We start from the raw sequence: 56,506 nt of genomic DNA, 5'->3' as shown, positions 1-56,506 counted from the left end.
CGCGGATCGACTCGCCGCTTTTCATCAGCTCGAAGCCCTTGTTGATGTCTTCGAGCGGCATGGTGTGTGTGATCAGGTCGTCGATGTTGATCTTGCCGTCCATGTACCAGTCGACGATCTTCGGCACGTCGGTGCGGCCGCGCGCGCCGCCGAAGGCAGAGCCTTCCCACTTGCGGCCGGTGACCAGCTGGAAGGGCCGGGTGCTGATCTCGGCGCCAGCCTCGGCCACGCCGATGATGATGCTGCGGCCCCAGCCCTTGTGGGTGCACTCGAGCGCCTGGCGCATCACGGTGGTGTTGCCAATGCATTCGAAGCTGTAGTCGGCACCGCCGTCGGTGAGCTGCACGATGGCATCGACCACGTTGTCCACTTCCTTCGGGTTGATGAAGTGGGTCATGCCGAATTTGCGCGCCATGGCCTGGCGCGCCGGGTTGATGTCCACACCGATGATCTTGTCGGCGCCCACCATCTTGGCGCCCTGGATCACATTCAGGCCGATGCCGCCCAGGCCGAAGACCACCACGTTGGCGCCGGCTTCCACTTTGGCGGTGAACAGCACCGCGCCAATGCCGGTGGTCACGCCGCAGCCGATGTAGCAGACCTTGTCGAAGGGCGCGTCTTCACGGATCTTGGCCAGCGAAATTTCGGGCGCCACCGTGTAGTTGCTGAAGGTTGACGTACCCATGTAATGGAAGATGGGTTGGCCGTCCAGGCTGAAGCGGGACGTCGCATCAGGCATCAGGCCCTTGCCCTGGGTGCCGCGTATCAGCTGGCACAAATTGGTCTTGCGCGAGAGGCAGAACTTGCACTGGCGGCACTCGGGCGTGTACAGCGGAATGACGTGGTCGCCTTTTTTCAGCGTGGTCACGCCGGGCCCGACATCGACCACGATGCCCGCGCCTTCATGGCCCAGGATGGCCGGGAAAATGCCTTCCGGGTCGGCGCCCGACAGCGTGTAGTAGTCGGTGTGGCAGATGCCGGTGGCCTTGATCTCGACCAGCACCTCGCCGAACTTCGGGCCCTCGAGGTCCACGGTTTCAATGGTCAGGGGTTGGCCTGCTTTCCAGGCGACGGCGGCTTTGGTTTTCATGGGTGCTTGTGTGTGAGGGAGGAGGGGAAGAAGGCACTATATGCCAGCGCCCGCGCGATCGCAGGCGAGGTCAGGCATGACCCGCCAGCGTCGGTGTTTTATTTTGAGAAAGAGGCGATGCCGCGCAGGCCCAGCCGTCCACCAGACCCTGCCATTCGCCGAAATGTTTGAATGAAAAGCGCCCGCAGCCCTTGCCTGCCGGGCGCAGGCAGCTATATTTTCAATAGCGGCCTGCGGCCTGGCTTCAGGCGCTGAAAAAGCCCTTGAGCTTGTCGGTCCAGCTTTCTTCGGTCGGCGAGTGTTTGGCGCCGCCTTTTTTCAGGGACTCGTCGAGTTCCTTGAACAGCTTGCGCTGGTGCTCGGTCAGCTTGACCGGCGTTTCCACCGTGATGTGGCAGTAGAGGTCGCCAGGGTAGCTGGAGCGTACGCCCTTGATGCCCTTGCCGCGCAGGCGGAACTGCTTGCCGGTCTGCGTGCCTTCGGGGATGTCGATGGCGGCCTTGCCGGCCAGCGTCGGCACCTCGATCTCGCCGCCCAGGGCCGCCGTTGCCATGCCGATCGGCACCACGCAGTGCAGATCGTCACCGTCGCGCTCGAAGATGTCGTGTTTCTTCAGGCGGATCTCGATATAGAGGTCACCCGGCGGGCCGCCGTTGGTGCCCGGCTCGCCATTGCCGGTGGAGCGGATGCGCATGCCGTCGTCGATGCCGGCCGGAATCTTGACTTCCAGGGTTTTGGTGGTTTTGGTCTTGCCGACGCCGTGGCAGCTGACGCAGGGCTCGGGAATCAGTTTGCCGGTGCCCTTGCACTGCGGGCAGGTCTGCTGCACGCTGAAAAAGCCCTGGCGCATCTGGACCACGCCGTGGCCGTGGCAGGTGGTGCAGGTGACCACCTTGGTGCCGGGTTTGGCGCCGGTGCCATGGCAGGTGTTGCAGTCGTCCCAGCTCGGGATGCGGATCTGCGCATCCTTGCCGGTGGCTGCTTCTTCCAGCGTGACTTCCATTGCGTAGCTGAGGTCGCCGCCGCGGTAAACCTGGCGGCCGCCGCGCTGGCCGCCACGGGCCTGCTGGCCACCAAAGACATCGCCAAAAATGTCGCCAAAGGCTTCGGCGAAACCGCCAAACCCTTCCGCGCCGGGACCGCCGCCGCGGTTCGGATCGACACCGGCGTGGCCGTACTGGTCGTAGGCGGCGCGTTTTTGCGCATCGGAAAGCATCTCGTAAGCTTCCTTGGCTTCCTTGAATTTCTCCTCGGAGGCCTTGCTGGCGCTGCCCTGGTTGCGGTCAGGGTGGTGCTTCATCGCCAGCTTGCGATAGGCTTTCTTGATGTCTTCATCGCTGGCGTTTTTCGGAACACCCAGCGTGTCGTAGTAGTCTTTTTTGATGGCCATGGGAATTGCGTGTTCAGTGGAAAGGATTCCTGTGCCCCGGATGCGGCAAAGCGGAATGCGGGGAAAGCCCCCGATTCCGCTTCGCTGCCCGGAGGCGATGCATCAAAAAGGGGATCAGCCCTTCTTGACTTCCTTGACTTCGGCGTCCACCACATTGTCGTCGGCGGCCGGTTTGGCGGCTGCTTCTTCGCCGCCTGCTGCGCCGCCGGCCTGGGCGGCCTGCGATGCCTGCATGTCGGCGTACATTTTTTCACCGAGCTTCTGGCTGGCTTCCATCAGGGCGGCGTTCTTCGCGTCGATGGCGTCCTTGCTCTCGCCCTTGAGTGCTTCTTCCATGTCCTTGATGGCCGCCTCGATTTTTTCCTTCTCGCCGGCGTCGAGCTTGTCGCCGTACTCCGTCAGCGATTTCTTCACGCTGTGCACCATGGCTTCGGCATTGTTCTTGGCCTGCACGAACTCGACCCGCTCCTTGTCCTCGGCCGCGTGGAGTTCCGCGTCCTTGACCATCTGCTGGATCTCGGCTTCGGACAGACCCGAGTTCGCCTTGATGGTGATCTTGTTTTCCTTGCCGGTGCCCTTGTCCTTGGCGCCCACATGCAGGATGCCGTTGGCGTCGATGTCGAAGGACACTTCGATCTGCGGCGTGCCGCGTGCGGCCGGCGGAATACCCTCGAGGTTGAACTCGCCCAGTGCCTTGTTGCCCGAGGCGATTTCGCGCTCGCCCTGGAAGACCTTGATCGTCACGGCCGGCTGGTTGTCTTCAGCGGTCGAGAAGGTCTGTGCAAACTTGGTCGGGATGGTCGTGTTCTTCTTGATCATCTTGGTCATCACGCCGCCCATGGTTTCAATGCCCAGGGACAGCGGGGTGACGTCGAGCAGCAGCACGTCCGAGCGGTCGCCCGACAACACCTGGCCCTGGATCGCGGCGCCGACGGCCACAGCCTCGTCGGGGTTCACGTCCTTGCGCGGCTCCTTGCCGAAAAATTCCTTGACCTTCTCCTGCACCTTGGGCATGCGGGTCTGGCCGCCGACCAGGATCACGTCATGGATGTCGCCGGCGCTGACGCCAGCGTCCTTGACCGCCACGCGGCAGGGCGCAATCGTGCGCTCGACCAGTTCCTCGACGAGCTGCTCCAGCTTGGAGCGCGTCATCTTGATGTTCAGGTGTTTCGGACCCGAGGCATCGGCCGTGATGTAGGGCAGGTTGATGTCGGTCTGCGCGCTGGAGGACAGCTCGATCTTGGCCTTCTCGGCGGCTTCCTTCAGGCGCTGCAGGGCCAGCACGTCGTTCTTGAGATTGACGCCGGATTCCTTCTTGAACTCGTCGATGATGAAGTCGATGATGCGCTGGTCGAAGTCCTCGCCGCCCAGGAAGGTGTCGCCGTTGGTCGACAGCACTTCGAACTGTTTTTCGCCGTCCACATCGGCAATCTCGATGATGGAGATGTCAAAGGTGCCGCCGCCCAGGTCATAGACCGAGATCTTGCGGTCGCCTTTTTCCTGCTTGTCCATGCCGAAGGCCAGCGCCGCAGCGGTGGGCTCGTTGATGATGCGCTTGACGTCCAGGCCCGCAATGCGGCCGGCGTCTTTGGTGGCCTGACGCTGTGCGTCGTTGAAGTAGGCAGGCACCGTGATCACGGCTTCGGTGACCGGCTCGCCGAGGTAGTCTTCGGCGGTTTTTTTCATCTTGCGCAGGATGTCGGCGCTGACCTGCTGCGGCGACATCTTCTTGCCGTGCACTTCGACCCAGGCGTCACCGTTGTCGGCGGCCACGATCTTGTAGGGCATCAGGTCGATGTCCTTCTGCACTTCCTTTTCGGTGAACTTGCGGCCGATCAGGCGCTTGACCGCGTAGAGCGTGTTCTTGGGGTTGGTCACGGCCTGGCGTTTGGCCGAGGCACCGACCAGCACTTCACCGTTTTCGAGGTAAGCCACGACAGACGGCGTGGTGCGCGCACCTTCCGAGTTTTCGATGACGCGGGGGACATTGCCCTCCATCACAGCCACGCAGCTGTTGGTGGTGCCCAGATCGATACCGATGATTCTGCCCATGATTTACTCCTAGATTTTCTTGGTTAAGTTGTTTGAAGACGGGTGGCTGGGGATTCAGCCGGTGGTCATGCGACCGTGTTGATGACTTGTGGATAACTCTGCTGGTTTCAAGTGCACCTCCCTCGATTCGCGGCGTTTATTTGGCCGCGGCCACGGTGACCAGCGCGGGCCGCATCACACGGTCGGCGATCAGGTAGCCTTTTTGCAGCACGCTGACCACGGTGTTGGCTTCCTGCTCGGCCGGCACCATGCTGATGGCCTGGTGCTGGTGCGGATCGAACTTCGATCCAGTGGCGGGGTTGATCTCGAGCACCTTGTTGCGCTCCAGTGCACTTTTGAGCTGCTTGAGCGTGGCTTCGGTGCCTTCGCGGATCTGCGCGGCCGTGGCATCGGGCTGCTGCAGGCCGGCTTCCAGGCTGTCGATGACCGGCAGCAGGCTGTCGGCAAACCCCTCGACGGCGAACTTGCGCGCCTTGGCGATTTCGTCGTCGGCGCGGCGGCGGGCGTTTTCGGCCTCGGCCTTGGCGCGCAGGAAGTTGTCGGCCAGTTCGGTGTTTTTGGCCTGCAGCACGGCCAGTTCAGCCTGCGCTGCATTCAGTGCGTCGGCCTCGTTGGCGGCTTGGGCGGCTTCCAGCTCTTCCGGGCTGGGGGCGCCGCTAAGGTCTTGATTTTGTTCGGGTTGTTTGTTGTCGGACATGGTCGAAGGCTTTGTTCAGAAGGACAAGAGGGCAGCTTGGGGCAGCAAAGCCCTTTTCAAGACAAGGAATTGCAGTCGGGTGCTGCATGGTTTGCCACCGCCTGCCGCTGGCCGATGCTATGAAATCAATAGCTGGGTGCGAAGGCTCTAAAAGGGCTGGGAGCAGATTTTATGCCTAAAAACAGGCACTGAAAGCACCCCGCCCAAATAAAAAGACAGGCGCAGGGCCTGTCTTTTGTGGGAGCGGCAGCGACTTATTTTTTCTTGACGGCTGCGACCTTGGTCTGGCTGGCGGTCCATTTGGCGGCGAAGGCCTGCACGTCGTTCAGCCGTTTGAGCAGGTCGGCGCCGAGGGCGGTGACGATGTAGCCGTCGTTGCCGTGACCCATCAGGCCGGCAGCGCGCAGTTCCTTGATGCGGGTGTTCAGGGTGTTCGGGGTGATGCTGCCCACGCTGTCCTGCAACAGCCGGAAAGTCTGCGGATGACCGTCTTTGAGCGCCCACAACACCCGCAGGGCGTAACGCGATTCAAGCAGTTCAAACAGCTGTCCGACGGCGGCATTTTCTTTGGCACTCATGGGGGGCATCTCCTGGTCACGTTTTTTTGTCAGAGTTGATGGGCAAGCACAGGCTTGGAAGGCGAATATAGCGCAAATTCCGGACTGCTACTAGTTTTATAGCTGCCTGCGCCCGCAGGATGTAGCTTCACAGCCAAAAGGGCTTGAAAAGTTGGAACGAATGCGTTAAGGGCTCGGGTTGCCAGGCCTCACAGGTAGATTTTTTGCAGCAGCCTGAGCAGGGTCTTGGTCTCACTGGCCGAGAGCCGGGAGGCGACTTCGGCCTCCAGTGCCGCCGCGGTGTGTTCGGCGTCCCGCATCAGCTTGCTGCCGCTGGCGGTGAGGTGCAGGCCCATGGCCCGGCCGTCGCGCGGGTGCGGCTTGCGCGCGATCAGCTCGCGTTTTTCCAGGCTGTTGACCATGGCCACCAGGTTGGGCGGCAGGATGCCCAGCGCGGTGCAGAGCTGGCGCGAGGTGATGCCCGGGTTGTGCGTGACCAGCGACAGCACCGAAAAATCCACCACCCGCAGGTCATAAGGCGCCATGCGCTGCATGAACACCTCGATGACCGCCAGCGCCGCGCGCCTGGCGTTGTAGCCGATCAGGCTTTCCAGGTAACTGGTGTCGACCTGGTCCACCGTGGCCGTGGCGGCCGGGGCGGGAGGTTTGGGAAGATCGCGGGCGCTCATGGTGTGAGGTCTTGCTCTGTGCCTGCTGCCGGGTGGGGCGAAAGGTGGGTCATGGCCTGTCTCCTCGGGGTGAATGGGTTGTGCCTGTTGGTGCTATGAATTCAGTAGCTTGTTGCGCAGATGGGACGGGGGCTGCAGCCTTCTTTTATGTCAATGCCGCGGGCGCCGGTGTGCACTGGCCCCGCATGATGTCGAGACGCATGTCGAATTCGGGCAACACGCGCAGGTGCAGCGCGGCGCTGGCCTGGCGCCAGCGCGGGGCTCCGGCGGCGACCCGGTCGATGCGGCTCCAGGCCCAGGCCAGCAGGGCGAGGGCAACCGCGCGCAGGTAGTCGTCGGCGGCTTCGTAAGCCAGCACCGGGTCGGCCTGGCTGGCCTTGGCCAGCAGGGCTGTGAGGTCGCACAGGTCGGCAAAGCGGCGCAGCACCTCGGCGTCGCGTGGGCGGCCGGCATCCAGGCCGGTTTGCAGGTCCTGCAGCAGCGCGGCCATGGCGGCGCCGCCGTCGGCCAGCACCTTGCGCACCAGCAGGTCGATGGCCTGGATCTCGTTGGTGCCTTCGTAAATCATGGGCACACGCGCGTCGCGCACGATTTGCTCGATGCCCCATTCGCGCACGTAGCCGTGGCCGCCGAACACCTGCAGGCATTCGCTGGCGCCGTAAAAGGCCTGGTGGGTGAAGGCCGCCTTGAGCACCGGGGTGACCATGCTGCACCAGCGCTGCGCGCTGGCCTGCCGGGCAGCGTCGGGATGGTGTTTGGCGATGTCCAGCTCCATCGCGGTGCGGTAGGCCAGCACGCGGCCACCGTCTATCCAGGCGCGCTGCGTGTCCAGCAGGCGGCGCATGGCGGGGTGGCCGCTGATGGCGTCCGCCGCCTGCGCAGGGTCGCGCGGGCCGGGCACGCGCATCTGCCGGCGTTCGCCGGCATAGGCGTCGGCCTTCTGCCACGCGGCCTCGAGCAGGCCGATCCCCTGCAGGGCCACATGCAGGCGCGCAGCATTCATCATCACGAACATCGCGGCCAGGCCGCGGCCCGGTTCTCCGACGATCCAGCCGGTGGCCTCGTCAAAACGCATCACGCAGGTCGGGCTGCCATGCAGGCCCATTTTTTCCTCGATGCGATCGCAATGAACGGTGTTGCGCTTGCTGTCCGGCAGGACCTTGGGTGCGAGGAACAGCGACAGGCCTCTGGGCCCGGGCGGCGCATCGGGCAGCCGCGCGAGCACCAGGTGAACAATGTTGTCCGTCAGGTCGTGTTCGCCGCCGGAGATGAAAATCTTGGTGCCGCTGAGGCGGTAGCTGCCGTCCGCCTGGCCCACGGCCCGGGTGCGCGCCAGGCCCAGGTCGCTGCCGGCGTGTGGCTCGGTCAGGCACATGGTGGCCAGCCACTCGCCGGTCGCCACTTTTTCAAGGTAGCTCGCCTTCAGGGCGTCGCTGGCATGGTGGCGTATGCATTCGTAGGCGCCATGCAGCAGGCCGGGCGCCATGGTCCAGCCATGGTTGGCGGCGCTGAGCATCTCGTACAGAATCGCCTCCAGCACCGCGGGCAGGCCCTGGCCGCCGTCCTCCGTCGCGCAGGCCAGCGCCGGCCAGCCGCCTTGCCAGAAGGCGGCATACGCGGCCTTGAAGCCGGGCGGGGTGGTGACCTCTCCCTGGTTCCATGTGCAGCCGATCTCGTCGCCGCCGCGCTGCAGCGGTGCGATCTGTCCGGCCACGAATTTTCCGGCTTCACGGAGGACTTGCTCCATGAGCTCGGCATCGGTGCCGGCAAAAGTCGCGAGCGCCTGCAACTGCGCCGGGGCGTCCAGCACCTCGTGCAGGATGAAGCGGATGTCTTCGAGGCGGGGCTGGTAGTCCATGGCCTCAGGCGGTGGCTGCAGGCTTGCGCGACGCGCCCAGGTAAGTGTCCACCACGCGCGGGTCCTTGGCGAGGTCGGCGGCCGGGCCGCTCAGGCCGATCTCGCCCATCTCCAGCACGTAGCCATGGTCGGCCGCTTCGAGCGCGGCGCGCGCGTTCTGCTCCACCAGCAGGGTGGTCACGCCGGTCTGGCGCAATGCCTCGATGGTGCGGAAAATTTCCCGCACGATCAGCGGCGCCAGGCCGAGGCTGGGTTCGTCGAGCATCAGCAAGGTGGGACGCGACATCAGCGCGCGGCCCAGGGCCAGCATCTGCCGCTCGCCGCCGGAGAGTGTGCCGGCCTCCTGCGCGCGGCGTTCCTTCAGGCGCGGAAACAGTTCGAACACCACCTCCATCTGGTCGCGCCAGGCCTTGTTGCTCAGGCGCACCTGGCGGAAGGCGCCGAGCACGAGGTTGTCTTCCACCGACATGCTGCCGAACAGCTCGCGTTTTTCCGGCACCAGGGCGATGCCGAGCATGACGCGTTCTTCCAGCGGCAGGCCGATGATGGAGCGGCCGGCGTATTCGATGCTGCCGGTGGCCGGCAACACGCCCATGAGCGCATTGAGCAGCGTGGACTTGCCGGCACCGTTGGGCCCGATGACGGTGATGATGCTGCCGGCTTCGGCCTGCAGCGAGATGCCGCGCAGGACTTCGGCCTTGCCGTAGCCGGCGTGGAGGTTTTTAACCTGGAGAAGAGGGGTGCTCATGTTGATCAATGTTCTGTGCCGAGGTAGGCGGCGCGTACCGCCGGGCTGGCCTGGATCTCTTCGGGCGTGCCTTCGATCAGGCGGGTGCCGAACTCCATGACCACGATGCGGTCGGTGACCTGCATCACCAGGTCCATGTCGTGCTCGACCAGCAGGATGCTCATGCCCTCGGCCTTGAGCTGGCGCAGTACCTCGATCAGCGCCTGCTTTTCCAGGTAGCGCAAACCGGCGGCGGGCTCGTCGAGCAGCAGCAGGGCCGGGTCGTTGCACAGCGCGCGCGCAATCTCCAGCAGCCGCTGCTGGCCCATGGCCAGGTTGCCGGCCAGCTCATGCAGGTGGTTGCCCATGCCGACGCGGCGCAGCTGCTGCTCGGCTTCGCGCAGCAGGCGTTGTTCTTCGGTGCGGTCCAGCCGCAGCATGGCCGACGGCGCGCCCTTGCTGCCGCGCAGGTGCGCGCCCAGCGCCACGTTTTCGAGCACCGTCATGTCGGCAATCATCTTGACGTGCTGGAAGGTGCGTGAAATGCCGCGTTTGGCGATCTCGCGCGAGGGCAGGCTGCTGATGGTTTCGCCGCGGAAGGTCACGCTGCCGCGTGTCAGGCTCAGTACGCCGGTGATCAGGTTGAAGGTGGTGGACTTGCCGGCGCCGTTGGGGCCGATCAGTCCGACGATCTGGCCCGAGGCCACCGAGAAGTTGATGTCGTTGACCGCGACCAGGCCGCCGAACTCCTTGCGGATGTTGCTGGCCTGCAGCACGATCTCGCCGGCGGCCGGCTTGGCGCGGTGCGGCAGCGGGGCGGCATCCTGCCAGTCCACCTTGCGCGGGGCCTTGGGCAGCTTGCGATCCACAAAGGCCCAGATGCCGTCAGGCGCGTACTTGAGCGTGAGGACCAGCAGCACGCCGAACACGATGGTTTCGTAGCTGCCGCTGGTGCCTATCAGCATGGGCAGCAGCACCTGCAGCTGGTCGGCCATGAGTTTGGTGATCGCCACGCCGGTGATGGCGCCCCAGACGTGGCCGGCGCCGCCGAGCACGGCCATGAACAGGTACTCGATGCCCACATGCACGCCGAAGGGCGAGGGGTTGACCGAACGCTGGAAGTGCGCAAACAGCCAGCCGGACACCGAGGCAAACAGCGCGGCAATCAGGAAGATGCCGATCTTGAAGCGCAGCGTGTCTATGCCCATGGACTCGGCCATTTGCGAGCCGGTCTTGAGCGAACGGATGGCGCGGCCCACGCGTGAATCGAGCAGGTGAATCAGCGCCAGCGTGCCCAGCAGCACCAGCGACCAGGTCAGCAGCAGGTAGACCCGCCCCTGGCCCAGCTCCCAGCCGAACAGCGACAGGCCGGTGACACCGAGAATGCCGTCGTATTTGCCCAGCGCGTCCAGGTTGCCCATGGTGTAGTACAGCGACAGGCCCCAGGCTAGCGTGGCCAGCGGCAGGTAGTGACCGGACATGCGCAGCGTGATCCAGCCCAGCACCACGGCGCAGGCCGCGGTCAGGCCCAGGCCGACGAGCAGCGTGACCCAGGGCGAGAGCCCGGCGTTCACTGTCAGGTAAGCGCTGGTGTAGGCGCCTATGCCCACGAACGCCGCCTGCCCGAAGGAGGTCAGGCCGCCGACGCCGGTCAGCAGGATCAGGCCCAGCACGGTCAGGCTGGAGATGCCGATGTAGTTGAGCTGGGTGATCCAGAACTCCGGCACGGGCAGGATGCAGACCAGCAGCAGCGCGGCGATCAGGAGCCACGGCCCCCATTTACGGAGGGTCATGTCAGTGCTCCTCGTCCGAATGCCCGCCCTTGAGCGAGCGCCAGAGCAGCACCGGCAGGATCAGCGTGAAGACGATGACTTCCTTGAAGGCGCTGGCCCAGAAGGAGCCGAAGGCTTCGATGATGCCGACGGCCAGCGCGCCTATGGCGGCGCCCGGGTAACTGGCCAGGCCGCCAATGACGGCCGCCACAAAACCCTTGAGGCCGATGAGAAAACCCGAGTCGTAAAACACGGTGGTGGTGGGGCCGATCAGCAGGCCCGACAGTGCGCCTATCAGTGCTGCCATGGCCAGGGTCAGCTGGCCGGCAGTTTGCGAGGAAATGCCCATCAGCCGCGCGCCGAGGCGGTTCACCGCCGTCGCACGCAGGGCCTTGCCATACAGCGTGCGCTCAAAAAACAGCCACAACATCACGATCAGCGCGATGGACGCCAGCGCAATGATCACCGCCTGGCCGGACAGGTTGACCGCCCCCAGGCTGAAACGTGCGTCCCAGAAGGGCGGGTTGCGAAACCCCTCAGCACCAAAAAACAGCAGGCCCAGGCCGGTCAGCGCAAAATGCACGCCCACCGACACGATCAGCAGCACCAGCGAGCTGGCATCGGCCAGCGACTGGTAGGCCAGGCGGTAGACCAGCGGCCCGAAACAGGTGACGATGCAAACCGACAGCAGGGCCTGCACCAGTAACGAAAACTGCTGTGGCGCGGCCCACAGCGTGACCAGCGACACCACGACCGGGGCGACCAGCACCTTGAGGCCGGCCAGCAGCGCGGTGCCGGCAAGCCGGTAACGCTTCCAGGTTTGCCAGACCTCGGCCAGTGCGGCCAGACCGGCCAGCAGCATCAGCAGCCAGATCGTGCCCGGCACCTTGCCGGTCTGCAAAATGGCCAGCGTGAGCGCGCCATAGGTGACGAACTCGCCCTGCGGAATGAAGATGACGCGGGTCACGGCAAACACCAGAACGGTGGCCAGTCCCAGCAGCGCATAAATCGCGCCATTGGTCAGGCCATCGACCAGCAGGATGCTGGCAATTGAAAAATCCATAACTACCTTCAGGAAACCCGTGAAAACGGTGGGCGCAGGGCGGGGCGGCTGGAGCCGACCCGCCCGCTGGCATGCGCAATGTCGCTTGCTTATTTAGGCTGCAATTTCCAGTCGCCATTGACGATCTGCATGATCACGCCGGTGTCGTCGGTGTAACCCGCGTGGTTGGTCGCGGTGTAGTTGACGGTGCCATGGAACAGCGGGATCGGGCCGGCGTTTTCAAGGGCGGCCTTGAGCGCACCGCGGAACTCCTTGGTGCCGGGCTTGGCGGATTTGAGGGCGATGGGGATGATTTTCTGCAGGATCACGGACGCGTCATAGGCGTGGCCGGCAAACGGGTTGCGGCTGTTCGGGCCGTAAAGCTTTTCCCAGGCCGTCACGTGGGTCATGGCCACCTGCTTGCTCGGGTGGTTCGCCGGCAACTGCTCGGCCACCACGCCCGGACCGGCCACGACAAACGCGCCTTCCACGTCCTTGCCGCCGACACGCATCAGGTCGCGCGAGGCCGCGCCGTGGGTCTGGTAGATCTTGCCCTTGTAGCCGCGCTCGATCAGCGCCTTGTGCGGCATGGCGGCACCGCTGCCCGAGGCAACGATCAGGATGGCGTCGGGATTGCCGGCGGTGACCTTCAGGGCCTGGCCGGTGACACTGGTGTCGGTGCGGGCAAAACGCTCTTCGGACACGAACTTCATGTCGGTGCCGGCCATCTTGACCTTCATGTCGCGCAGGAAGAGTTCGCCGTAGGCGTCGGCATAGCCGAGGAAACCGACCGTCTTGACGCCGGTTTTTTTCATGTGGGCTGCGATGGCGTGCGACATCACCAGCGTGGACTGCGGGGTGTTGTAGGACCAGGGGGCCTTGCCGGTGGACACGTCAATCGGCGCGAAGGTCAGGTGCATGGTGCCGGTTTCGGCGGCGACGGCGGCGACCGCGTTGGCCGGCGGCGTGGCGGCCGAGCCCATCAGGATGTCGACCTTGTCGTCCGTCACGAAGCGGCGGGCGTTTTTCGTGGCGTTGGTGGGGTCGGTGGCGTCATCAAGAATGATGACGTTGATTTTTTCCCCGCCAATGCTGGTGGGCCACAGGGCGATGGCGTTCTTGATCGGGATGCCCAGTGCCGAGGTCGGCCCGGTCAGCGGCAGGCTCACGCCAATGTTGATGTCGGCCAGGGCGACGCCTGTCGCCGAACCGGCCAGGGCGAGGACGAGTAGGGATTTGGTAAAGGTCATGCTAGGTCTCCTGTTGTAAAAATGGACACGAAAATCAAGGTGAGAACAAGGTTTGCAGGGTCCGGCAGGCGGGGGTGCACCTGCGCCTGTTTCAGCGTGGCGCCATGCGCAGGGCGCCGTCGAGCCGGATCACTTCGCCGTTGAGGTGGGTGTTGGTGACGATATGGCATGCCAGCTGCGCGAACTCTTCGGGTTTTCCCAGGCGCGGCGGAAACGGGATCGATGCGGCGAGCGACTGTTGCACCGGTTCGGGCAGCTGCTTCATCAGCGGCGTGCTGAACAGGCCGGGCGCGATGGTGCAGACCCGGATGCCGTGTTGCGCCAGGTCGCGCGCCATCGGCAGGGTCATGCCGACCAGGCCGCCCTTGGACGCGCTGTAGGCCTGCTGGCCCACCTGGCCGTCGAAAGCGGCGACCGAGGCGGTGAACATCATGACGCCGCGTTCGCCGTCTTCCAGCGGGTCCAGCTTCACGCAGTCGGCCGCAAACAGCCGGCTCATGTTGTAGCTGCCAATCAGGTTGACGTTGATGACTTTCGCGAAATCTTCCAGCGGCGCGGCCTGGCCGTCCTTGCCGACCACGCGTTTGGCCGAGCCGATGCCGGCGATGTTCATCAGGATGCGGGCCGGGCCATGCGCCGCCGTGGCTTTGGCCAGCGCCGCGACCACGCTGTCGCTGCTGGTGATGTCGCACTGACAGGCGACGCCGCCGATATCGGCCGCCACTTTTTCGGCCAGCGCAAGGTTGACGTCGAGCACCGCGACTTTGGCGCCCAGCCGCGCGAGCTCGCGCGCCGTGGCTTCGCCCAGGCCCGAGGCCCCGCCGGTGACGAGAGCGGCTTGTCCTTCGATCTTCATGGCTTGTCCTGTTGTGGCTGGATCGTGAAAGGCAGCGTACCGCCGTGCATTGCATCGGCAAGCGCTGCGCGGTGTTTGAGCACGGCGCGCTGGTTGATGGAACCCTTGTCGGTGACTTCGCCCTTGTCGATGGACGGCGGCTCGGCCATCAGGTACAGGCGGGCCACGCGGCTGGCGCTGCCGGTGGCGCTGGCGGCCAGCGTGTTGGCCACTTGCTGGAAGTGCGCCTGTACTGGCGCGCTTTCCAGCACCTGCTGCAGGGGTGCATGGTCCGGCAGGCCGGCCAGCTTGCGCACGGCCGGGGTCGGGAAAATGAGCGCCCCGACTTCATTGAGGTTGATGCCGGTGATCACCGCGTCCTGCACATAAGGTGCGCCGGCGGCAATGATCTTGGCCCGCAGCGGCCCCACGCTGACAAAGGTACCTGTCGCGAGCTTGAAGTCTTCGGCGATGCGGCCGTCAAAACGCAGGCCCAGGTGCAGGTCGTTTTCGTCGATCCACAACACGGCATCTCCGGTCGAGAAAAAGCCTTCCTCGTCGAAACTCTCCCGCGTGGCTTCGTCGTTGCGCCAGTAGCCCGGCGTGATGTTCGGGCCTTTGTAGCGCACCTCGGTCTTGCCGTCGACCGGCACCAGCTTGAGCTCGAGTCCGGGTGTGGGAACGCCGAGGTGGCCGGCCTTGACGTTGGGGTTGGTGACGAACACCGCAAAAGGCGAGGACTCGGTCATGCCCAGACCGGTGCCCATGACGATGCGTTCACCGATCTCGCGTTCCTGGGTCTCGTGCAGCGCATCCCACACGGGCTGGGCCAGTGCCGCGCCGGAGTAGAAAAACATCTTCACGCGCGACAGCAGGTTCTTGCGCAGGACGTCGTCTGTCTTCATGGCGTTGGCGATGGCTTCGAAGCCGGTCGGTACGTTGAAGTACAGCGTGGGCGCAATTTCACGCAGGTTGCGCAGGGTCTCGCCCATCAGTGCCGGCGTCGGTTTGCCGTCGTCGATGTACAACGTACCGCCGTTGTACAGGGTCAGCCCGACGTTGTGGTTGCCGCCGAACGTGTGGTTCCAGGGCAGCCAGTCCACCAGCACCGGTGGCTCTTCGGCCAGCACCGGCATCGACTGGCGCATCTGCTGCTGGTTGGCGCACCACATGCGGTGGGTGTTGACCACCGCCTTGGGCATCTTGGTCGAGCCGGAGGTGAACATGAACTTGCTGATCGTGTCGGGCCCGGTCGCCTGCATCGCGGCGTCCACCTGGGCGGTCGGCGCGGTCGCCAGCAGCGAGGCCAGCGACGTCGTCGGCCGGCCTTCGAGCGAACCCTCGTGCAGCACCACTTCCACGTCGGCACCGACGGCCGCCTGGATGGCCTTGCCGTAACGCGCCGCATCGGTGGCAAACACCAGCCCCGGGGTCAGCGTGTGAAGGATGTGGCGCAGCTTGTCGTAGTCCTGGCTGACCAGGCAGTAAGCCGGCGAGGCGGGAGAGTAAGGAATGCCGGCATACAGACAGCCCAGCGCGAGCTGCGCATGTTCCAGCCCGTTTTCGCTGAGGATCACCACGGGTCGTTCAGCGTTCAGGCCCCGATCCAGCAGCGCCTGCCCGATGGCGCGCGCGCTGGCCAGCGCCTGGCCGTAGCTCAGATGCTGCCAGTCGCCGGTGCTGCCGTCGGCCTGGCGGACCCGGCGCGCCAGAAAACTGCGTTCCGGCACGGTTTCCGCCCAATGCAGGAAGCGGTCCGTGATGCGCGCCGCATAGTCGCCCAGCGTCTGGTCGGCCTTGATGTAACGCGTCCCGCCGGCGCCTTCGCGAACCGCGATACGTGTCACGCCGAAGGTCAGGGGCCGGTAGCGGGGGGCGGAAGTGGGTGTTGTCTCGCTCATGTCTTTTCTTGTCGGGGCTGTGGAGGGGATCAGTCTTTGCTGACCTTGTTGGCCTTGCCATCAAGGAAGGCCTTGACCCGGGCCTTGGCCTCGGGCGCGCTCTGTGCGATGGCGGCCATCAGGGACTCGGTGAAAAAGCCCTGGTCAGCGGGTTGCTCGGCGATGCGGGGCAGGGCGTGCATCAGCGCGTAGTTGGTCAGCGGCGCATTGGCGGCCACCCGCTGCGCCAGCGCCAGCGCCTTGTCGAAGGCCTGGCCTTCTGGCACCAGGTACTGCGCAAAACCGGCGCGTTCACCGTCCTCGGCGTTGTAGACCCGGCCAGTCAGCATCATGTCGGTCATGCAGGCTACACCCACCAGCTTGGGGATACGCACCGATCCGCCACCACCGACAAAAATACCGCGCGAGCCTTCCGGCAGCGCATAAAACGCGGATGCGTCGGCCACGCGGATGTGGCAGGCGCTGGCCAGCTCCAGGCCGCCGCCGACCACCGCGCCGTGCAGCGCGGCAATCACCGGCACCGGGCCGTACTGGACCCGTTCCAGCGCCGCATGCCACATGCGGGAGTGGTGCAGGCCCTGGCCCGCATCACGCTCCTGCAGTTCGCCGAGATCCAGGCCGGCGCAGAAATGGGCGCCTTCGCCGTGGATCACGGCCGCGCGCACGGTCGCTGGCAGGTTGTCAAACAGGTCGCGCAGCGCCAGAATCAGCCCGTCGTTGAGGGCATTGCGTTTGGCGGGACGGCTCAGGCGGATCACGGCGATCTCCTGGTGGTCGCCGCGAAGTTCAAGCTGGAGGTCGGTAGAGGGTTTTTTGGTGCTCATGGGATGTTTGCAAGTTGCATCGATTATTGTTATAAACAATAACCAATTCAATTGACTTTACGCCCTCATTTATCAGTGTTAACCCGCATGAGGCGTGCAACAAGTCGAACCACCAGGAGACAGCATGGACTACGAGAACCTCATTGCGATTGACATTCACACCCACGCCGAGGTCAGCTGCTGGAATCCGTTCGACAACTACGGCGAGGAATACGACCGCGCCGCCGACAAATATTTCAAGAACAGCCGCCGGCCGACGATAGAGGAAACCGTGGCCTATTACCGCGAGCGCAAGATCGGGCTGATCATGTTCACGGTGGATGCCGAGACGCAGATGGGCCGGCGACGCATCCCCAACGAGGAAATCGCCGAAGCCGCCAAGAAAAACAGCGACATGATGATGGCCTTTGCCAGCATCGACCCGCACAAGGGAAAAATGGGTGCCCGCGAGGCGCGCCGGCTGATCGAGGAGCACGGCATCAAGGGATTCAAGTTCCATCCCACGGTGCAGGGCTACCACCCGTACGACAGGATGGCCTGGCCGATTTACGAGGTCATCAACGAGTACAAGATGCCGGCCATTTTTCACACCGGGCACAGCGGCATCGGCAGCGGCATGCGTTGCGGCGGCGGCTTGCGGCTCGAATACTCCAACCCGATGCACCTCGATGACGTGGCGATCGACTTCCCGGACATGCAGATCGTCATGGCGCACCCCAGCTTTCCCTGGCAGGACGAGGCACTCAGCGTGGCGACCCACAAGCCCAACGTCTGGATCGACCTGTCGGGCTGGAGCCCCAAGTATTTCCCCAAGCAACTGGTGCAATACGCCAACACGCTGCTCAAGGACCGCATCCTGTTCGGCAGCGACTACCCGCTGATCACGCCGGACCGCTGGATGAAGGATTTTGAAGACGCCGGTTTCAAGCCGGAAGTGATGCCCGGCATCCTGAAAGGCAACGCCATGCGGCTGCTCGGCCTGGGGCAAACGCCCGCCGCATGACCACGACCGCCTTCCGGGGGCTGGCCGACATCGAGGCGCTGGAGCGCACGCCCTACGAGCGGGCGATCCCGGGGCGCACCACCTACGGCCTGATTGCCCGGGCGGCGCAGCGTTTTGCCGGCCGTGACGCGTTTCGCTACCTGCCCAGTGGCGACCTGCAGCAGCCGCCCACGGTCGTGAGTTACGCCGAACTGCTGGCGCAGATCCACCGGGCGGCCAACCTGTTCCGCTCGCTGGGTGTCGAGCCAAGCGATGCCGTGGCCATTCTGGCGCCGAATATCCCCGAGACGCAGTTCGCGCTGTGGGGCGCGCAACTGGCGGGCAAGGCCTGCCCGATCAACTACCTGCTGCAGCCCGAGCACATTGCCGCCTTGCTTGAAGCGTCCGGCGCCAAGGTGGTTGTTGCGCTCGGTCCCAATGACGAGCTCCCGCTCTGGCCCATGGTCGAGAAAGTGCTGGCGATCCGGTGCCTGCCGGTGCTGCAGATCCGCGTCGGTGACCACGCGGCGCCGGGCGTGCCGGTGTTCCAGGATCTGCTGGCGCAGGCCGGCGACGTGCTGGCGTTTGATCCCCAACTCACGCCCGACCGCATTGCCGCCTGCTTCCACACCGGTGGCACGACCGGCTCCCCCAAACTTGCGCAGCACACCCACGGCAACGAGGCGCACACCGGCTGGTTTGCCCATCAGTTTTACGGCTTTGACGAACACACGGTGGAGCTCAACGGTTTTCCGCTGTTCCATGTGGCCGGGGCTTTTGTCTACGGCCTGTCTATGCTCGCCATCGGCGCGACCCAGGTCCTGCCCACACTCAGCGGCATGCGCAACCCCGCGTTCACCAAAAACTACTGGAAGTTCTGCGAACGCGAACGCGTGACCGCGCTGGCCTGTGTGCCCACCATTCTTGCGACGCTGGCCAACCTGCCGGTCGATGCAGACATCTCGTCGATCCAGGTCGCCTACACCGGTGGCTCGCCGCTGCCCGCGGAACTGGCCGCGCAGTTCGAGCGCAAGCCGGGGATTGCGGTGCGCAACATCCTGGGCATGACCGAGTGCGCCGGCCTGGTGTCCATCGAGCCGCTGGCGGCGCCGCGTGTGCCCGGCTCGACCGGCCTGCGCCTGCCCTACACCGAGGTGCGTGCCGTGCCCTGGCAGGGCGGCGTGGCGCAATTGGGCGAGACCTGCGCGGCCGGGGAGACCGGCGTCATCGTGCTGCGCGGACCGCATGTGAGCCCGGGCTACACCGAGGCTGCGCGCAACACCGGCATGTTCGAGGGTCCGTGGCTGGTCTCCGGTGATCTCGGCCATATCGATGCACAGGGCTACATCCACCTGACCGGCCGCGCCAAGGACGTGATCATCCGCGGCTCGCACAACATCGACCCCGGCCTCGTCGAAGACGCTTTCCTGGCGCACCCGGCGGTGGCCCTGTGCGCCGTGGTCAGCGAGCCCGACGCCTATGCCGGGGAGCTGCCCGTGGCCTTTGTCACGCTCCGGCCCGGCATGTTTTGCGACCCGGCCACGCTGCTGGCCGAGGTGGTGCCCCATGTGTACGAGCGGCCGGCGGCGCCCAAACGCGTGACCATCATCGAGGTGATGCCGGTGACGGCGATCGGCAAGATCTACAAGCCGGCGTTGCGCCTGCGCGCCATCGAGGTCAAGCTGGCCGAGATGCTGGCAGACGTCAAGGGCGCCACCGTGCGGGGCGAAGAGCGCGGCGGCAGCCTGTCTGCCGTGGTGACGATTGCGTCGGCGCGTGATGATGCGCTGCAGCGCCGGCTGCGCGAGCGCCTGGCCGCGATTGCGGTTCCGGTGGAATTCGTTTTCTCTGCAGCCTGAGCGCTTACCAGCCGCCGCTGTCCAGCCACTGTTCCACCAGCCCCAGGTTTTCCACACCCCAGAAGGGCTCGCCGTCCACCACCACGGTGGGTGAGCCGAAAATGCCGGCTTTGAGCGAGGCTTCGACCGCGTTGCGCAGCAACTGCCTGGCTTCCTCGCTCTCGATGCCTTCGCGCAGGCCCTGTGCGTCCAGGCCCGCAGGCAGGGCTATGGCCGCCACCGCCTCCGCGGTGGACAGATCCCGGCCTTCTGCCCAGTAGGCGTGGTAGATCGCGTGCGCCAGCGGCACGGCGAGGTCGGGCTGGTGCTGCTTGACCCAGTAGAAGGCACGGCCCGCAGCGCGCGGGTCCATCACCGGGGCGTCCAGATCCCGGTTCACCTGCAGGCCGTGGCGGCGCATGTAGCGTTTCGCGTCGCGGCGGATGTAGTCGCCCTTGAGCGGCGTGTCGAGCAGGGGCTTGAGCCCCATGACCTTGAGCACCGAGACCCCCAGCAGCATCGCATGCCATTCGACGGTGCGGCCGTGCTGCGCTGCCAGCGGCTCGATGCGCAGTGATGCGAAGTAGCCGAAGGGCGAGATGAAGTCGAAGTAGAAATGCAGCGGTGCGGATGTGGACAAGGGCGAGGGGTTCATGGACCCAAGCGTAGCCGAAAGACCGCGGTCAGGCCGTGAGGGACACGGCGGCGCCGCTGCCAGAGGACGTCATCATCGCCGCAATCATCCGGTGCACCTGCAGGGCCGAGCGCCCGGTGACGGCCGGCTCGGTCTGGTTTCGGATGGCAGCCACAAAATCCTGCAGCACGGCGCGGTGCGCCTGGTGGTCGAAGGCCATCATGTTCGCGCCGGAACCCGACGCCTGTGGGCTACCGGCATGGAATGTCTGGCCGTCCATCCGTTCGGCGTGAAACTCCCCGGCTTCGAGCGTGGCCGAGCCTCCGGTGAAATTGAGGCTGATCCGTTCAGGAAATCCCGGGTAAGCCGCGGTGGTCGCGTCGATGCTGCCGATGGCGCCGTTCGGGTAGTGCAGCACGGCGGCAACCGTGTCTTCACATTCCATGCGGTGCAGGGCGCTGGTGCTGGCCATGGCGCTCACCTTGTCCGGCATGCCGGTCAGGCACAGCAACAGGTCCAGCGTGTGGATGGCCTGCGTCATCAGCACACCACCGCCGTCGCGCGCCAGGGTACCGCGGCCGGGTTCGTCGTAATAACTCTGCGGGCGCCACCAGCGCACGCTGGCCGATGCGCTGACCAGGCTTCCCAGCGTGCCGCTGGCGACCAACTGCGCCAGCGCGCGGGCGGCCTCGCGCATCCTGTGCTGCAGCATCACGGCCAGCTTCACGCCTTCGCGCTCGCACACCTCCACCAGCTGCTGCGCCTTGTCCAGGCTGACTTCCAGCGGCTTTTCCACCAGCACATGTTTGCCGGCTCCGGCCACACGCCGCACGATGTCAAGGTGGGTGTTGGGTGGTGTCAGCACCAGCACCGCCTGCACGGTGTTGTCGTCCAGCAGGTCTTCCAGGCGCGTGCTGGTCCGGACGCCGGCAGGAAGTTCCAGCGCGGCCAGGCGCCCCGCGTCGCGGCCGATGACCCAGGCCAGCTCCAGCTCGGCCTGCAGGTCCTGCAGGCTGCGGAAATGCGGCGCGCAGGCCTGACCCGCGCCGACCACCGCCACCCGCATTCTGGAGGGGGCGTCCTTACTCAAGCTTGATGCCGGCGGCCTTGATGACTTGCGCCCATTTCTCGACTTCGGCCTTCTGGAAAGCCGCCACCTGATCGGGCGTCATGCTGGAAGGCTGCATACCCAGGCTTTTGAGCCGGTCCTGCATTTCGGTGGTCTGCAGGATCTTCATGATCTCCGCATGCAACCGGTCGACGATGGGTTTGGGGGTGCCGGCCGGCACAAAAATGCCCTGCCAGGACACCACTTCGAAGCCGGGCACACCCGACTCGGCAATCGTCGGCACGTTGGGCAGCGACTCCAGGCGTTTGGCCGAACTCACGGCGATGGCGCGTACCTTGCCGCTCTGGATGTGCGGGCCGGCCACCACCGTGGTGTCAAACATCATGTCGACCTGGCCGCCGATCACGTCCTGGATGGCCGGGCCGCTGCCCTTGTACGGCACATGGACGAACTGCGTGCCCGACTTGAAGCCCAGCAGTTCCAGCGTCATGTGTTGCGAGGTGCCGTTGCCGGCCGATGCCGAGGAGATGGTTTTCGGCTTGGCTTTCGCCGCCGCCAACACATCCTGCAAGGTCTTGTAAGGGCTGTCCGCCTTGACGATCAGCACCACCGGGTTCGAGCCGATCAGCACCACGGGTGAAAAGGACTTGATCGGGTCGTAGCCGAGTTTGGGGTACAGGCTCACATTGATGGCGTGCGAACTGATGGTGCCGCCCAGCAGGGTGTAGCCGTCGGCCGGTGCGCGCGCGGCCACTTCCGAACCGACACTGCCGCCGGCACCGCCCTTGTTCTCGATCACGATGGTGGTGCCCAACGCCGCGCCCAGCTTCTGGCCGATCAGCCGCCCGAGGATGTCGGTCGTGCCACCGGCCGGGAAGGGCACGATGTAGCTGATGGGTTTGGACGGCCATTTGTCCTGGGCCCAGGCGGCGGCGGAGCCGAAAAGGGGCAGAAGTGCGGCCGAGGCCAGCGTGGTTTGAAGCAATGAACGGCGTTTCATGTTTGTCTCCTTCTTGTGGTGATGAAAATCAGGCGCTGGATGCAGGGAGAAACTACCGGACCATGCAGGGCATCTTGGCGTTGAAGGTCCAGTTCGGCACCAGGTACTGCATGGCGATCGCGTCGTCGCGTGCGCCCAGGCCGTGCTGCAGGTAAAGCTGATGCGCTTTTTCAACCTCCGCCATGTCGAGCTCCACGCCCAGGCCGGGGACCTTGGGAACGGCCACGCTGCCGTCCACGATCTGCAAGGGCTGTTTGGTCAGGCGCTGGCCGTCCTGCCAGATCCAGTGGGTGTCGATCGCGGTGACCTGGCCCGGTGCTGCCGCCGCCACGTGGGTGAACATGGCCAGCGACACGTCGAAATGGTTGTTTGAATGCGAGCCCCAGGTCAGGCCCCAGGTCTGGCACATCTGCGCCACCCGCACCGAGCCCTGCATGGTCCAGAAGTGCGGGTCGGCCAGCGGAATGTCCACCGCCTGCAAGGTGACGGCGTGCGCGAGTTCGCGCCAGTCGGTCGCCACCATGTTGGTCGCTGTTTTCAGACCGGTGGCGCGGCGAAACTCCGCCATCACTTCACGGCCCGAGAAAACGCCTTCGGCGCCGCAGGGGTCTTCGGCATAAGCGAGTTCCCGCTGCCGGTCCCGGCACAAACGCACCGCGTCTTTCAGCAGCCAGCCGCCGTTCGGGTCCAGCGTGATGCGCGCGTCGGGGAAGCGTTCCGACAGCGCGATGATGGCCTCGATTTCTTCCTCGCCGCGCAGCACGCCGCCCTTGAGCTTGAAGTCCTTGAAGCCGTAGCGCTGGTGCGCCGCTTCGGCCAGCCGCACCACGGCCCGGGCATCCAGCGCGGGTTCATGGCGCAGCCGCAGCCAGTCGTCGTCTGCGTCCGGTTCGCTCCGGTAAGCCAGGTTGGTCTGCCGGCGATCGGCAATGTAGAACAGGTAGCCCAGCATGGCGACCGACTCGCGTTGCTGCCCCTCGCCCAGCAGGGCGGCGACCGGCACACCGAGAAACTGTCCCAGCAAATCGAGCAGGGCGCTTTCCACGGCGGTCACGGCGTGGATGGCGACGCGCAGGTCAAAGGTCTGGTTGCCGCGGCCACCGCTGTCGCGCCCGGCAAATTGTGTGCGCAGGGTGCTCAGGATCTGGTTCCAGTGGCCCAGGGACTGGCCTTCGACCAGTGCACGGGCGTCCTCCAGCGTCCTGCGGATTTTCTCGCCACCCGGCACTTCGCCGACGCCCGTGCGGCCCGAGCTGTCGGTCAGCAGCAGCAGGTTGCGCGTGAAAAACGGGCCGTGCGCGCCACTCAGGTTGAGCAGCATGCTGTCATGACCGGCGACCGGGATGACTTGCAGGCGGGTGATGTGCGGCGTGTGCGAAGCTGCCGGGGCGGCAGAAGGGGCGGGCGAGCGGGCGTCAGGCATAAAGGCAGGAAATAAGACAACAGACCGGTTTAAAGATCAGTCATCGTACAACATGAGGCGAGTGATGACCTTGGGGAATTCCCTGATTCAGCCCCTGCCGGCGTGCCGGCTCAATGCAGGTCAGCTTGCGGCAGGAGGGCTTGCGGACTCGACGGCCTGGCCCTTGCGCAGTCGCTCCCGGCTGTTCGAGAGGTGGGTGCGCATGGCCGCCCGGGCGGCTTCGGCGTCCTGGCTTCGAATGGCGTTGTAGATGTTTTCATGCTCACCGTTGACGCGCTGCAAATAACTCAGCCGGCCTTCGGGCGCGCTCTGCGGCGTGTTCACGCGGGTGCGCGGAATGATCATGGTACCCAGATAGGTCATGAGGTCCGCAAAGTGGCGGTTGCCGGTGGCGCGGGCCACCTCCATGTGGAACTGAAAGTCGGGCGGGACGGCGTCGGAGTCCGCGTGGATCGAGTCCTGGAAAGCCCGCAGGGCCGTGGCCATGGCCTCGAGGTTTTCCGTGGTTCTCCTCTGGGCAGCGAGGCCGGCGGCCTCGGTTTCCAGGCTGATGCGCAACTCCAGCACCGAAATGACATCGGCCACCGTGGCGAAGTCGGCCGCGGCAATCTTGAAGTTGCCGGCGTCGCGGTTTTCGATCACAAAGGTGCCGATGCCGTGGCGTGTCTCCACCAGACCGGAGGCCTGCAGTTTGGAAATCGACTCGCGCACCACCGTCCGGCTCACATCGAAGCGGGCCATGATTTCGGCCTCGGTGGGCAGCTTGTCGCCGGGCTGGAGCTGCCCGGCGCGGATGCTGGCGGCCAGGCTTTCAACAATTTCGGTGACCAGGCCGCGAGGGCGGCGCACACGCGGTGCGTCGTCAAGAGGGGTGGCCGTCAGATTCGATTCCATCGGGTTTGCTCGGGTAGGGGTTTGCCTTGATCTGACCAGAAAACACTTGACAGGGGATGCTGCCTCATTAAAAATTCCTAGTCATCAGACAACGTATAACTGATATCTTATTGAACTGAAGCTACTTTAGCAAACCTGATGTAAAAGTCCAGCGTTTGCCACCCTCCCATTTTCAACCAGAGACAAGCATGACCATCCGGGTTCACGAAAAACTGCTGCTGACCGGCGCCGCCGGCGGCTTGGGTCAGGCCCTGCGTGAGCGCCTGAAAGCCAATTGCAGCGTGTTGCGCCTCTCGGACCGGGTCGCCTTCGCCGCAGCCGGCGCGGGGGAGGAAGTGGTGCTGGCCGATCTGGCCGACGCCGCGGCCGTCGACGCCATGGTCCAGGGCGTGCAGGCCATCGTGCACCTGGGCGGAGTATCGGTCGAAGGGCCGTTCGGTCCCATCCTGCAGGCCAACATCCTGGGCCTCTATAACCTGTACGAAGCGGCGCGCAAACACGGCGTCAAACGCGTGGTGTTTGCCAGCTCCAACCACGTCACCGGCTTTTACCGGCAGAGCGAAACCATCGATGCCGATGCGCCCGCGCGGCCGGACGGCCTGTATGGCGTCAGCAAGGCTTTCGGTGAAGACCTGTCGCGTTTTTACTTTGACCGCTACGGCATTGAAACGGCCTGTGTGCGCATTGGCTCCTCCTTTCCCGAGCCGAAAGACAGGCGCATGCTGGCCACCTGGCTCAGTTTTGACGACCTGCACCGGCTGATCACCGCCTGCCTGACCACCCCGGTGCTGGGGCACAGCATAGTGTTCGGCATGTCCGACAACGCCGTCACCTGGTGGGACAACAGCCGCGCGCGCCACATCGGTTATGCGCCGCAGGACAGCTCGGACATCTTCCGCGAGGCGGTGTACGCCCGCACCACGGCGCCCGACCTCAACGACCCGGCCGTGCAGTTCCAGGGCGGCGGCTTTGTCAAAGCCGGCCCGTTTGCCGATTGATGCCATGAGCACCGGCGCCGAACTTCTGGTGGATTGCCGCAATGCAACCGGCGAGAGCCCGGTCTGGCATGTGGCCGGGCAGGCGCTCTACTGGGTGGATATCCCGGCGCGCCAGCTGTGCCGCTGGCAGGCCGCCACCGGCGAGGTCACGACCTGGCTGGCGCCCGAAATGCTGGCCTGCATCGCCTCCTGCGGCCCCGAGACGCATTGGGTGGCAGGCCTGGAAACCGGGGTGTTCGAATTGCGCCTGCACGAGGACGGCTCGCTCGAGTCCAAACGCCTGGCCGAGGTCCGGCATGAACAGGACGGCATGCGTTTCAACGACGGCCGCTGCGACCGGCAGGGCCGCTTCGTGGCTGGCACCATGATGCGCGATATGTCGCTGGGCGCCCGTACCGGCTGCGTCTACAGCTATGAAAAAGAGAGCGGTCTGAAAGAACGCCTGAGCGGCTTCATCACCCCCAACGGCCTGGCGTTCAGCCCCGACGGCCGCACCATGTACCTGTCGGACTCCCATCCCTCGGTGCAGATGATCTGGGCCTTCGACTACGACACCGCAACCGGCACGCCCTCGCGGCGCCGGCCCTTTGTCGACATGAACCCCTTGCCGGGCCGCCCCGACGGCGCCGCTGTGGATGAAGACGGCTGCTACTGGATCTGCGGCAACGATGCCGGGCTGATCCACCGCTTCACACCCGAAGGCAGGCTGGACCGCTCGCTGGCCGTGCCCGTCAAGAAGCCCGCCATGTGCGCCTTCGGCGGCGCCGGGCTGGACACCCTGTTCGTCACATCGATACGCCCGCACGGCGTGGACCTGTCCGACCAGCCGCTGGCCGGCGGCCTGTTTGCCCTGCGCCCCGGTGTGCGGGGCCTGGCCGAGCCGCTGTTTTCCCCCGTTCCCTTCCGTCATTCATGAATAACCATTCCTACAAGGAGACAACCATGACTTTCCGCAGACAACTCATCGCCTCGGCGGCACTGGCCGCTGCCACTTTCGCCCTGCCGCTGGCCGCGCAGGCGCAAACTGTCCTCAAGGCCGCCGACGTGCACCCGGCCGGCTACCCGACGGTGGTGGCCACCGAAAACCTCGGCAAGAAGCTTGAAGCGGCCACCAAAGGCAAATTCAAGATGCAGATGTACCCCGGCAGCGTGCTGGGCGACGAAAAAACCATGATCGAGCAGACCCAGATCGGCGCGATCAACATCCTGCGCACCTCGCTGGGCCCTGTCGGTGCCGTGGTGCCGGACGTCAATGTCTTCAACATGCCGTTCGTGTTCCGCAACGAAGCCCACATGCGCGCCGTGATCGACGGCCCCATCGGCCAGGAAATCCTCGACAAGGTGACCAACGGCCCGACCCGCATGGTGGCGCTGGCCTGGATGGACGGCGGCTCGCGCCACCTGTACACCAAGAAGCCGGTCAAGACCCCGGCTGACCTCAAGGGCGTGAAAGTCCGCATGATGGGCAACCCGCTGTTTGTCGACACCATGAACGCCATGGGCGGCAACGGCATTTCCATGGGCTACGGCGAGGTCTTCAGCGCGCTGCAGACCGGCGTGATCGACGGTGCCGAGAACAACCCGCCCAGCCTGTTCACCTCCAACCACTACACCACCGGCACCAAGTACTACGCCCAGACCAACCACCTGATCATTCCCGAAATGCTGGTGATGTCCAAAGTGACCTGGGACAAGCTGAGCAAGGACGAGCAGGCGCTGGTCAAGAAGTTCGGCCGCGAAGCGCAGTTCGAGCAGCGCGCGCTGTGGGACAAGAGCGTCGCCGACTACACCGCCAAGCTGAAAGCCGCCGGCGTGCAGTTCACCGAGGTGGACCAGAAGCTGTTTTTTGACGCCACCGCACCGGTGCGCGCCAAGTACGGCGCCCCGTACGCCGACCTGATGAAACGTATCGCCGACGTCAAATAACAGAAGCAGCCAGCAGAAGGCAGGACGCGGTGCGAACCTGTGTCCTGCATCCCCCGGCGCTGCTGCGGCAGCGTCATGAACAAGGCGCGCAGGCCGGCCCCCCCGAGGGCCGACCTGCGGGCATGAGACAACACACATGATCAACACCCTTCAACGCGCCATCGACGGGCTTTACCTGGCCTGCATCTGGGTCGCCGGCCTGTCCATTGTGGCCATGAGCCTCATCATTCCGGTGGGCGTGTTTGCCCGTTATGTGCTCGGTTATGGCGCGCAGTGGCCCGAGCCGATTGCCATCTTGCTGATGGTGGTGTTCACCTTCATCGGCGCGGCCGCCGGTTACCGCGCCGGCGCCCACATTGCCGTCGGCATGGTCACCGACCGCCTGCCACCGCCGCTGCAAAAGCTTTTTTCGATCGTGGTCGATCTGCTGATGATCATCGCCAGCCTCTTCATGATCATCTGGGGCTTCAAGCTGTCCATGGAAACCATGAGCCAGTCGCTGGCGGCGATCCCGTCGATTCCGGTGGGCCTGACCTATGCACCGCTGCCGATCGGCGGCCTGTGCACGCTGGTGTTTGTGCTCGAGAAGCTGTTTCTCGGCGCCCAGCACGGGCGGGCGGTGGTGCGCTTCGACCACCAGGTGGATGACTCTGTGGCGGAGGCCTGATCATGGATGCGCTCGTTTTACTCGGAAGTTTCATGGTGCTGATCCTGATCGGCATGCCGGTCGCCTATTCGCTGGGCCTGGCGGCCCTGATCGGCGCGGTGTGGATAGAACTGCCGCTGGACGCGGTCATGATCCAGATCGCCAGCGGCGTCAACAAGTTCTCTCTGCTGGCCATCCCGTTTTTTGTGCTGGCCGGCGCCATCATGGCCGAGGGCGGCATGTCGCGCCGCCTGGTGGCGTTTGCCAGTGTGCTGGTGGGCTTTGTGCGCGGCGGGCTGTCGCTGGTCAACATCCTCGCGTCCACCTTTTTTGGGGCGATCTCCGGCTCGTCGGTCGCCGACACCGCGTCCATCGGCTCGGTGATGATCCCCGAGATGGTCAAGAAGGGCTATCCGCGCGATTTCTCGACCGCGCTGACGGTGAGCGGCTCCATCCAGGCGACGCTGATTCCGCCCAGCCACAACGCGGTCATTTATTCCATGGCCGCCGGCGGCTCCATCTCGGTGGCTGCGCTGTTCATGGCCGGCGTGTTGCCGGGCCTGCTGCTGGGCCTGACGCTGGCCATTTACTGCCTCTACATCGCACGCAAGCGCAACTTCCCCAAGGGGCATGCCATTCCGCTGGCGCAGGCGCTGCGCATCTGCGCCGACGCCCTGTGGGGCCTGATGACCATGGTCATCATCCTGGGCGGCATCCTGTCGGGTGTGTTCACGGCCACCGAGTCGGCCTCGATCGCGGTGCTGTGGGCATTTTTCGTGACCATGTTCATCTACCGCGACTACAAGTGGAACGACCTGCCCAAGCTGCTGCACCGCACCGTCAAGACGGTGTCCATCGTGATGATCCTGATCGGCTTCGCGGCGGCCTTCGGCTACATCATGACGCTGATGCAGATTCCGCTGAAGGTCACCGCCTTGCTGACCTCGATGACCGACAACCGCTACCTGATCCTGCTGGCGATCAACTTCATGCTGCTGGTGTTGGGCACGCTGATGGACATGGCGGCGCTGATCCTGATCCTCACGCCCATCCTGCTGCCGGTGGTGATGGCCGTGGGCGTGGACCCGGTGCATTTCGGCATGATCATGATCGTCAACCTCGGCATCGGCCTGATCACGCCGCCGGTGGGCACCGTGCTGTTTGTCGGCAGCGCCGTGGGCAAACTGCCGATTGAAAAAGTCGTGCGTGCGCTGATGCCGTTTTTTGCGCTGCTGGTGGTGGTGCTTGGCATCGTGACCTACGTGCCCGCGCTGTCGCTGTGGCTGCCGCGCCTGGTGGGCGTCTGAGGTGAGCACCGCCCGCGCGCCGCTGTACATCCGCATGCATGCGGACGACAACGTGGCCATCGTGGTCAACGACGGCGGCCTCGGCCCAGGTGCCACCTTTGCCGACGGCCTGGTGCTGCGTGAAAAGGTGCCACAAGGCCACAAGGTGGCGCTGGTCGATCTGCCGCAGGGCACTGCGGTGCGGCGCTACAACGTGCCCATCGGTTTTGCGCTGAAGGACATTCCCGCCGGCAGCTGGGTGCACGAGCGCCTGCTCGAGATGCCGGCCGCGCGTGGACTCGAAGGGCTGCCGATCGCGACCGTGAAGCCGACTGTGCAGGCGCCGCTGGAAGGCTACACCTTCGAGGGCTTCCGCAATGCCGACGGCTCCGTCGGCACCCGCAACATCCTTGCCATCACCACCACGGTGCAGTGTGTGGCCGGCGTGGTCGAGTTTGCGGTCAAACGCATCAAGGACGAGCTGCTGCCGCGTTTTCCGAATGTGGACGATGTGGTCGGACTCGAACACACCTACGGCTGCGGTGTTGCCATCGACGCACCCGACGCCATCATTCCGATACGCACGCTGCGCAACATCAGCCTGAACCCCAACTTCGGTGGCGAGGTGATGGTGGTCAGCCTGGGCTGCGAAAAGCTGCAGCCCGAGCGCCTGCTGCCGCCCGGCACCATCCAGATCGTCGACGAGCGCAGCGTGTCCGATGTTGGTCTCAACGCCGAAGCTCCGCTCGATGTGGTCTGCCTGCAGTCCGAGAACCATGTCGGCTTCATGTCCATGATCGATTCCATCATGCAGGCCGCCGTGCTGCACCTGGAAAAGCTCAATGCGCGCCGCCGCGAAACCGTGCCGGCCAGCGAGCTGGTGGTCGGTGTGCAGTGCGGCGGCAGCGACGCGTTTTCCGGTGTCACGGCCAACCCGGCCGTCGGTTTCTGCACCGACCTGCTGGTGCGTGCTGGTGCCACGGTGATGTTTTCCGAAACCACCGAGGTGCGCGACGGCATCGACCAGTTGACCTCGCGCGCCAGCACCCCCGAAGTTGCCGAAGCGATGATCCGCGAGATGGCCTGGTACGACGCCTACCTGCAAAAGGGCCAGGTGGACCGCAGCGCCAACACCACGCCCGGCAACAAGAAGGGTGGACTGTCCAACATCGTCGAAAAAGCCATGGGCTCCATCGTCAAGTCCGGCAGTGCACCCATCAGCGGCGTGCTGGCACCCGGTGAAAAGCTCAAGCAAAAGGGTTTGATCTACGCCGCCACCCCGGCCAGCGACTTCATCTGCGGCACGCTGCAGCTGGCCGCCGGCATGAACCTGCATGTGTTCACCACCGGCCGCGGCACGCCGTACGGACTGGCCGAGTGCCCGGTGATCAAGGTCGCCACCCGCAGTGACCTGGCCCGGCGCTGGCACGACCTGATGGACATCAACGCCGGCCGCATCGCCGACGGACAGGCCAGCATTGAAAACATCGGCTGGGAGCTGTTTCACCAGATGCTCGACGTCGCCAGCGGCCGCAAGAAAACCTGGGCCGAACACTGGAAGCTGCACAACGCGCTGGTGCTGTTCAACCCGGCGCCGGTGACCTGATCGTCACATTCCCCACATTCCACCTCCTTTAAAAGCAAGCCCTCATGACACAAGTTGTTCCCTATCAGTCCTTTCCCAACAGCTTCAAGCGCGACCTGCGCGCCGGCAAGACGCTGATCGGCTGCTGGTCCTCGCTGTCCAACGCCATCACCACCGAGGTGCTGGGCGTGGCCGGTTTCGACTGGATCCTGCTCGACGGCGAACACTCGCCCAACGATGTTGCCACCTTCATCCCGCAGCTCATGGCGCTGAAAGACAGCCCCAGCGCGCCCGTGGTGCGGCCGTCGTCCAACAACGAGGTCGAGATCAAGCGCCTGCTCGACGCCGGCTTCTACAACTTCCTCGTGCCTTTTGTTGAAAGTGTGGACGAGGCGAAACGCGCGGTGTCTGCCACGCGTTACCCGCCCGAGGGCATACGCGGCGTGTCGGTGTCCCAGCGCAGCAACCGCTACGGCACCGTGCCCGACTACTTCAAGTCCATCAACGAGCACATCTGCGTGATGGTGCAGATCGAAAGCCGCGCCGGCGTGGCGGCAGCGCGCGACATTGCGGCGCTGGACGGCGTGGACTGCATTTTTGTCGGCCCCTCGGACCTGGCCGCGGGTCTGGGCCACCTGGGCAACGCCGGCCACCCCGAGGTGCAGGCTGCCATTGCCGCGGTGTTTGCCGATGCGAAAGCCTGCGGCAAACCCACCGGCATCCTCGCGCCGGTGGAAGCCGATGCACGCCGCTACATGGCCATGGGCGCCACCTTTGTGGCCGTCGGCAGCGACCTGGGCGTTTTCCGCGGCGCGACGCAGGCACTGCGCGACAAGTACCTGGCCTGACTTTTTCCGTGCTCCCGGACACCATGAACCCTACAAGGCGTTCGAGGCATGGATGGCGGGTCAGGCCCGCAATGACAGGCAGGGGAACGGCGTTCGATCTGACATCCCGGACTCGATCCGGGATCCATGCCTCGGCCACCTGAACCACGGCTCAGGGGCAGCCAATTTTTTAACGATCAACTGGAGTATCTGAAATGAGCAAGCTGGGTTTTATCGGTCTGGGCATCATGGGCGCGCCCATGGCCGCACATCTGGTCAAGGCCGGCCACGAGGTCTTCCTGGCCACCCGCAGCAAGGTGCCCGCCGAGCTGCTGACCGGCCAGGCCGTAGCCTGTGCCTCGGCGCAGGAAGTGGCCGAAAAAGCCGACATCATTTTCATGATGCTGCCCGACACGCCTGATGTGGCCAAGGTGCTGTTCGGCGACAAGGGTGTCGCTGCCGGCCTGAAGGGCAATGGAAAAGGCAAGACGGTGGTCGACATGAGTTCGATCTCGCCCATGGACACCAAAGACTTTGCGAAGAAGATCAACGAACTCGGCGCCGACTACCTCGACGCACCGGTCTCCGGCGGCGAAGTCGGCGCCAAGGCCGCCAGCCTGACCATCATGGTGGGCGGGCCCGACTCCGCGTTTGAGCGCGTCAAGCCGCTGTTCGAACTCATGGGCAAAAACATCACGCTGGTCGGTGGCAACGGCGACGGCCAGACCTGCAAGGTCGCCAATCAGATCATCGTCGCGCTCAACATCGCCGCCGTCGGTGAAGCCCTGCTGTTTGCCAGCAAGGCCGGCGCCGACCCGGCCAAGGTGCGCCAGGCGCTGATGGGCGGTTTTGCTTCGTCACGCATTCTGGAAGTGCACGGCGAACGCATGATCAAGCGCACCTTCAACCCGGGTTTTCGCATCGGCCTGCACCAGAAAGACCTGGGCCTGGCCCTGGCCGGTGCCCGCACCCTGGGCGTGGCGCTGCCGCAAACCGCCGGTGCCGCCCAACTCATGCAGGTCTGCAGCGCCAATGGCATGCAGGACCTCGACCACTCGGCCCTGGTGCGCGCACTGGAGCTGATGGCCAACCACGAAGTCGCCAAGGCCTGAGCCGCGGCGCACGCTTCCCCCCATTCAAACGACAGGAGACAAGACATGACCCTCAACCGCCGCAAGGTTCTCGCTTCATCCGTGGCCCTGGGCCTGGCCGCCTCGGGCGTTCAGGCGCAAGCCCAGGCCTGGCCCGCCAAGCCGATCCGCCTCATCGTTCCTTACCCACCGGGCGGCTCGTCGGACATCATTGCCCGCGCCATCGCCCAGCCGCTGTCGGAAGCGCTCAAGCAGCCGGTGATTGTGGAAAACAAGCCGGGCGCCAATGGCAACCTCGGCGCGGACTTCGTCGCCAAGTCGGCCCCCGACGGCTACACCCTGCTGCTGTGCGACACCGGCGCGCTGGCGATCAGCCCGTCGGTGTACACCAAGCTTCAGTTCGACCCGAGCAAGGACTTGCGCGGCGTGACCATGCTGGCCTATTCGCCGCACCTGCTGGTGGTGCACCCATCGGTGCCGGCGAATAACCTGAAAGAACTGGTGGCGCTGTCGCAAAAGACGCAGCTCAACTTCGCCGTCACCGCCATGGGCAGTGCGCCGCACCTCGCTGGCGTGGCCGTCGAGCGCGCCAGCAATGCAAAGTGGCAATACATCCCCTACAAGGGCGGCTCGCAGGCCATCACCGACACGGTAGGCGGCCAGACCCAGGTGCTGATGAACGGCATGCTGGCCACCTTGCCTTTTGTGCAGAACGGCCAGCTCAAGATCCTCGGTGTGTCCAAAGCCACACGCATGCCGCTGATCGGCAATGTGCCGACCTTGCAGGAGCAGGGCATTGCCGGTTTTGAGTCCGGCACCTGGCAGGGCATTCTGGTGGCGAAAAACACGCCGGCGGCCGTGGTGACGCGGCTCAACACCGAACTCATCAAGGTCATCCGCAGCCCCGAGATCCGCGCGCGCCTGAGCGGGCAGGGCGCCGAGGTGGCGACCATGTCGCCGGCCGAGCAGGACGCCTTCTTCAACCAGGAACGCAAGCGCTGGGCCGCGGTGGTGGCTCAGGCCGGCATCAAGCTGGACTGAAATTGCTCCTGATTTGCTAGCTGCTGGCGCCCGTCTTATAAGGGCTGGCGGCCGATTTCGCTTGCAAAAACAAGCGCTCAGCCTGCCCGGCGCCGCCGCAGCAGCCAGTCCACGCCTTCGAACAGCGCCTCGCCCAGCAGCGCCAGCAAGGTGGCGGGCAGGGCGCCGGCCAGCAGCAGCTGGCCGTCGTTCAGCGCCAAGCCGGTGACGATGCGTTCGCCATAACCGCCCGCGCCGATGAAGGCCGCAATCGTCGCCGTGCCAATCGCAATGGCGGTGGCCGTGCGCACGCCGGCCACAATTGTCGGCAGCGCCAGCGGCAGCTCGATGTGGCGCATGCGCTGGCCGGCCGTCATGCCCAGCGCCTGCCCGGCCAGCCGCAGCCCGCCGGATACCTCGCCCAGGCCCGCAACCGTGTTGCGCATGATGGGCAGCAGCGCGTAAAGCGCCAGCGCAATCAACGCCGGCACCGTGCCGATCACCCCTAGCAGCGAGATCAGCATCGCCAGCAGCGCCAGCGAAGGCACGGTCTGCATCAGCCCGGTTGCGCCCAGCACCAGCGCGCGCAGGCGCGGGTGCGGAAACACCCACACCGCCAGCGGAATGCCGATCAGCGCCGCCAGCCCGACCGAGATGAATGTCAGCGCCAGGTGCTGGCGCGTCAGCCGCGCCAGGTCGGGGCCGAAAAGTTTGGCCCAGAAGCCGCGCTGGCCGGCGTCTTGTGTCGTGTTGCTTGCCGCGGGGGCGCCGCCGGCCTTGGCAGCCAAATGGTCGCGGGCAATCACGTCAAACGCCACACCCTGCAGCTCGGCCCGCGCGTTCATCGCAATCATCGCGTTTTCATCAATGCTGCCGCCCAGCTTCTGCAGCGCCGCCCAGGCCTGCGGAAAACGCGTGGGCACATCCAGCCGGTACAGCAGCACCGCGTCATAACGCGGGAAGTAGGCCTGGTCGTCCTTCAGCACGCGCAGGCCCAGGTGGCCTATCTTGGCGTCGGTGGTGTAGATGTCGATCACGTCCACCTGCTTTTGCGCAATCGCGTCATAAGCCAGCCCGTGGTCCAGCGCCACCGGTGTTTGCGGTGCGCCATACCGCTGCGCCAGCCCGCGCCAGCCGTCGGCCCGGCCAATGAATTCGTTCGACAGGCCGAGCTTCAGTTCCGGGTGCTTCGCCAGGTCGCTCAGCGAGGTTATGCCCAGGCGCTGCGCCGTGTCTTCGCGCATGGCCAGCGCGTAGCCGTCGTTAAACCCCAGAGGCACCGCCACGCCCAGGCCCAGCGGCGCCAGTGCGGCGTTCATGGCCTGCGTCGTCATGGCCGCCTCACCCTTGAGGATCTCCTGGCTGATGGTGCCCACGTACTCGGGGTAAAGGTCGATGCTGCCCGAACGCAGCGCCTCGTAAACAATGGCCGTGTTGCCCAGGCCCTGCAGCACCGAAGGCGGCGTGGGCGTGTGCGGCGCTGCGGTCTGCGCCAGCACCTGCGCCAGGATGTAGGACTCGGTGAAGCGTTTGGAGCCTATGCGCAGCGTGTCGTTGGCGGGCGGCGCGGCGAGGGCCAGGCTGCTGACAGCGGCCAGCAAAAAGCTGATGAAGGCGAAACAGCAGGCGGCAAGGGCAGGGAGGCGGCGCGTCATGGGCCTATTGTGTCTTCCATGGCGCACGACAGGCAACTTCTACCGTTCGCCCTGAGCTTGGCCTGTCCTGAGCTTGTCGAAGGGTCGAAGGGTCCCTGCCTCGTCGTTGTCATCCCGGACTCGATCCGGGATCCATGCCCCCGTACCCGCACCGGCACCCGTCCCCACCCTGTGGCAGACTGCATCCCGAGCCCACCACCCAACAAGACTGACCCCATGCCCATCCAGCTCTACGCCTTCGACACCCCCAACGGCCGCAAGATCAGCGTCGCTCTCGAAGAAATGGGCCTGCCCTACGAGGTGCACGTGGTGGACATCACCCAGGGCGAGCAGACCGCGCCCGAGTTCCTGAAGATCAGCCCCAACAACAAGATCCCCGCCATCATCGACCCCGACGGCCCGGGCGGCCAGCCCATCAGCGTCTTCGAGTCCGGCGCCATCCTGCTCTACCTGGCCGAAAAAACCGGCACCTTCCTGCCCAAAGACCCGCGCGCCCGCGTGGCCGTGATGGAGTGGCTGATGTTCCAGATGGGCGGCTTCGGCCCCATGCCCGGCCAGGTGCACCACTTCGCCGGGCTGATCAACGAAGCAGACCGCCGCTACGGGCTGGAGCGCTTCATGGCCGAGACCCAACGCCTCTACGGCGTGATGGACCGCCGCCTGGCCGACCACGCCTTTTTTGCGGGAGAAGAAATCTCAATCGCCGACTTCGCCATCGTCGGCTGGGTCTGGCGGCATGAGCGGCACAAGATCGACCTGGCGGATTTTCCGAATGTGTTGCGGTGGTACCGGGGAATGATGGCGCGGGATGGGGTGGGGCGGGGGTTTGCGGTGGCGCTGAAGCGAGCTTGAGTTCCCGCTGGAGTCCCAGGTCCCATCTCCTGTCCGCTCAATGCTAGATCATCTGGGTATGATGCCGAAGGCCGTCTGGCTAGATGCAGAGATGTCGCCGTGTCGAGCAACCCATCAATAGACCGATGACACCACAAAAATTTATCGCAAAGTGGGGGCCAGGGGGGCCAGCCTTTCACCTGAACGAAGAGCAGGGCGCGCAAAGCCACTTTATTGATTTGTGCGAACTGCTGGCCGTGCCCAAACCCGGTAGCGAGGCCGGTTACCTGTTTGAGGAAAAAAACGCCCTCATCGGCGGGCGCACCGGTTATGCCGATGTCTTCAAAAGCGGCGCGTTTGCTTGGGAGAACAAGGCGCCCGGCAAAAACCTCGACGCCGCGCTCAAGCAACTGCTGACCTACAGCCTCGCGCTGAGCAACCCGCCGATTCTGGTCGTGTGCGACCGCCTGACGATCCGCATCCACACCCAGTTCACCGGCCACCCGACCGAGACTTTCAATGTGGCGCTGGCCGAGCTGGACCAGCCCGAGAAACTGGCCCTGCTGCGCCGCATCTGGACGGACCCGGAGAGCTTCAGGCCCAAGAAAACCAGCCGCGACATCACCGAAACCGCGGCCCGCAGTTTTGCCACTCTGGCCGACGGCCTGCGCAAGCGCGGCCCAGACAAAAGCACCCAGCCGCTGGAGGCACAAACCCACGCCGACGAGGTGGCGCACTTCCTCACGCAGTGCCTGTTCTGCTTTTTTGCCGAAGACGTGGGCCTGCTGCCCGGCCGCATGTTTGAAGGCCTGGTCAACAACCGCCAGCTCACCAGCGACAAGCTCACCATTGGCCTGCGCAACCTGTTCACAGTCATGCGTGACGGCGGCCTGTACGGCAACGACGACATTCCGTGGTTCAACGGCGGTCTGTTCAAAAAGATCAAGGTGCCCGCGCTCAACGTGCTGGATATGACCGAGCTGCGCAACGCCGCGGGCCTGAACTGGAGCGCGATCGACGTGTCCATCTTCGGCACCCTGTTTGAGCGCGGGTTGGACCCGAGCAAACGCAGCCAGCTCGGCGCCCACTACACCGACCCGGCCACCATCATGCGCATTGTCGAGCCCGTGCTCAAGCGCCCGCTGCTAAAGATCTGGGAGCAGACGGCGCAAGAGATACGAGGGCTGATGGCCAAAAACACCAAAAAGGGTGACAAGCACTACAAGGCCGCAAAGGCCAGATTCATCGGTTGGCTGGACCAGCTGAGCAGCTACCGCGTGCTCGACCCCGCCTGCGGCAGCGGTAACTTCCTGTTCCTGGGCCTGAAGACGCTCAAGGACATCGAGCACCAGAGCCATATTGAAGCCGCCATGCTGGGACTGGACCGCGAGGCTGACCTCGTGACCGGCCCGCACAACATGCTGGGCATAGAGCTCAACGAATATGCCGCCGAACTCGCCCGCGTGACGGTGTGGATAGGCGAGCTGCAGTGGCGCCTGCAACACGGCTACGAGTTCAAGACGAATCCGGTGCTGGAGCCGCTGGACCACATCGAGTGCCGCGATGCACTCATCACCATCGACCCCGGTCGGGTTGAGCCTGTCGAAGCCATGTGGCCCAAGGCCAGTGTGGTGATCGGCAACCCGCCGTTTTTGGGTGACAAGATGATGCGCTCGGAACTGGGGGATGCATACACCGACACTTTGCGCCAGCTCTACAAGGACAGGGTTCCGGGCGGCGCAGATCTTGTAATGTTCTGGTTTGAAAAGGCGCGCGCTCAAATCGAACAAGCCGGTCTCGGCGCGGCCGGGCTTGTGGCTACTAACTCAATTCGACAACGTGGCAACCGCCCCGTCATGGAGCGCATTCAGGAGTCCACGCGAATCTATGATGCATGGGCAGACATGCCTTGGGTTAACGAAGGTGCGGCGGTGCGTGTGTCGTTGGTTTGTTTTGGTCATGCGACGCAGCAGGTCCGCCTGGACGGCACAGATGTTGAAAAGATTTTTGCTGACCTCAAAGCCCAGACGACGGGCACTTCTGCGGTCGATCTGACGACCGCACAGCCATTGGCCGAGAACGCCGATGCCTCCTACTTCGGCTTCTGTCTTGCGGGGCCGTTCAAGGTGCCATCCCAAACGGCGGCTGCCTGGCTCCGGCAGCCCAATGTCAACGGACAGCCGAATAGTCTTGTCCTCAAGCCGATTTACAACGGCTCAGACATCACGCGGCGCTGGGCAGGTAACTGGACGATTGACTTTGGCGCGCGACTCTCTGAGGCTGACGCGGCGTTGTTCGAAAAGCCATTCGAATATGCAACTCGCCACATAAAAACTGTTCGCGCTGAAAATCGTGAAGCACAGCGAGCAAAGAACTGGTGGCGTCACGGCCGTCCTCGTCCTGAGCTGCGAGACAAGCTCAAAAACCTGACGCGATACATCGCCACAGCGGAGACCGCCAAGTATCGACTCTTCGTCTTCTTCCCAGTCAGCGTGGCGCCTGAGCACAGCCTGATCGTTATTCCCCGAGCGGATGACGTCACCTTTGGTCTGCTGTCATCCAAGGCGCATGCAGTCTGGTCCTTAGCCCGTGGCGGGCGCATGGGAAAGGGAAACGATCCGAGATACAACTCCCTTGCAGCTTTCTTGCCGTTCCCCTTCCCCGGCGGCCTGACCCCCGCAGACACAGCGCACCAGAACACTGAGACCATCGAAGGCGGCGCGCTGATTCCCGCCGGACTTTCAGCGTCAAATGTGCCTCCAGCCCAGAAAGGGCGGGCGCAAGTAGCTATGAATACAGGAGCGGTTCGCGCAGCCGCCGAAGCGATCGCCCGCGCCGCCAAACGCCTGAACGACCTGCGCGAAGCCTGGCTGAATCCACCCGAGTGGACGCAGCGTGTGCCCGAGGTGGTGCCGCTGGGCATGACGGTTAGCCCCTATCCGGACCGCATCCTGCCCAAGGACGGTTTTGAAAAAGAGCTGGCCGAGCGCACGCTGACCAAGCTCTACAACCTGCGCCCGGCATGGCTGGACGCGGCGCACAAGGAGTTGGACCGAGCTGTGGCCGCTGCCTATGGGTGGGCCGATTATTCAGCCGACATGCCGGACGAAGAAATTCTGAAGCGATTGCTTGCGCTTAACTTGGCGCGGAGTACATAGGGGTCAGATTCGTTAATGCTTTGAAATGGTCGATTGCCAGGAGTAAGGACAGCATGACTACAAAAACAATGTGGATGGTGAGGGCGGGCGAGGGCGGCTTCAGGTTCGACGATTTCAAGGACGGTTCGCGCGTCAGTATTGGCTGGCACGAGATCGGCACCTTGAGTGCGCTTCGGACGCGGGAGGACTTCAGCAAGACTGTGTCTGCGACATACCCTAACTCCCGCAAGGGGCAGGTGATTTCTGCTGCAAGTACCTTGTATCGCTTTGCGAGAGAGATCAAGGTGGGTGATGCTGTGATTACCTACGGCCCCAGCGAGCGAGTCTATCTTGTGGGAACTGTGTCGGGCGAGTACGAGTTTTCGCCGCAACTCTCATCAGAACAGCCGAACATTCGTGTGGTGAAGTGGCATGGGCAGGTGTCACGCGATTCGTTGTCGGTGGGTGCTCGCAACAGTTTGGGCTCCACGCTCACGCTCTTTCAGGTACCCGCTGAGGTGGCAGAGGAAATTCATGCCTTGCTCCAAGGGAAACCCGCGCCTCAGGCGCAAACGCTGGCTGTCCCGGGTGAAACTGAAACTGAACAGGTCGAAGACCTTTACAAGGATATCCAGGGCAAGGGCTTTGAGTTCATCAAGGACAAAGTGAATATGCTGGACTGGGAGGACATGCAGGAGCTGGTGGCAGGGCTCTTGCGCGCCATGGGTTACAAGACCCGCATATCGCCTAACGGTGCGGACCGTGGCAAAGATATCGTGGCCTCGCCGGATGGGCTCGGTTTTGAAGATCCGCGCATTGTGGTGGAGGTCAAGCACCGTGGTGCTGCAATGGGCTCGCAGGAAATTCGCAGCTTTCTGGGCGGCAGACACGCCAACGACAAGGGGCTCTATGTGAGTACCGGTGGCTTTACAAAAGATGCGCGTTATGAAGCTGAGCGGGCGTCCATTCCGCTGACATTGATGGACCTGGATGATCTGGTCAAGTCATTACTTGATCATTACGAGAAGATGGATATCGACATGCAACGCCTGATTCCGCTACGAAAAGTCTATTGGCCTGCATGAGAAAAACCGGAAGTCGATCCCCGTTTGACCGGGCCATGCCTTTGCGCGTACCGGGGCAATCGCTTGAAGCCGAGATAGCCGATGTGGAGTACGACCACATCTTGTCTCCGCTTCTGCTCGCTCTCTTCTTCATTTTTTTCGCTGGTATTGAATGGGCGCGGTACGTTCTGAACATGAAACCGAGTCCATGGATTTTTACTGGCGCCGCAGTGCTGGGCTGCATTTACGCTGCGCTTCGGATCTTTCGCATTCGCCGGCGACTTCATCAGTTGCGGCTGGGGCGGGACGGGGAGAGGGCGGTTGCGCAATACCTCGAATGGTTCAGGAGCGCAGGATTCTTTGTCTTTCATGATGTTCCTAACGGCGATGCCAATGTCGACCATGTACTCATCGGTCCCAAGGGCGTATTCACTGTCGAAACCAAGACTTGGTCCAAGCCGCATCGCGGGGAGTGCAGGATCACTGTGGTTGATGGAGTGATTCGCGCCAATGGACGTGAAATGGATCGCGACCCTCTTATTCAGGCCAAGGCCCAGGCGGGATGGCTGCGGCAATTTTTTGCCGAAAGCAAGTTCATCACAACGGTGCAGCCCGTTGTTGTCATTCCGGGCTGGTTCGTAGAGCGCTTCGATATGAAGAAGGCTGGCGCGTGGGTTCTTGAGGTCAAGGCGTTGGAGAAGTTTATCGAGAATGAGCCAGACCGTCTGACGCGAGAGGAGGTCAAGGCTATGGCATCAGCGCTCACTAGCTATATTCGGAGTCAGTCGCGAGTGTGATTCCGACTTCGCCATTCAGGCCTGTATTTGTCTGGCCGCGTCAATCGAAAGTAAACGATGGCAGATTCTGTTGCACCGCTAACGCCTTCTCCTCTAAATGGATGAGGGCGATTTGTAACAAAAGGTCTACTATGTGTTCTTTGTATTTATAGCCCCCGTGTTACCTAGCCGGGGCACCTTACCGGTCACACGTCAAGCAAAAAAGGCTTCCAGATCATGATAATTCCAGCGCATTTGAATTTCTTCAGCATCGAAGAGTGCGGTCTGTATAAGCAGGGAAGTGAGGTGCCGAAGGCGTTGAGCGCGGCTGAAACCTTTGAGTTGATCTATAAGTGGGTGCAGGGTAAGCCCATGGAAGACACGATCCCGTGGGACCCAGTTGGCACCAAAACTGGTACAGCCAAATGCTATTGCCATGATTTTTATAAATGTGACGAAACTGGCGAGTTCCTTTTCGTACTCTGGAAATCGGAGGCCGACAGCGTAGGTAGCATCTGGGGTGCCCAGGCGCGAGCTCAAACCGGAAAATCGGATGTGGTCGAGTACAAAGACGACTACAAGGGAAAGACGGTGATCTGGGGCCGCCCCTGCTACTACTGGATCGTGCCAAGCTTGAACACTGTTGTGTCTGTCAAGTTGGACCACTCAGTTTGTGACTCAGGGCTGTTTCAAGAGTGGGTGGCAAAGTGCATCACCAATAGGGTAAGTCATCCAAACAAGAAAAAAACGGAAACTGAATCAGGACAGGTCCGTTTTGAGTTCAACGACCACACTGATTTAACGGGTTCACGATACGGCTATCGATTTGACGTTCGTCTACGAAGTTTGAATACAGGTACCGCCAAAATGGGAGAGCTTGCATCTCGAGTTACCCACATAATTCGACGGGACACTATAAAACTCAATGCCGGTTTGGATGAGCGTCCGGAGTGGGTTAAGATTTTTGACAAAATTCCGTTGCTTCCGGCGCGTCCAAAAGCCAAAACACGGCAGATTGAAGTAAGAGCAGAAGCAAAACCAACTGCGGCGGAGATCAAAATCATCATCGAGAAGTTTTCCAAGGAAGAGCGAAAACGCTCGGATTGGAACAATATCGGATTTGCCACAGACAAGGGCGATGTTTGGGTGGATAAATACCGCCTTCACGAAACCGTGCACTTCAGCAAGAAGGAATCAACGGTTTTTCCAGCCGCGGACATACATTCGCGTCTGGCAAAAATACGTGAGCAACTCTTGGCAGGCGTGATGGCTGACGAAAAAGCCAAGGCCAAAGGGGCTAGAACTCTTAAAACAGGGTCGGCGTGATATTTAGAGTTGCCATATACCTCTGCATATCGGTAGCGTTTTACTTCGCATCGGTAAGGTGGTCTCACAACTTCAAATATGAGGATTTCAGAGACTATTTAACGCTTATGTCAGGCGTCTCTGGAATGGTTTTCACAATCATGGGGATCTGGATTGCTTTCCTGTATCCAAATGCCATGAGTCGAATCCTGACACCGAGTAAGTTGGTAGCGGTGGACTTCTCGGAATCTCGTTCTGATGCTAAGCGTCTTGAGCTTATCGTTGGGGCCGTCATGGCATCGGCTCTCGTAATGCTTGGAGCCCTACTTATAACTTTGGCAAAGATACTTTTGCAGATGACTCCAATCTACGTGGAACATCGAATTCAATTCAAAGCCGCGGCGCTGTCTTGCCTTCTATTCATCACGTTCGCGCAGATGGAGTCGATCTTTCACGTTGTGCTGTCCAATATCATGTTTATTAACGATTTGCATTTCAGGCGACAAGGCCGAGAAGCAGATGAAGAGATGTAGTTGAGCCATCTGGAAAGCTGTAAGCAAGCAAACGGAACGCTACATCGAGCGATCAGCCAACAAGTGTGACCTCGATCCAGTTCTCAGAACCGACCGAGCTGGGGACCCAACCGGATCCGGAGTACCTGGTACTTTGCCTAGTAGCGGCTTCATGACTAAAAAAGCACCCTCAAAATCGGCGTCTAAGCCCGGCAAACCGGTGCTGCTCTCCGGCGGCAATCCGCAGATACCCAAAGGCGAGGGCGAAGCGCCGGTGCAGGCTTACATCGCGGCCATGCCGGGCTGGAAGCAGGCTGTCGGGCGGCGGCTCGACGAACTTGTCGTGGCGACCGTGCCCGGCGTGCGCAAGGCGGTCAAGTGGAACTCGCCATTTTATGGCGCGCCGGGGCAGGAGGGCTGGTTCCTCAGCTTCCATTGCTTCACGAATTACGTGAAGGTGACTTTCTTCCGTGGCCAGTTGCTGTCGCCGGTGCCGCCGGGTGCGTCCAAGAGCCAGGACACACGTTACCTCGACATCCGGGAGGACGCCCAGCTCGATGAAGCGCAACTCGTCTCGTGGATCCAGCAGGCCAGCAAGTTGCCGGGTGAGAAGATGTGAACCTTGTCACCATGAAGGAAACGGAGTCCCCATGAGCAAACCCCCAAGCAAAGCGAAAGAAGGCGCTGCAGCCGAGTCGCCTTCGAAACTCATCGACGAAAAGATCAAGTCACTGGACGACTGGCGTGGCAAGACGCTGGCGCATGTCCGCGCGCTCATCCAGCAGGCCGATCCGGCGGTGGTTGAAGAGTGGAAGTGGAGCATTCCGGTCTGGTCGCACGACGGCATCCTCTGCACCGGCGAGACTTACAAGGCCAAAGTGAAGCTGACTTTCCCCAAGGGCGCTTCGCTCAAGGACCCTGCCAAGCTGTTCAATGCCAGCCTGGAAGGCAACACCCGCCGCGCCATTGATCTGGCCGAGGGCGATGCCCTCGATGAAGCGGCCTTCAAGGCGCTGATACGCGCCGCTGCGGCGCTGAACGCCAAGCCCGCACGTTAGGCGAACGCGGCGCCACAGGCGCCGGTGCCTGTCAGTTCAAGGCCTTGTCAAAAAACGCAGGAAGCTCACGCTGCAACTGGCCCAGAAACGCAGCGCGGTCAAAGCCGCGCGGGTTGGCGCCAATGTCGCCGTCTTCCGAGGGGATGGGCATGGTGGGCGTGTCCAGAAACGCGAAGTGCCAGGCGTTGGGCACCCGGTGCATGTCAACGCCGGGCAGGTTGGTGGCCACCCATTCGGCATGAAAGCGCGGCACCAGAAAACGGTCTTGCTGCGCCCCATACACCACCACCGGCATGCGGATTTGCGCCAGCGATGCGGCGCTGAACAAGGCCCCCATCGGCGCCAGTGCCACCACCGCCCGCACGCGTGTGTCGGTTAGGGGCGGAATGGCTGGCGCTGCGGCGCCAGGGTGGGTGGCCGGGATGCGCTCTTTGTCGGTGTTGCAGAAAACCGGGTCCTCGGCCCGCCGGGCCTTGCAGTGCACATCGAAGCGTGAGGGCTCGGGCCGCGCACCGGCCATGGCCAGCACGGTGTAGCCCCCGGCCGAATGCCCCACGGCGCCCACGCGCGGCCCCGTGGCGTCGCTGGCGATGCGGTCCTTCCATAGCGGGTCGTTCAGCAAGGCGTCGATCACGCGCGAAGCCTGCCGCGGCCGCTCGGTGGCATAACGCTCCAGGCTGCCCTGGCGCAAGGAGCGGTCCTGCCAGTTGTCGCCGGGGTGGCGCAGGGCGGCCACCAGGTAGCCCTGCTGCGCCAGCGCCTCGGCCAGGCTGCTGTGCGCGAGTTCACTGCCGCCGGTGCCGTGGCTCAGAACGATCAGGCCCTTGACCTTGGCCTCGGGCGCGGCCTGCATGGCCACGTTCACCGTAAACGGCCCCATGGCGATCGTGCGCGCGGCCGCCTGCGTGGGGTAATACAGGGCCGCCACGATAGGCGCGGCATCCTCGGTGGTGGCTGGAATGGTGATCTGGCGCCAGCCGGCTTGCGCCGCCATGGCGTGAGCCGCCGTCAGCAGCAAGCCGCAGAAAACGAGAGAGAGTCGGTGGGGTGAAAGGGACATGGTGGGCTCCGTGGGTGTTGACCGGGTTGAAACTGGACGCGATGGTAGGGGCGCCAGGGCCGGCGCTGGGGTGGATTGCGACGGAACGGCCGGGCCGCGGCGCCAGATGCTGTTTCGGGCGGATGAAAGGTAAGCAGGCTATGGGTTTGACTGCCGACATGCCAGTGACGTCTGCCAGTCGCTCTTGTTTTGATAGCTGCTGTCGCCCGTGCTGATTGGACTGCAGCCGTTTTTTTGCATGAATGGTTTGCGTGTAAGTGGCCCTTTGAAGGCATGGAGCAGGCCGGCAGGGGCTGATGCGCATAACATGCGCTTGAAGCTTCCCGAGAAGATTCGACCCTGCCCATGGGCCCGGAAATACCAAGACATGAACCACGACATCCCCTCCTTGACCCAGTCCCTGCGCGACTTCGCCCAGGCGCGTGACTGGGCGCAGTTTCACTCGCCCAAGAACCTGGCGTCGGCCCTGTCGGTGGAGGCGGCGGAGTTGCTGGAGCACTTCCAGTGGCTGACCGAAGAACAGAGCCGCACCCTGGCAGCGCCCAAAAAAGCCGAGGTGGCTGCCGAGGCGGCCGATGTCTTGCTGTACCTGCTGCAGCTGTGCGACAAGCTGCAGATCGATTTGCTGGAAGCCGCGCGGCTCAAGCTGGCCGTCAATGCCGAAAAATACCCGGTGGACCGGGCCCGCGGCTCCAGCCAGAAATACACCGACCTCACCGACCCGAAGCAGGGCGGGTGAGGTCAGTAAATTGCTCTTGATTTGATAGCTGCTTGCGCAATATGCATAAGCGCTAGAGGCCAATTTGATTCAATAAAACCATGCAAACCCTTCCCATCCGCCTGAACCCCGGCCAGGACTTGCGCAGCGCCATCGAGGCGGCCGTGCGCGACGCCAACTGCCGCGCGGCGTTTGTGCTGTCCGGCATCGGCAGCCTGTCGAGCGCGGGCCTGCGGTTTGCGGGCGCGGAGCAGCCGCGCCGCCTGACGGGCGACATGGAAATCCTGAGCCTGTCGGGCACGGTGGCTTTCAACGGCACGGGCCAGGGCGCACGCAGCAGCTCGCACCTGCACATGGCGCTGTCCACCGCGAGTGGCGAAGTCTTGGGCGGCCACGTGGCGCCGGGTTGCATCGTGCGCACCACGGCGGAGGTCTTGCTGGCGCTGCTGCCGGAGTGGGCATTCTCGCGGGCGCCGGATGCGGCGACGGGGTACGACGAGCTGGCGGTGCGAGCGGTGGAGGCGGCCAAGGGCGACCTCTCACCGGGCGACCAGGTGCGGGCCGGGCTTGGCAGGCTGGGCCTGCAGGGCGAGGATGTGGCGGATGCGGTGGCGTGGGCGCGCAAAACGCCGCCGCCGTGAGCCCTGGATCTGCTATTTAATTTGTAGCTGCTTGCGCTTGTCCACCAAGGGCTGAGGCTTGGTTTGGTTCAGGATTTGTCTGATTCTGTGTCCGGCGCGAATCCGATGTTCATTTTTCATGAACGTACCTGTTTTCTGAACAAGAGGGGCTTCACCAGAAGCTGGATCGGTGTTCCTTATATGTTTCTTGTTTGTTCCTTATATTCGTCAATAAATTGCAATTGACGAACAAATGGAACATACTGCACCACCATGCCCACCGACACGCATAGCCAACGCATCCTCGATCTGGCGCGCCAGAAGGGCATGCTGCGCCCCGGCGACCTGAAGGAAACGGGTGCCGCGCGGGTGACGCTGACGCGGCTGACTGCCAGCGGCCAACTCGAAAAAGTGGGCCGCGGCCTGTACCGGCTGCCGGGCATCCCCGCATCCGAGCATGAAGGCCTGGCCACCATCGCGGCCAGGGTGCCGCAGGCGGTGTTTTGCCTGCTCACCGCGCTGCAGTTCCACGGCATCACGACACAACTGCCGCGCCAGGTCTGGATCGCCATGCCGCGCGGCAGCCATGTACCAAAAATCGATTACCCACCGGTGAAGATGATTCAGTCCACCGGCGAGGCTTACGCAGCTGGCATCGAGGTTTTTGAGCGCGACCAGGTGTCCCTGAAGGTCTACGGCGTGGCGAAAACCGTGGCCGACTGCTTCAAGCACCGCAACAAGATTGGCCTCGACGTGGCGCTGGAGGCGCTGCGTGATGCGCGTGCGCAGAAAAAAGCCTCGGCCGACGAACTCTGGCACTTCGCAAAAATCTGCCGCGTGACCAACGTGATGCGTCCTTACCTCGAGGCGATCGAGTGAGTAGAGATCTGGCTTCCTCGGTACGCGCGCGCCTGCTGAATGTGGCGAAAGCCGAGCAATCGGACTTCAATGGCGTCCTGGTTCGTTATGCGCTGGAGGGCCTGCTGTACCGCCTGAGCCAGTCCGCGCACGCCGACCGTTTTTTGCTCAAGGGCGCGATGCTCTTCACACTCTGGTACGACATGCCGCATCGGCCCACGCGGGATGTTGACCTGCTGGGCTTTGGCGCCAGCGACCTTCCTTCGATTGAGCAGACTTTCAGGGACATCGTCTCGGTGGTGGTCCAAGACGGCATCCGCTTTGACCCGGAAAGCGTGAGCGCTGAAGAGATTCGCAAGGAGACGGGGTACGCAGGCGCACGCGTGCTCATCAGCGCAGAGCTTGCGGGTGCGCGCGTGAAGACGCAAGTGGATGTCGGCTTTGGTGACGCGGTGACGCCCGGTCCCGTCAGTGCCATCTACCCGGTGCTGCTTGATGACTTTCCGGCACCAAGCTTGCAAACCTAACCGGTGTACACCGTCATCGCCGAAAAGCTCCACGCCATCACTTTGCTCGGCATGACCAACAGCCGGCTGAAAGACTACCTGGACTTGTCGGTGTTGCTGGAGCGCGAGGTGCTGGATGCGGACATCCTGGCAACGGCCATTGCTGCCACCTTCAACCGTCGCGCCATGCCCGTACCGTCCGAATTGCCAATCGGCTTGAGCGATGAGTTTGCCCTTGATCCATCGCGCCAGTTGCTTTGGCGTGCTTTTCTGAACAAGAACCAGTTGGTGGCAGTGCCGTTGCCAGAACTGCTTGTTCTGTTGCGCGCCAGGCTGCAGCCTGCATTGCAGCAAGCGGCCTTGATGGTGTGAGGGCAGCGCTTGAGGGCACAACATGTGACCTCAAACCCGGCGACGAGGACGGGCTCAGAACAGCCTGACCCACCACAGGCGCAGGCGCATGCCCAGCTCGGTGGTGTAGCCGGCGCTGGCGCTGCGCAGCCGGCCCTGGCCGTCAATCACCACAAAAGAGGGCACCGACTGGAAGCCGAAGGCGCGCGTCAGTTCGCCGCGCGTATCGACGGCCGTTTGCCAGGGCAGCTGACGCTGCTGCAGCACCTGCCCGACCTTGGCGGCTGGGCCGGACTGCATGGCCACGGTGAGCACCGGCCAGTCCTGCGTCAGCCGGGTGACGCTGCTTTCCTCGGCGCGGCAGATCGGGCACCATTCCGCCCAGAAGTGCAGGGCGACCGGCTGGCCGGGGTGGGCCTGGCGCCACTGGGCCAGCGTGGTGCGGGTCGTCGTGCCATCGGGCTGCAGCACGCTGATGGCCAGGTCCGGCGCCGGACCGTCCGGCACGTGCCGCGTCTGCCAGGCCTGCACCGCCACCACGATCGCCACCAGCAGGGCCAGTTGCAGCAGATGGCTTTTCCAGTGGGCGCGCAGGTGCGCGGCGAAGCGGGTGATCAGGGTGTTCGGCATGGGGTCCGAGTATCGTCCAGGCCTTGCCGGCCCGTGCCGCCGCTGCGGGGAAGCCCCGGCCGCTGCAAGGTGGGGGCGCCGGCGGGGCTGCGGGCGGCGCGTGATTTGCTATTAAAGGCATAGCTGCTCGCGCTCGTGGTTATTGGGCTTTCTGCCGATCTGACATAAAAAAAGCCGCCGGCAATTGCCGACGGCTTTTTTGTTCAACCATCAAACCGATGGCAGATCAGAGCGAACCCCAGACCTCCTGCGCCGTCTCGATCACCAGGCGCAGCTTGGCGCGCTGGGCTTCGACAGCGATGTCGTTGCCGTGCACGGTGCTGCTGAAACCGCACTGCGGTGACAGGGCCAGCTGCTCCAGCGGCGCGTATTTGGCGGCTTCCTCGATGCGGCGTTTCAGTTCGTCCTTGCTTTCCAGCGTGCCGAACTTGGTGGTCACCAGGCCGAGCACGACCGTTTTGCCCTTGGGCAGGAAACGCAGCGGCTTGAAGTCGCCGGAGCGGTCGTCGTCGTACTCCATGAAGTAGGCGTCGAGGTTCATTTCCTTGAGCAGCGCTTCGGCCACCGGCTCGTAGTTGCCGGCGGCGGCGTGGGTGCTCTTGAAGTTGCCGCGGCACAGGTGCATGGCCAGCAGCATGCCTTCGGGCTTTTGCGCCACCACCTTGTTGATGAAGCCGGCGTAGCGGTGCGGCAGCTCGTCGGGGTCGTCGCCGCGCTGGCGGGCGGCTTCGCGCATCTTGGTGTCGCACAGGTAGGCGAGGTTGGTGTCGTCCATCTGCACATAGGTGCAGCCGGCGGCGGCCAGGCTGCGCAGCTCGTCACCGTAGGCCTTGGCCACGTCGTCATAAAACTGCGGGTCGAGCTCGGGGTAGGCTTCGCGGCTGATGCCGGCGCGGCCGCCGCGGAAGTGCAGCATGGTGGGCGAGGGGATGGTCACCTTGGGCGTGTTGCCGGCGCTGACCTGGCTCTTGAGGTACTGGAAGTCGGCGAGCTGGATGTCTTTCACGTGGCGCACCTTGTCGATCACGCGCATCACCGGCGGGGCCAGCTCCTGCGTGCCGTCGGGCCGCACGATGGTCATCGGGATGTCGGTTTTCACGCCGCCGATCTGCTCGAGGAAGTCAATGTGGAAGTAGGTGCGGCGGAACTCGCCGTCGGTGATGCTTTTCAGGCCCACGTCTTCCTGGAACTTGACGATTTCGGTGATGGCCTTGTCTTCCACCTTGCGCAGCTGCTCGGGCGTGATCTCGCCCTTGGCCTTCTGCTCGCGGGCTTCGAGCAGGTATTTGGGGCGCAGAAAACTGCCAACGTGGTCGTAACGGGCGGGGAGCTGGGTCATGTCTCTTTTTCCTTTGAGGTCGTTGAAATCGGGCAGGGTAACGTGAATGATATTAGGGCATAGCGACCAACGGCCGGTCTACAGGTCCAGCACCAGGGTTTTGCTTTTCGAGCGCGAGCAGCAGGGCGTGAATTGGTCGTTCTTCGACTTTTCCTCGTCGGTGAAGTACATGTCGCGGTGGTCGGGCTCGCCCTCGAGTACGCGCGTGATGCAGGTACCGCAGACGCCCTGCTCGCAGGAGGTCAGGATCTCGATGCCATTGTCCTTGAGCACCTGGATGATGTTCTGCGCCGCGCCCACCGTGTAGCTTTTACCGGTGCTGGCGATCTTCACCTCGAAGCCGGTGTCGCCTGCGGTGTCCTGCGGCGCGGCGCCGAAATACTCGAGGTGAATCTGCTCGCTGCGCCAGCCGCTGGCCTTGGCCGCGCCGACCACATGGTCGATGAAGCCGGCGGGGCCGCAGACATACAGCTGGTGTTCGGGCGTGGCGCCGGCCAGCGCGGCCGGCAGGTCCAGTTTCTGCTCCGCCGGGCCGTCGTCGAAGTGGAAACGTACCTTGTCGGCAAAGGTCGAGTCGCTGATCTCCTGGCGGAAGGCGGTGCGTTCGGCCGAGCGGGTGCAGTAGTGCAGGGTGAAATCCGCGTTAATGGCCGCCAGCCGCTGCGCCATGCACAGCAGCGGCGTCACGCCGATGCCGCCAGCCAGCAGCAGCGTGCGCGGCGCGTGCTGCAGGGGAAAGTGGTTTTTGGGCGCGCTGATGCGGATCACGTCGCCTTCGTTCACCGCGTCGTGCATGGCGACGGAGCCGCCGCGCGAGGTCGGGTCGCGCAGCACGGCGATGCGGTAGCGGTGCTGCTCGATGGCGTCGTTGCACAGCGAGTACTGGCGAGTCAGACCGCCGGGGATCTGCACATCGACATGCGAGCCCGCGCTGAAGGCCGGCAGCGGCGCACCGTCGGCGCGTGCCAGTTCGAAGCTGGTGATGCCCTCGGCTTCGCGGGTCTTGCGGATGACCTTGACGTCAAGACTGTCCATGGTCAGGCCGCCTGATGTTGGGCGGCGGCCGGCGCTGCGGCCGGGGCAGCCGGTGGCGTCTGTTCCTGCGCAATCAGGCGGTCGATGATGCGGCGCGACTGCACGCCGCCGGCGTCGATGTTGAGCATCAGCAGCCTGCGCTGCGGGAACAGCGTGAGGTTGCGCTGCTGCGCTTCCAGCACCACGGTGTCTTCGGCAAACACCTTGGCCTGGCCGTCGCGGATCTGCGCGGTGAGGGCCTTGTCCTTGGAGTTGAAGTTGCGCGCCATGCCCCAGAAGTACCACATGGACGTTTCGGTTTCGGGGGTGAGGAAGTCCACCACGATGCTGTGGACCTTGTCTTTCGGGTCGGCGTGGTAGCCGCCCTTGCCGGCGTGCGCCACGCCGACCTCGATCATGATGTGGCTGGGCGGCGTGAAGCGGCAGACCTGCCAGCGGTCCACCGGCACGTCGTCGGCCAGGTTGTTGCCGCGCAGGTTGGCGCGCCAGAAGGGTGGCGGCATGACGTTTTCCATGAAGCGGCTGGTGACCACGCTTTCGCCCTCGGTTTTGGTGGTGACCGGCGTTTCGTCGATTTCCTTCTGGCCGATGCTGGTGGTGTGCACATAGGTCTCGTGCGTCAGGTCCATCAGGTTGTCGATCATCAGGCGGTAGTCGCAGTCGACGTGGTACAGGCCGCCGGCATAGGCCCACTCGGGGTTGTTGGCCCAGTCGAGCTGGGGGATTTTGCTTTCGTCGGCCAGCGCCGCGTCGCCGGTCCAGACCCAGATGAAGCCGTGACGCTCCACCACCGGGAAGCTGCGGTTGCGCGGGAAACCCTGCACGCGCTGGCCGGGCATGGAGGCTACCTTGCCGTCGCAGTCCATCACCAGGCCGTGGTAGCCGCAGACCAGCTTGCCTTCGCAGACGCTTCCCAGCGACAGGGCCGCGCCACGGTGCGGGCAGAAATCATCCAGCGCGGCGACCTTGCCTTCGGGGCCGCGGTAGAAAACAATCTTCTCGCCGCAGATCTGCCGGCCCAGCGGCTTGTCGTCGATTTCGGCGGGGGTGCAGGCAACATACCAGGTGTTTTTGGGAAACATGACGCTTGTCCGGAAAGAGGGTTAGGAGGGGGTGGAGGGCAGGGTGTGCGGGGTTTCTTGCGGCGCGGGCAGTGGGGAACGGCCAGTGGCTCAGGCGGCGATTATGCAAAAAAACAGACTTTATGTATACATTGACCCTGCTAATTTATCAAAATATGGCTTGAAAAGCGCAAAATATCCTCCTCAGCCGTGTTTGCTGTATACATTAAGAAGATATCAAGAAAATCCAGATGAACGACAAAACCATTTCCCTGGCCGCCGCCGAAACGCAGGAGCCGGGTGCCTCCCAGACCGTCAAGGCGCAGCTGCGGCTGCGCGAAATGATTCTGGCCGGCGAGCTGCCCAGCGGCGCGCGGATTGCCGAGCTGGCCATTGTGGAAAAGCTCGGGGTCTCGCGCACGCCGATCCGCGCCGCGCTGATGCGGCTGGAGCAGGAGGGCCTGCTGGAAGGGCTGGTCAATGGCGGTTATGCGGTGCGCACGTTTTCTGAGCGTGATGTGTCCGAGGCGATTGAACTGCGCGGCACGCTCGAAGGCCTGTCGGCGCGGCTGGCGGCTGAACGCGGGGTGGCCGCGGCGGTGCTGGCCGAGGCGCGCGCCTGCTTCGGGCAGATCGACGGCGTGCTGAGCCAGCCGGCCCTCGACGACGAGGCTTTCCTGCGTTACGTCACGCTGAACCAGCGCTTTCACAACCTGCTCAGCGAGATGGCTGCCAGCACGGTGATTGCGCGCGAACTCGAGCGTGTCGTGGCCCTGCCGTTTGCCTCGCCCTCGGGCTTTGTCGTGGCGCAGGCCAACTCGCCGCAGGCGCGCGACATGCTGATCGTGGCGCAGGACCAGCACCGCCAGGTGCTGGACGCCATCGAGCGGCGCGAAGGCGCGCGCGCCGAAGCCATCATGCGCGAGCACTCGCGCCTGGCGCAGCGCAACCTGCTCGAGGCCATGCAAAGCCAGGACCTGAACCGCATGCCCGGCGTGCGGCTGATCCGCAAGCGCGGCTGAGCGCTGCAACCCCCAGGCCTTGATATGCATATTTGCTATAGCTGCAAGGCGGAAATCCATCTTGCGCATCTGCCCGTGCGGGGGGATAGTGCCGGGTGACCCGTTGATCGCCCCTTTTTTGAACCTTCTGGAGAGACCATGCAAAAACGACTCTTTCTCGGCTCCATCGCCCTGGCCGTTGCCACTCTGGCCGCAGGCGGCGCTGTCGCGCAGACCAATACCTTCAAGGTCGGCCTGATTCTTCCCATGACCGGTCCTTTCGCCTCGACCGGGCGTCAGATTGAAGCGGCGGCCAAGCTTTACATGGCCCAGAACGGCGACAACGTGGCCGGCAAGAAGATCGAGCTGATCATCAAGGACGACACCGGCACGCCCGACGTGACCAAGCGCCTGGCGCAGGAAATGATCGTCAACGACAAGGTCAACGTGCTGGCCGGCTTCGGCCTGACGCCGCTGGCCTTTGCCACCGCGCCGCTGGCCACGCAGTCGAAGACACCGATGGTGGTGATGGCGGCGGCCACCTCCAGCATCACGCAGGCTTCGCCCTACATCGTGCGCACCAGCTTCACCTTGCCGCAGGTCACCGTCGGCATTGCCGACTGGGCGCCGAAAAACGGCATCAAGAAGGTGGTGAGCCTGGTCTCCGACTACGGCCCCGGCATCGACGCCGAGCGCACCTTCAAGGACCGCTTCACCTTCAACGGCGGCACCGTGGTCGAGGCCGTGCGGGTGCCGCTGCGCAACCCCGACTTCGCCCCTTTCCTGCAGAAGGTGCGCGACGCCAAGCCCGACGCCGTGTTTGCCTTTGTGCCGTCGGGCGCAGGCTCCGCGCTGATGAAGCAGTTCGCCGAGCGCGGCCTGGACAAGGCCGGCATCAAGCTGATCGCCACTGGCGACGTGACCGATGACGACATCCTGAACGACATGGGCGAAGTCGCGGTGGGCGTCGTGACTTCGCACCATTACTCGGCGGCCCACAAGTCGGCGCTGAACCAGAAGTTTGTCGATGCCTTCAGCAAGGCCAACAAGGGCCTGCGCCCCAACTTCATGGCCGTCGGCGGTTACGACGGCATGCGCGTGATCTACGAAGCCCTGAAAACCACCAAGGGCAAAGGCGACGGCGAGGCCCTGCTGGGCGCCATGAAGGGCCAGGTCTTCGAGAGCCCGCGCGGCCCGGTGTTCATCGACGCGCAGACCCGCGACATCGTGCAGAACGTCTATATCCGCAAGGTCGAAAAAGTCGGCGGCCAGCTCTACAACGTCGAGTTCGAAACGATCAAGGACGTGAAGGACCCGGGCAAGACGAAGTAATCGAATAATCGGCCCTGGCATGCACGGCGGGTTCGTTCGTCACGGACCCGGGTGCGCCAGCATGGATGCCGGGTCAGGCCCGGCATGACAAAACGCTGTCATTGCGGGCCTGACCCGCAATCCATGACCCCGTTTTCGTCCCCGGCTTTTTCCGCTTTCCGCCCCACCTGACTACCTGATGCTCACCATCCTTTTTGACGGCATTGCCTACGGCATGCTGCTGTTTGTGCTTGCGGTCGGCCTGGCGGTCACCATGGGCCTGATGAATTTCATCAACCTCGCGCATGGCGCGTTTGCCATGGTTGGCGGCTACATCACGGTGCTGCTGATGCAGCGCCTGGGCGTGCCTTTCCTGCTGTGCCTGCCCCTTGCCTTCCTGGGCGCAGCGCTGCTAGGCGGGGTGCTGGAGCGCACGCTGTACCGGCCCATGTACGCCAGGCCGCACCTGGACCAGGTGCTTTTTTCCATCGGCCTGACCTTCATGGCCGTGGCCAGCATGGACTACTTCATGGGCTCGACCCAGCAGATCATCCAGCTGCCCGACTGGCTGCGCGGCCGCACCGAGATCGGCAGCGGCGCCTGGGTGCTGGGCATGGGCCACTACCGGCTGTTCATCATCGCCGTGTGTGCGGCGCTGACAGTTGCGCTGCAGTACGTGCTGGCGCGCACCCGTTTCGGCAGCCGCCTGCGCGCCTCGGTCGATGACCAGCGTGTGGCGGCCGGCCTGGGCATCAATGTCAATGTGGTGTTCCTCTCCACCTTTGCCGTCGGCTCGGGTCTCGCCGGCCTGGGCGGCGCGCTGGGCGCCGAAGTGCTGGGGCTGGACCCGACCTTTCCGTTGAAATTCATGATTTACTTTTTGATCGTTGTCGCCGTCGGCGGCACCTCGTCCATCACCGGGCCGCTGCTGGCGGCGCTGCTGCTGGGCATTGCCGACGTGGCTGGAAAATACTACATGCCCAAGCTCGGCGCCTTCATCGTCTACAGCCTGATGATCGTCATCCTGATCTGGCGCCCGCAAGGCCTGTTTGTGCGCAAGGGGGGCAAGTGATGACCAACGCGACCCAGAAATCCCTGCTCCACAGCTCGCGCCTCAAGCCTTGGGAGCCGGTGCTGTGGCTGCTGGCCTTTGCCTCGCCGCTGCTGCTGTCCAGCCACGCGCTGATCATCAACGAGATCGCCATCGTGGCGCTGTTTGCCATTTCGCTGGATTTGATCCTGGGTTACACCGGCATCGTCTCGCTGGGCCATGCGGCGTTTTTCGGCATGGGCGCCTATGCGGCGGCCCTGTTTGCCAAACACGTGATGCCCGATCCGCTGGTCGGCCTGGCCTTTGCGATCGGTGTCTCGACCCTGCTCGGCGCGATCTGCAGCCTGACCATCATGCGTGGCAGCGACCTGACGCGGCTGATGGTCACGCTGGGCATGGGCCTGATTTTGATGGAGCTGGCGAACCGGCTGGACTGGCTCACCGGCGGTGCCGACGGCCTGCAGGGCGTGGTCATGGGGCCGCTGCTCGGCACCTTCGAGTTCGACCTGTCCGGCCGTACCGCGGCGTATTACTCGCTGTGTATCGGCCTGGTGTTTTTTGTGCTGGCCCGGCGCCTGGTGCATTCACCGTTCGGCGCCACGCTGATGGCGATTCGCGACAACCGCCTGCGCGCCATGGCCATCGGCATTCCCGTGCATTCGCGGCTGGCGCTGGTCTACACGGTCTCGGCCGGTGTGGCCGGTGCGGCGGGCGCCTTGCTGGC

General features: G+C 63.8%; 50 protein-coding genes and 2 pseudogenes (2 of these 52 cut by a window edge). 27 read left to right on the top strand and 25 right to left on the bottom strand.

The window, feature by feature from the left end; genetic code table 11:
• From AAG813_RS10990 to AAG813_RS10925, 14 genes are all read right to left on the bottom strand, one after another.
• A protein-coding gene (locus AAG813_RS10990; RefSeq protein WP_341914823.1) for an S-(hydroxymethyl)glutathione dehydrogenase/class III alcohol dehydrogenase crosses the window boundary here: on the bottom strand, positions 1–1,090 show its 5' portion. It extends 17 nt beyond the left edge of the window; 1,090 of the gene's 1,107 nt are visible here — the first part of the coding sequence; it begins with the start codon at positions 1,088–1,090; its stop codon lies beyond the left edge, outside the window.
• 244 nt (positions 1,091–1,334) lie between these two features.
• The gene (gene dnaJ, locus AAG813_RS10985; RefSeq protein WP_341914821.1) at positions 1,335–2,480 is read right to left on the bottom strand and encodes a molecular chaperone DnaJ; all 1,146 of its coding nucleotides are present in this window, start codon (positions 2,478–2,480) and stop codon (positions 1,335–1,337) included.
• Positions 2,481–2,594: 114 nt separating this feature from the next.
• On the bottom strand, positions 2,595–4,532 hold the full coding sequence (dnaK, locus tag AAG813_RS10980; protein WP_341914820.1) for a molecular chaperone DnaK: 1,938 nt from the start codon (positions 4,530–4,532) through the stop codon (positions 2,595–2,597).
• A 136-nt stretch (positions 4,533–4,668) separates the two neighbouring features.
• Complete coding sequence (grpE, locus tag AAG813_RS10975) at positions 4,669–5,229, bottom strand: nucleotide exchange factor GrpE (protein ID WP_341914818.1); 561 nt, start codon at positions 5,227–5,229, stop codon at positions 4,669–4,671.
• Positions 5,230–5,483: 254 nt separating this feature from the next.
• Positions 5,484–5,807 (bottom strand): winged helix-turn-helix transcriptional regulator, encoded by a 324-nt coding sequence (locus AAG813_RS10970; protein WP_096665000.1) that lies wholly within the window; start codon positions 5,805–5,807, stop codon positions 5,484–5,486.
• Between the two features lie 188 nt (positions 5,808–5,995).
• Positions 5,996–6,475, bottom strand: a complete 480-nt coding sequence (locus tag AAG813_RS10965; protein WP_341914815.1) for a MarR family transcriptional regulator — start codon at positions 6,473–6,475, stop codon at positions 5,996–5,998.
• Between the two features lie 145 nt (positions 6,476–6,620).
• Positions 6,621–8,333 (bottom strand): acyl-CoA dehydrogenase family protein, encoded by a 1,713-nt coding sequence (locus AAG813_RS10960; protein WP_341914812.1) that lies wholly within the window; start codon positions 8,331–8,333, stop codon positions 6,621–6,623.
• 4 nt (positions 8,334–8,337) lie between these two features.
• Positions 8,338–9,081, bottom strand: a complete 744-nt coding sequence (locus tag AAG813_RS10955; protein ID WP_341914810.1) for an ABC transporter ATP-binding protein — start codon at positions 9,079–9,081, stop codon at positions 8,338–8,340.
• A 5-nt stretch (positions 9,082–9,086) separates the two neighbouring features.
• Entirely contained in the window at positions 9,087–10,853 is a 1,767-nt protein-coding gene (locus AAG813_RS10950; RefSeq protein ID WP_341914808.1) for a branched-chain amino acid ABC transporter ATP-binding protein/permease, read from the bottom strand.
• Position 10,854: 1 nt separating this feature from the next.
• Entirely contained in the window at positions 10,855–11,895 is a 1,041-nt protein-coding gene (locus AAG813_RS10945) for a branched-chain amino acid ABC transporter permease (protein ID WP_341914806.1), read from the bottom strand.
• A gap of 89 nt (positions 11,896–11,984) precedes the next feature.
• A complete protein-coding gene (locus AAG813_RS10940; RefSeq protein ID WP_341914804.1) occupies positions 11,985–13,124 on the bottom strand; it encodes an ABC transporter substrate-binding protein in 1,140 nt (379 codons plus the stop codon).
• Between the two features lie 91 nt (positions 13,125–13,215).
• Positions 13,216–13,980, bottom strand: coding sequence for an SDR family NAD(P)-dependent oxidoreductase (locus AAG813_RS10935; protein WP_341914802.1), 765 nt, complete (start codon positions 13,978–13,980; stop codon positions 13,216–13,218).
• Positions 13,977–15,860: a feruloyl-CoA synthase gene (locus AAG813_RS10930; protein WP_341914800.1), complete on the bottom strand. Its 1,884-nt coding sequence runs from the start codon at positions 15,858–15,860 to the stop codon at positions 13,977–13,979. Before AAG813_RS10930 ends, AAG813_RS10935 begins: the two co-directional genes overlap by 4 nt.
• Positions 15,861–15,889: 29 nt before the next feature.
• The gene (locus AAG813_RS10925; RefSeq protein ID WP_341914798.1) at positions 15,890–16,684 is read right to left on the bottom strand and encodes a crotonase/enoyl-CoA hydratase family protein; all 795 of its coding nucleotides are present in this window, start codon (positions 16,682–16,684) and stop codon (positions 15,890–15,892) included.
• A gap of 124 nt (positions 16,685–16,808) precedes the next feature.
• Between AAG813_RS10925 and AAG813_RS10920 the strand changes: the two genes are divergently transcribed.
• Together AAG813_RS10920 and AAG813_RS10915 are read left to right on the top strand one after the other, a co-directional pair.
• Positions 16,809–17,687, top strand: a complete 879-nt coding sequence (locus AAG813_RS10920; RefSeq protein WP_341914795.1) for an amidohydrolase family protein — start codon at positions 16,809–16,811, stop codon at positions 17,685–17,687.
• Entirely contained in the window at positions 17,684–19,525 is a 1,842-nt protein-coding gene (locus tag AAG813_RS10915; protein ID WP_341914794.1) for an AMP-binding protein, read from the top strand. The genes AAG813_RS10920 and AAG813_RS10915 overlap by 4 nt, the downstream gene beginning before the upstream one ends.
• Before the next feature lie 4 nt (positions 19,526–19,529).
• Here the strand turns inward: AAG813_RS10915 and AAG813_RS10910 are convergent, their stop codons facing one another.
• The 5 genes from AAG813_RS10910 to AAG813_RS10890 form a co-directional block, all read right to left on the bottom strand.
• Positions 19,530–20,159 carry a 2-hydroxychromene-2-carboxylate isomerase gene (locus tag AAG813_RS10910; protein WP_341914792.1) on the bottom strand — a complete coding sequence of 210 codons (630 nt, stop codon included), beginning with the start codon at positions 20,157–20,159 and terminating at the stop codon, positions 19,530–19,532.
• Between the two features lie 28 nt (positions 20,160–20,187).
• Positions 20,188–21,228 carry a Gfo/Idh/MocA family oxidoreductase gene (locus AAG813_RS10905; RefSeq protein ID WP_341914790.1) on the bottom strand — a complete coding sequence of 347 codons (1,041 nt, stop codon included), beginning with the start codon at positions 21,226–21,228 and terminating at the stop codon, positions 20,188–20,190.
• A complete protein-coding gene (locus AAG813_RS10900) occupies positions 21,221–22,207 on the bottom strand; it encodes a tripartite tricarboxylate transporter substrate binding protein (RefSeq protein WP_341914787.1) in 987 nt (328 codons plus the stop codon). The genes AAG813_RS10905 and AAG813_RS10900 overlap by 8 nt, the downstream gene beginning before the upstream one ends.
• 52 nt (positions 22,208–22,259) lie before the next feature.
• Complete coding sequence (gene gudD / locus AAG813_RS10895; protein ID WP_341914785.1) at positions 22,260–23,630, bottom strand: glucarate dehydratase; 1,371 nt, start codon at positions 23,628–23,630, stop codon at positions 22,260–22,262.
• Between the two features lie 120 nt (positions 23,631–23,750).
• Positions 23,751–24,524, bottom strand: coding sequence for a FadR/GntR family transcriptional regulator (locus AAG813_RS10890; protein ID WP_341914784.1), 774 nt, complete (start codon positions 24,522–24,524; stop codon positions 23,751–23,753).
• A gap of 188 nt (positions 24,525–24,712) precedes the next feature.
• Between AAG813_RS10890 and AAG813_RS10885 the strand changes: the two genes are divergently transcribed.
• From AAG813_RS10885 to AAG813_RS10845, 9 genes are all read left to right on the top strand, one after another.
• Positions 24,713–25,522 carry an NAD(P)-dependent oxidoreductase gene (locus tag AAG813_RS10885; RefSeq protein ID WP_341914782.1) on the top strand — a complete coding sequence of 270 codons (810 nt, stop codon included), beginning with the start codon at positions 24,713–24,715 and terminating at the stop codon, positions 25,520–25,522.
• A gap of 4 nt (positions 25,523–25,526) precedes the next feature.
• Positions 25,527–26,438 (top strand): SMP-30/gluconolactonase/LRE family protein, encoded by a 912-nt coding sequence (locus tag AAG813_RS10880; RefSeq protein ID WP_341914780.1) that lies wholly within the window; start codon positions 25,527–25,529, stop codon positions 26,436–26,438.
• A gap of 26 nt (positions 26,439–26,464) precedes the next feature.
• Positions 26,465–27,448, top strand: coding sequence for a TRAP transporter substrate-binding protein (locus tag AAG813_RS10875; protein WP_341914777.1), 984 nt, complete (start codon positions 26,465–26,467; stop codon positions 27,446–27,448).
• Between the two features lie 136 nt (positions 27,449–27,584).
• A complete protein-coding gene (locus AAG813_RS10870; protein WP_341914775.1) occupies positions 27,585–28,115 on the top strand; it encodes a TRAP transporter small permease in 531 nt (176 codons plus the stop codon).
• Positions 28,116–28,117: 2 nt separating this feature from the next.
• Positions 28,118–29,401, top strand: coding sequence for a TRAP transporter large permease (locus tag AAG813_RS10865; protein ID WP_341914772.1), 1,284 nt, complete (start codon positions 28,118–28,120; stop codon positions 29,399–29,401).
• Between the two features lie 34 nt (positions 29,402–29,435).
• On the top strand, positions 29,436–30,986 hold the full coding sequence (gene garD, locus AAG813_RS10860) for a galactarate dehydratase (RefSeq protein ID WP_341914862.1): 1,551 nt from the start codon (positions 29,436–29,438) through the stop codon (positions 30,984–30,986).
• Positions 30,987–31,030: 44 nt separating this feature from the next.
• Positions 31,031–31,813 (top strand): 2-dehydro-3-deoxyglucarate aldolase, encoded by a 783-nt coding sequence (gene garL, locus AAG813_RS10855; RefSeq protein ID WP_341914770.1) that lies wholly within the window; start codon positions 31,031–31,033, stop codon positions 31,811–31,813.
• Between the two features lie 194 nt (positions 31,814–32,007).
• A complete protein-coding gene (gene glxR / locus AAG813_RS10850) occupies positions 32,008–32,904 on the top strand; it encodes a 2-hydroxy-3-oxopropionate reductase (RefSeq protein ID WP_341914768.1) in 897 nt (298 codons plus the stop codon).
• A gap of 45 nt (positions 32,905–32,949) precedes the next feature.
• The gene (locus AAG813_RS10845; RefSeq protein WP_341914766.1) at positions 32,950–33,924 is read left to right on the top strand and encodes a tripartite tricarboxylate transporter substrate binding protein; all 975 of its coding nucleotides are present in this window, start codon (positions 32,950–32,952) and stop codon (positions 33,922–33,924) included.
• 77 nt (positions 33,925–34,001) lie between these two features.
• Here the strand turns inward: AAG813_RS10845 and AAG813_RS10840 are convergent, their stop codons facing one another.
• On the bottom strand, positions 34,002–35,558 hold the full coding sequence (locus tag AAG813_RS10840) for a glycine betaine ABC transporter substrate-binding protein (protein WP_341914764.1): 1,557 nt from the start codon (positions 35,556–35,558) through the stop codon (positions 34,002–34,004).
• A gap of 216 nt (positions 35,559–35,774) precedes the next feature.
• On the opposite strand from AAG813_RS10840, the gene AAG813_RS10835 reads away from it, so the two are divergent.
• The 8 genes from AAG813_RS10835 to AAG813_RS10800 all read left to right on the top strand — a co-directional run bounded on the left by AAG813_RS10835 (position 35,775) and on the right by AAG813_RS10800 (position 44,241).
• A complete protein-coding gene (locus tag AAG813_RS10835) occupies positions 35,775–36,410 on the top strand; it encodes a glutathione binding-like protein (protein ID WP_341914762.1) in 636 nt (211 codons plus the stop codon).
• Between the two features lie 125 nt (positions 36,411–36,535).
• Positions 36,536–39,547, top strand: a complete 3,012-nt coding sequence (locus AAG813_RS10830; RefSeq protein WP_341914759.1) for a DNA methyltransferase — start codon at positions 36,536–36,538, stop codon at positions 39,545–39,547.
• Positions 39,548–39,600: 53 nt separating this feature from the next.
• Positions 39,601–40,611 (top strand): restriction endonuclease, encoded by a 1,011-nt coding sequence (locus AAG813_RS10825; RefSeq protein WP_341914757.1) that lies wholly within the window; start codon positions 39,601–39,603, stop codon positions 40,609–40,611.
• A gap of 35 nt (positions 40,612–40,646) precedes the next feature.
• Positions 40,647–41,387 carry a nuclease-related domain-containing protein gene (locus AAG813_RS10820; protein WP_341914755.1) on the top strand — a complete coding sequence of 247 codons (741 nt, stop codon included), beginning with the start codon at positions 40,647–40,649 and terminating at the stop codon, positions 41,385–41,387.
• A 216-nt stretch (positions 41,388–41,603) separates the two neighbouring features.
• Positions 41,604–42,692 carry a hypothetical protein gene (locus AAG813_RS10815; RefSeq protein WP_341914753.1) on the top strand — a complete coding sequence of 363 codons (1,089 nt, stop codon included), beginning with the start codon at positions 41,604–41,606 and terminating at the stop codon, positions 42,690–42,692.
• A 107-nt stretch (positions 42,693–42,799) separates the two neighbouring features.
• Positions 42,800–43,204 (top strand): hypothetical protein, encoded by a 405-nt coding sequence (locus tag AAG813_RS10810; RefSeq protein WP_341914751.1) that lies wholly within the window; start codon positions 42,800–42,802, stop codon positions 43,202–43,204.
• Positions 43,205–43,355: 151 nt separating this feature from the next.
• Positions 43,356–43,802, top strand: a complete 447-nt coding sequence (locus AAG813_RS10805) for a DUF1801 domain-containing protein (protein WP_341914749.1) — start codon at positions 43,356–43,358, stop codon at positions 43,800–43,802.
• A 31-nt stretch (positions 43,803–43,833) separates the two neighbouring features.
• Positions 43,834–44,241 carry a DUF1801 domain-containing protein gene (locus AAG813_RS10800; protein ID WP_341914747.1) on the top strand — a complete coding sequence of 136 codons (408 nt, stop codon included), beginning with the start codon at positions 43,834–43,836 and terminating at the stop codon, positions 44,239–44,241.
• Positions 44,242–44,272: 31 nt separating this feature from the next.
• Here AAG813_RS10800 and AAG813_RS10795 read toward each other — a convergent pair whose 3' ends face one another.
• The gene (locus AAG813_RS10795) at positions 44,273–45,301 is read right to left on the bottom strand and encodes an alpha/beta fold hydrolase (RefSeq protein ID WP_341914745.1); all 1,029 of its coding nucleotides are present in this window, start codon (positions 45,299–45,301) and stop codon (positions 44,273–44,275) included.
• 367 nt (positions 45,302–45,668) lie between these two features.
• On the opposite strand from AAG813_RS10795, the gene AAG813_RS10790 reads away from it, so the two are divergent.
• The 4 genes and pseudogenes from AAG813_RS10790 to AAG813_RS10775 all read left to right on the top strand — a co-directional run bounded on the left by AAG813_RS10790 (position 45,669) and on the right by AAG813_RS10775 (position 48,375).
• A complete protein-coding gene (locus AAG813_RS10790; RefSeq protein ID WP_341914743.1) occupies positions 45,669–46,040 on the top strand; it encodes a nucleotide pyrophosphohydrolase in 372 nt (123 codons plus the stop codon).
• Between the two features lie 80 nt (positions 46,041–46,120).
• Positions 46,121–46,531, top strand: a pseudogene (locus AAG813_RS10785) (PPC domain-containing DNA-binding protein); the annotation flags it as partial.
• Between the two features lie 381 nt (positions 46,532–46,912).
• The gene (locus AAG813_RS10780; protein WP_341914741.1) at positions 46,913–47,518 is read left to right on the top strand and encodes a type IV toxin-antitoxin system AbiEi family antitoxin domain-containing protein; all 606 of its coding nucleotides are present in this window, start codon (positions 46,913–46,915) and stop codon (positions 47,516–47,518) included.
• Positions 47,515–48,375, top strand: a pseudogene (locus tag AAG813_RS10775) (nucleotidyl transferase AbiEii/AbiGii toxin family protein). Before AAG813_RS10780 ends, AAG813_RS10775 begins: the two are co-directional and overlap by 4 nt.
• Positions 48,376–48,429: 54 nt before the next feature.
• Here AAG813_RS10775 and AAG813_RS10770 read toward each other — a convergent pair.
• From AAG813_RS10770 to AAG813_RS10755, 4 genes are all read right to left on the bottom strand, one after another.
• Complete coding sequence (locus AAG813_RS10770) at positions 48,430–48,984, bottom strand: redoxin domain-containing protein (RefSeq protein WP_341914739.1); 555 nt, start codon at positions 48,982–48,984, stop codon at positions 48,430–48,432.
• 226 nt (positions 48,985–49,210) lie between these two features.
• Entirely contained in the window at positions 49,211–50,323 is a 1,113-nt protein-coding gene (locus tag AAG813_RS10765) for a 5-methyltetrahydropteroyltriglutamate--homocysteine S-methyltransferase (protein ID WP_341914736.1), read from the bottom strand.
• 78 nt (positions 50,324–50,401) lie between these two features.
• The gene (locus AAG813_RS10760) at positions 50,402–51,358 is read right to left on the bottom strand and encodes a PDR/VanB family oxidoreductase (protein ID WP_341914734.1); all 957 of its coding nucleotides are present in this window, start codon (positions 51,356–51,358) and stop codon (positions 50,402–50,404) included.
• 2 nt (positions 51,359–51,360) lie between these two features.
• Positions 51,361–52,440 carry an aromatic ring-hydroxylating dioxygenase subunit alpha gene (locus AAG813_RS10755; RefSeq protein WP_341914732.1) on the bottom strand — a complete coding sequence of 360 codons (1,080 nt, stop codon included), beginning with the start codon at positions 52,438–52,440 and terminating at the stop codon, positions 51,361–51,363.
• Between the two features lie 230 nt (positions 52,441–52,670).
• On the opposite strand from AAG813_RS10755, the gene AAG813_RS10750 reads away from it, so the two are divergent.
• The 4 genes from AAG813_RS10750 to AAG813_RS10735 all read left to right on the top strand — a co-directional run.
• Complete coding sequence (locus AAG813_RS10750; protein WP_341914730.1) at positions 52,671–53,441, top strand: GntR family transcriptional regulator; 771 nt, start codon at positions 52,671–52,673, stop codon at positions 53,439–53,441.
• A 138-nt stretch (positions 53,442–53,579) separates the two neighbouring features.
• On the top strand, positions 53,580–54,752 hold the full coding sequence (locus AAG813_RS10745) for an ABC transporter substrate-binding protein (RefSeq protein WP_341914728.1): 1,173 nt from the start codon (positions 53,580–53,582) through the stop codon (positions 54,750–54,752).
• 178 nt (positions 54,753–54,930) lie between these two features.
• Entirely contained in the window at positions 54,931–55,803 is an 873-nt protein-coding gene (locus AAG813_RS10740) for a branched-chain amino acid ABC transporter permease (RefSeq protein WP_341914726.1), read from the top strand.
• A protein-coding gene (locus tag AAG813_RS10735; RefSeq protein ID WP_341914724.1) for a branched-chain amino acid ABC transporter permease crosses the window boundary here: on the top strand, positions 55,803–56,506 show its 5' portion. 268 nt of this gene lie beyond the right edge of the window; the window shows 704 of its 972 coding nt (coding positions 1–704); it begins with the start codon at positions 55,803–55,805; the stop codon falls past the right edge of the window. The genes AAG813_RS10740 and AAG813_RS10735 overlap by 1 nt, the downstream gene beginning before the upstream one ends.

It is taken from the genome of Polaromonas sp. YR568 (assembly GCF_943371715.1).
Classification (GTDB): domain Bacteria; phylum Pseudomonadota; class Gammaproteobacteria; order Burkholderiales; family Burkholderiaceae_C; genus Polaromonas.
This window is presented reverse-complemented; position numbering and strand designations above follow the sequence as displayed.

Coding starts and splice junctions, on each gene's coding strand:
- dnaJ (WP_341914821.1), bottom strand. CDS start 2,480: ATGGCCATCAAAAAAGACTACTACGACACGCTGGGTGTTCCGAAAAAC.
- dnaK (WP_341914820.1), bottom strand. CDS start 4,532: ATGGGCAGAATCATCGGTATCGATCTGGGCACCACCAACAGCTGCGTG.
- grpE (WP_341914818.1), bottom strand. CDS start 5,229: ATGTCCGACAACAAACAACCCGAACAAAATCAAGACCTTAGCGGCGCC.
- AAG813_RS10970 (WP_096665000.1), bottom strand. CDS start 5,807: ATGAGTGCCAAAGAAAATGCCGCCGTCGGACAGCTGTTTGAACTGCTT.
- AAG813_RS10965 (WP_341914815.1), bottom strand. CDS start 6,475: ATGAGCGCCCGCGATCTTCCCAAACCTCCCGCCCCGGCCGCCACGGCC.
- AAG813_RS10960 (WP_341914812.1), bottom strand. CDS start 8,333: ATGGACTACCAGCCCCGCCTCGAAGACATCCGCTTCATCCTGCACGAG.
- AAG813_RS10955 (WP_341914810.1), bottom strand. CDS start 9,081: ATGAGCACCCCTCTTCTCCAGGTTAAAAACCTCCACGCCGGCTACGGC.
- AAG813_RS10950 (WP_341914808.1), bottom strand. CDS start 10,853: ATGACCCTCCGTAAATGGGGGCCGTGGCTCCTGATCGCCGCGCTGCTG.
- AAG813_RS10945 (WP_341914806.1), bottom strand. CDS start 11,895: ATGGATTTTTCAATTGCCAGCATCCTGCTGGTCGATGGCCTGACCAAT.
- AAG813_RS10940 (WP_341914804.1), bottom strand. CDS start 13,124: ATGACCTTTACCAAATCCCTACTCGTCCTCGCCCTGGCCGGTTCGGCG.
- AAG813_RS10935 (WP_341914802.1), bottom strand. CDS start 13,980: ATGAAGATCGAAGGACAAGCCGCTCTCGTCACCGGCGGGGCCTCGGGC.
- AAG813_RS10930 (WP_341914800.1), bottom strand. CDS start 15,860: ATGAGCGAGACAACACCCACTTCCGCCCCCCGCTACCGGCCCCTGACC.
- AAG813_RS10925 (WP_341914798.1), bottom strand. CDS start 16,684: ATGAGCACCAAAAAACCCTCTACCGACCTCCAGCTTGAACTTCGCGGC.
- AAG813_RS10920 (WP_341914795.1), top strand. CDS start 16,809: ATGGACTACGAGAACCTCATTGCGATTGACATTCACACCCACGCCGAG.
- AAG813_RS10915 (WP_341914794.1), top strand. CDS start 17,684: ATGACCACGACCGCCTTCCGGGGGCTGGCCGACATCGAGGCGCTGGAG.
- AAG813_RS10910 (WP_341914792.1), bottom strand. CDS start 20,159: ATGAACCCCTCGCCCTTGTCCACATCCGCACCGCTGCATTTCTACTTC.
- AAG813_RS10900 (WP_341914787.1), bottom strand. CDS start 22,207: ATGAAACGCCGTTCATTGCTTCAAACCACGCTGGCCTCGGCCGCACTT.
- gudD (WP_341914785.1), bottom strand. CDS start 23,630: ATGCCTGACGCCCGCTCGCCCGCCCCTTCTGCCGCCCCGGCAGCTTCG.
- AAG813_RS10890 (WP_341914784.1), bottom strand. CDS start 24,524: ATGGAATCGAATCTGACGGCCACCCCTCTTGACGACGCACCGCGTGTG.
- AAG813_RS10885 (WP_341914782.1), top strand. CDS start 24,713: ATGACCATCCGGGTTCACGAAAAACTGCTGCTGACCGGCGCCGCCGGC.
- AAG813_RS10880 (WP_341914780.1), top strand. CDS start 25,527: ATGAGCACCGGCGCCGAACTTCTGGTGGATTGCCGCAATGCAACCGGC.
- AAG813_RS10875 (WP_341914777.1), top strand. CDS start 26,465: ATGACTTTCCGCAGACAACTCATCGCCTCGGCGGCACTGGCCGCTGCC.
- AAG813_RS10870 (WP_341914775.1), top strand. CDS start 27,585: ATGATCAACACCCTTCAACGCGCCATCGACGGGCTTTACCTGGCCTGC.
- AAG813_RS10865 (WP_341914772.1), top strand. CDS start 28,118: ATGGATGCGCTCGTTTTACTCGGAAGTTTCATGGTGCTGATCCTGATC.
- garD (WP_341914862.1), top strand. CDS start 29,436: ATGCATGCGGACGACAACGTGGCCATCGTGGTCAACGACGGCGGCCTC.
- garL (WP_341914770.1), top strand. CDS start 31,031: ATGACACAAGTTGTTCCCTATCAGTCCTTTCCCAACAGCTTCAAGCGC.
- glxR (WP_341914768.1), top strand. CDS start 32,008: ATGAGCAAGCTGGGTTTTATCGGTCTGGGCATCATGGGCGCGCCCATG.
- AAG813_RS10845 (WP_341914766.1), top strand. CDS start 32,950: ATGACCCTCAACCGCCGCAAGGTTCTCGCTTCATCCGTGGCCCTGGGC.
- AAG813_RS10840 (WP_341914764.1), bottom strand. CDS start 35,558: ATGACGCGCCGCCTCCCTGCCCTTGCCGCCTGCTGTTTCGCCTTCATC.
- AAG813_RS10835 (WP_341914762.1), top strand. CDS start 35,775: ATGCCCATCCAGCTCTACGCCTTCGACACCCCCAACGGCCGCAAGATC.
- AAG813_RS10830 (WP_341914759.1), top strand. CDS start 36,536: ATGACACCACAAAAATTTATCGCAAAGTGGGGGCCAGGGGGGCCAGCC.
- AAG813_RS10825 (WP_341914757.1), top strand. CDS start 39,601: ATGACTACAAAAACAATGTGGATGGTGAGGGCGGGCGAGGGCGGCTTC.
- AAG813_RS10820 (WP_341914755.1), top strand. CDS start 40,647: ATGCCTTTGCGCGTACCGGGGCAATCGCTTGAAGCCGAGATAGCCGAT.
- AAG813_RS10815 (WP_341914753.1), top strand. CDS start 41,604: ATGATAATTCCAGCGCATTTGAATTTCTTCAGCATCGAAGAGTGCGGT.
- AAG813_RS10810 (WP_341914751.1), top strand. CDS start 42,800: ATGTCAGGCGTCTCTGGAATGGTTTTCACAATCATGGGGATCTGGATT.
- AAG813_RS10805 (WP_341914749.1), top strand. CDS start 43,356: ATGACTAAAAAAGCACCCTCAAAATCGGCGTCTAAGCCCGGCAAACCG.
- AAG813_RS10800 (WP_341914747.1), top strand. CDS start 43,834: ATGAGCAAACCCCCAAGCAAAGCGAAAGAAGGCGCTGCAGCCGAGTCG.
- AAG813_RS10795 (WP_341914745.1), bottom strand. CDS start 45,301: ATGTCCCTTTCACCCCACCGACTCTCTCTCGTTTTCTGCGGCTTGCTG.
- AAG813_RS10790 (WP_341914743.1), top strand. CDS start 45,669: ATGAACCACGACATCCCCTCCTTGACCCAGTCCCTGCGCGACTTCGCC.
- AAG813_RS10780 (WP_341914741.1), top strand. CDS start 46,913: ATGCCCACCGACACGCATAGCCAACGCATCCTCGATCTGGCGCGCCAG.
- AAG813_RS10770 (WP_341914739.1), bottom strand. CDS start 48,984: ATGCCGAACACCCTGATCACCCGCTTCGCCGCGCACCTGCGCGCCCAC.
- AAG813_RS10765 (WP_341914736.1), bottom strand. CDS start 50,323: ATGACCCAGCTCCCCGCCCGTTACGACCACGTTGGCAGTTTTCTGCGC.
- AAG813_RS10760 (WP_341914734.1), bottom strand. CDS start 51,358: ATGGACAGTCTTGACGTCAAGGTCATCCGCAAGACCCGCGAAGCCGAG.
- AAG813_RS10755 (WP_341914732.1), bottom strand. CDS start 52,440: ATGTTTCCCAAAAACACCTGGTATGTTGCCTGCACCCCCGCCGAAATC.
- AAG813_RS10750 (WP_341914730.1), top strand. CDS start 52,671: ATGAACGACAAAACCATTTCCCTGGCCGCCGCCGAAACGCAGGAGCCG.
- AAG813_RS10745 (WP_341914728.1), top strand. CDS start 53,580: ATGCAAAAACGACTCTTTCTCGGCTCCATCGCCCTGGCCGTTGCCACT.
- AAG813_RS10740 (WP_341914726.1), top strand. CDS start 54,931: ATGCTCACCATCCTTTTTGACGGCATTGCCTACGGCATGCTGCTGTTT.